This window comes from Veillonella sp. KGMB01456 (genome assembly GCF_023051165.1).
GTDB lineage: Bacteria > Bacillota > Negativicutes > Veillonellales > Veillonellaceae > Veillonella_A.
The window spans coordinates 1-42,191 of record NZ_JALKIG010000016.1 but is presented as its reverse complement, the minus strand read 5'-3'; the positions used below and the strand labels follow the sequence as shown (position 1 = coordinate 42,191).

Below are 42,191 nucleotides of genomic sequence, written 5' to 3'. Positions count from 1 at the left end.
CAGTATTTATCTAAGTTTGCAGCACTTTCTACACACACTTTTTGTCCTATAACTCAAAATATAATATATTAAATAAACCCCGACTCATCGGTTGATGAATCGGGGTTTTGTTATGTCATGTTCAGCTCAAATAAAATATGTCCTGTTTGGCTGAAATAATTTATAGCGTGGTTGGCTTAAATCAGCCTGCTGTAGTTCAGGTAATTATTGGCAGAGTTGATTAATACCAACGCGTCATCGGTAAATCATTGTTGATACCCTTGGTAGCTAAAATCTGATGTAAGTCCATCATGCCGTTCGCAAAAGCAGCAGCGCAGCCGTTGAGGTATAAATCCCACATACGGATGAAGCGTTCATCAAATTTCTGACGAATAATCGGAAGTTTGGCACGGAAGTTTTTATCCCATTCCAACAAGGTTTTGTTGTAGTGCATACGAAGGTTTTCAACGTCGAGCACATGGAATTTATCGTCCGTCATGTCCGAAATCATTTCGCGAAGGCTTGGGAGCATGCCACCCGGGAAGATATATTTGCTCATCCATGCATCGCCCGGTTTTTCATCCATACCGCTGATGAAGTGAAGGAGGAAAAGACCGCCTTGGGCGAGAACGGAGTCTACACAGTCGTTGAAAAGTTGATAGTTTTCACGCCCCACATGTTCAACCATGCCGACGCTCACAACACGGTCGAATTCAAGGCCTGATTTTGGTAAATCGCGGTAGTCCATGAGTTTCACTTCGAGGTAATCTTCCAAGTGATTTTCCTTGATACGTTCTTGGAATTTTTCATACTGTTCATGGCTGAGCGTAATGCCGGTGCCCTTGATTTTGTATTTTTTAGCCGCTTCGAGGAGTAAATAACCCCAACCACAGCCGATATCTAAGAGGCGCATGCCTTCTTTTAAATACAGTTTGTCTAAAATGCGATGGATTTTATTCATCTGTGCTTCGTAAAGAGTCGTATTCTCATCTTCGAAGTAAGCGCAAGAGTACTGCATGGTTTCATCGAGCCAAAGGGAGTAGAAGTCGTTACCGATATCGTAATGGCTCTGCACTTCTTCCGCTTGGTGCTTCTTGGTAAGCGGATTGTGGGTTAGTTTGGTGAGTACGTCGCCGGCCGTGGAGAATTGATCCATTTGGCCGAGGAAATGGTTCAACGCGAAGTATAAATCGCCTTCAATTTCTAAATTGCCGTCCATGTATGCTTCGCCGAGAGCGATGGATGTACTCGTCATGAGCTTGTTTGCGGGAATGGGTTCCTTCATATCTACTGTAAAAAGAGGTTCCCCTTCGCCAATTATATATTCATTATCTTTAAATTTTACTTTAAAAGGATTGGCATCGAATCGTTTTAAGAAACTAATCATTGCCTTTTCCTCTATTTTTTCACCTAAGTTGCCTAACATCTCAAGGTACCTCCTTATTAAAATTTTGACTAGCTTGTTTTTATATACTAAAACTTTAGATGTGAAAAGTCAAACAATTTGGCGGTTGTAATATGTAATAATAGATATAGAAAATATAAATAGATGAAAATATTTTTATTGTGTTATTATAAAGAATAATTAATAATGCCCCTACCTGAAAACACGAGGATTACAGGCAAGGGCATTATAGTAATTGAGAGTTCCTATCTACTACATAGTGTTTAATGAAATAAGGTTATTAGTTTTTAAATATAATGAGCGAATAGGAATACCAAAATTCACGCATCGTTAAGGCTGACAATTTGCCGGTGCCGACCTTATCGCAAGTGTAAAAGGAGGCGTGAAGTTTTGCTGTTAATTTGAAGTGATTACGTTAGGATGCTGATCTTAATTGCTGATTGTGATAATGTTGAACTATTTAGCTATTTGGTCCAAAGCTTGGGCTAAATCGGCAATGATATCGTCCGCATCTTCGAGACCTACGGATAAACGCACGAGGCCTTCGCTGATGTTGGCAGCGGCCAATTCTTCTTTCGTGTAGGTGGAGTGCGTCATGGACGCTGCGTGTTCGATGAGGGTTTCCGCATCGCCTAAGGAAACGGCTAAGCGGCAGAGCTTAACGCTGTTCATAACAACGGCTCCTTCTTTGACACCGCCTTTTAATTCGAAGGATACCATGCCGCCCGGTAAAGCCATTTGCTGTTTAGCCAATTCATATTGCGGGAAGCTGGAAAGACCCGGATAGTTTACGGATTTAACAGCCGGATGGGTTTCGAGGAATTGAGCTACTTTCATAGCATTGGCGCAATGACGTTCCATGCGGATGGCCAACGTTTTAAGGCCGCGGGCTACGAGGAAGGCATCAAACGGGCTGAGTACGGCACCGGTCATGTCTTTGATACCGTATAGGCGAACTTGCGTTAAGAAGTCGGCGGAGCCGCATACAAAACCGGCAATGACGTCACCGTGACCGTTTAAGTATTTGGTAGCGGAGTGAACCACTACATCGGCGCCTAAAGACAATGGTTGTTGGATGTAAGGTGTGCAGAAGGTGTTGTCAACAACAACGAGACAATCGGCCTCTTTATGGCTGATTTCGGCAATCGTTTTGATGTCTACAATTTTAAGTGTCGGGTTAGCCGGCGTTTCCAAATACACGACTTTAGTATTTAGTCTGAAAGCTTTTTTCACAGCGTCTATATCGCTCATATCAACGAAAGTTACTTCAACGCCCATGCGGGTCAAGCCGTGGTTAAGAAGGGCGAAGGTGCAGCCGTACAAGGTGTCACAGGCGATAACATGATCGCCCGCTTTCAGCGCCGTCCACAAGGTGGCGGAAATAGCCCCCATGCCGGATGCGGTGGACATACAAGCTTCGGCTCCTTCTAAAAGGGCTAACTTCTCTTCCAACTGCGTGTTGGTCGGATTGCCTAAGCGAGAGTAGATATAGCCCCCTTCTTCGAGGGCAAAGCGACGACCGCCCTGTTCGGCAGAGTCGAAAACGAAGGTAGAGGTTTGGTAAATAGGGGCTGTTAAAGCTCCAAATGTATTAGGCGCTGCGCCGCCGTGAATTGCTTTAGTAGAGAATCCCTTGTTTTTTAAATTTTCCATGTTATATACCTCCTAAAAGTAAGTCTTTTTAAAACGGACAAGTTATTGGGAACACCGTTTATTTTGAGGTCAGTGTAACATGGATAGTTCATGCTGTATAATATCCCTTGGAGTGTATTTACCATGCATTAAAACTATATCTAAATTAATTGATTTGCAGTAAGTAAATAGAGCCACCGGCAGGGGCCGATGGCTCTTTGATATAAGAAATCTGTGTTATTGTTACAGCTTAGGCTAGGAAAGAATCATTTAGGCCTCGTTTTTTAGAGGTGCAAAAACGGGATGGCTTAAGGAATCAATGGAATCTTCCAGGAGCTCCACATAATCTGTCATAGCCGGCGTCATATTGGTGTTTTTTAGTTTTATCCAGCCAATATTGATAAGGTCCAGGGAGCCTTCCAGCGGAATGGATAAAATACGGTCTTTGGTAATGTTCGGCAATAGGCAACCACAGCCGATGGTAAAGGCATCGGTGCAGGCTAAGAGGTGTAAAATAGTGGAGCGGTCGGATACGACGAGGGAGCGATTGTCCTGAAGACCGCGGACGCTCACCTCTTCGGCATACTGATAGGAGTCATTGCCCTGGTAGTATTTGATATACGGATAGTCCTGCAGATCCTCTACGGTGAGGGCACCGGCGTTTTTTAACGGATGATTATGACCGATATAGACGCAAGGCGGGAATTGACGAAGTGGCGTAAACTCAATGCCTTTTTGCGCAAAAAGACGTTTCATAAATTTATTGTTGCTCCGTGACAGATAGAGAATACCCAGTTGGCTTTTCCCTAAGAGGACGTTGTCGATAACTTTGGATGTGCGACATTCGTTAAAAACGATGGTATAATCGGAGACTTTTTTCAAACGTTTTACAAAATTCGTGAGTGCTTCGATGGAGAACATGTAGTGTTGGGCCGACACGGTAAGGGTGAGCCGATTGTTGATGCTGTCCTGATTAAAGTAGTTGTTAAGGCCGTTGACCTGCTCGAGAATGCGATGGGCGTAGTCTAAAAACTCAAGGCCTTCAACGGTGAAGGAAACACCGTGGCGCGTGCGTTCCAGTATGGTAATGTCGAATTCCTTTTCCAGGTCTTTAATGGATTTAGAAAGGCTCGGTTGCGCAATGAATAAACGCTGGGCCGCCAGTGTAATAGATTGGCATTTGGAGATTTCGACTAAGTAACGCAATTGTTGTAAGGTCATAAGGACGCCTCCCAAGTGACATAGCTTTAAACTATAGTATCAACACTTAATTAAGTATTTCACAGTGTATTTTTAACATGTTATGCTGAACCTATATTAAGTACCGTTAGACGTCTCGGTACTTCCCTCATACATAGTTAACTATAACAGGTATAAAACACGGGATTATAGGTATATAAGACTTTTGTTAAGGTATATTACTGAGTTGATAAATAAATTGAATTATATGACCATTTTATTGTAACAGGGAATGCAAAAAAAGTCATGCTTTATCAGAATATATACTATGAGAAATTGTACTTATATGTCATAATGTATAATTAGAGGAGGTTTTCATGAATAAGGAAATTCAAGTTGAGGCGACGCTTACGGCTGTCGGTGAACCGGTTGCTATAGGGATGAGCAAAGCGGCCAGAGCCGGTATGAGCGACGCTGAGTGGCGTGAAGCCACCCGTTTTGACAGTACTGACTGGGGTTGGATTATCATGAGTATCGGCATGGCTATTGGCGCCGGTATCGTGTTCTTGCCCGTTCAAGTCGGTATTGTAGGGGTGTGGGTGTACTTGTTGGCAGCGGCCGTGGGGTATCCGGCGCTCTATTTGTTCCAGCGCTTATTCGTTAATACCTTGGCGGTATCGCCGGAATGTACGGATTATCCGTCCGTTATTTCTCATTATTTGGGTAAAAACTGGGGTATCTTCTTAGGCGCGATTTATTTCGTTATGATCGTCATCAGTATCTTCGTGTACTCTACGGCGATTACCAATGACAGTGCGTCCTTCTTATACTCTTTTGAGGTAACGGACACGATTCTATCGAGTAATCCGTTCTACGGGTTAGGTGTTATTTGTTTATTGGTGGCCATTGCGGCCCAAGGGGAGAAGATTCTTTTCAAAGTATCCACCGGGCTGGTACTTACTAAGTTACTAGCCATTATCGTGTTGGGGCTCATCATGGTAAGCCATTGGAATTTGGCGAATGTTCCGGCCTTACCGAGCTTGTCCGATGCGCTCTATCAGGCGTTTACCATGTTGCCGTTGACGCTCACGTCGATTCTCTTTATTCAGACGTTGAGTCCTATGGTAATTTCCTATCGCTCCCATAATAAATCGGTGGATGTGGCTTGGCACAAATCCTTGCGAGCCATGAATATATCGTTCGGCGTTCTATTCGTGACCATCTTTTTCTTTGCCATTTCCTTTAATTTGGCCATGAGTCATGAGCAAGCCGTTATGGCGGCCAGTCAAAATATTTCCGCCTTGGCTATTGCAGCGAGTGAAATGGACGGCGATACGGTGAGAATTTTAAGCTTATTGCTTAATATTTTCTCGATTATGACAGCCTTCTTCGGCGTATTCCTGGCATTCAAAGAATCGTGTCAGGGGATTGCCATTAATTTGTTAAAACGTGTGTATGACGAAGATTGCATTAATCGCAAAGCGATTGCTTGGGGTACCTTGGTATTTGGTGTATTGGTCGCTTGGGGCGCCATTATTCTGAATATTCCCGTACTTCGTCTCTTAACGTGGATGGGCCCGATTATGGGGATTATCGGTTGCTTTATACCAACTTATTTGGTATATAAACTAGATTTCCTGGCTCGTTTCAGAAGTCCAAGTCTTATGTTTATCATAGCAGCCGGCATCTTGCTCAGTATTTCGCCGTTTTTCTAAAAAATTCACTACGGAGTGTTAAGGGTTCATTAGTAACAATTTAATTAAGCAGTATCTTAGCAGTACAAGAAGTAAATAGCAGTAAATTAGCAGTAAATTGCAGGACCGAATCAAGAGAGAGCTTTTGTTTAGCGTGAAATCAGTTTCCAACAGCGACAACTGCATATGAGATATGCAGACGCAACTATATAAGTATATACCGGGAGGCTTTACTATGCGTAAAATGAAGACTATGGACGGCAATCAAGCCGCTGCACACATTTCCTACGGGTTCACCGAGGTGGCCGCAATTTATCCGATTACTCCGTCATCACCGATGCCGGAACACGTGGATGAATGGGCGGCTAACGGGCGTAAAAATGTGTTCGGACACACTGTTAAGGTAGTAGAAATGCAATCGGAGGCCGGCGCAGCCGGTGCCGTGCACGGTTCATTACAGGCCGGGGCGCTGACCACTACCTACACGTCGGCACAAGGCTTGCTCTTGATGATTCCTAATTTATATAAAGTGGCCGGTGAATTATTACCAGCTGTATTCCAAGTGGCGTCGCGTGCTTTGGCGACGCATGCGTTGTCGATTTTCGGCGACCACCAAGACGTAATGGCTTGCCGTGCCACCGGTTGCGCCATGCTCGCCGAATCGTCCGTGCAGGAAGTTATGGACCTTAGTGCGGTTGCTCATTTATCGGCGATTAAAGGCCGCATGCCGTTTATCAATTTCTTTGACGGCTTCAGAACGTCTCATGAAATTCAAAAAATTGAAGTGCTCGAATACGATGAATTGGCACCGCTCCTCGATCGGGATGCCCTCAAAGCATTCCGCAAACGCGCGCTGACACCGGATGCACCGGTGACGCGCGGTACGGCGGAAAATCCGGATGTGTACTTTACTCATCGTGAAGCGTCCAATCCGTTCTATTTGGATATTCCGAGCATTGTTGAAGAATACATGGCTGAAATCAGCAAACTCACAGGCCGTGAATACCATTTGTTCAACTATGAAGGGGCACCGGATGCTACCGACGTCGTAGTTGTGATGGGCGCCGGCGCTCAGGTAGCCAATGAAACGGTGGAATACTTACGCGAGCAAGGCCGCAAAGTTGGTGCCGTTAATGTCCATCTTTTCAGACCGTTTGCTATGGATCGTTTCATCGAAGCCTTGCCTAAGACGGTTAAACGCATTGCCGTACTTGACCGCACGAAAGAACCGGGCTCCATGGGCGAACCTTTATTCCTCGATGTGCAGGCCGCCATTGCCCGTGCTAAACTGGATATTACCGTTGTGGGCGGTCGCTACGGCCTCGGTTCCCGTGACGTAATTCCGGCCGATATTGTAGCCGCCTTTGATAATTTGGCAGCCGCCGAACCTAAAGCTGAATTCACGCTTGGTATAGTGGATGATGTGACCGGTTTATCCTTGCCTCGTCCCTATAATGTATGGATTGATGCCTCTCACATTACGGCTTGTAAGTTCTGGGGATTCGGTTCCGACGGTACGGTTGGGGCCAATAAGACGGCCATCAAGATTATCGGCGATAACACGGATATGTACGCGCAGGCTTACTTCGATTATGATTCTAAAAAATCCGGCGGCGTGACCATGTCGCATTTGCGTTTTGGCAAAAAGCCGATTAATAAACCATATCTCGTAACACGACCTACGTTTGTAGCCTGTCATCGTCAGGCCTATGTAAATGAATACGATATTTTACAAGGCATCGAAGAAGGGGGCACCTTCTTATTGAACTGCACTTGGACGCCGGAAGAACTTTCTGAAAAATTACCGGCTGCCATGAAGCGGACCATTGCCAATAAACATCTTAAATTCTATATCATTAATGCGGCGCAGATTGCGCAAGACATCGGGCTCGGCGGTCGCATCAACATGATTTGTCAGTCCGCCTTCTTTAAATTGGCCAATATTATTCCGATTGAAGAAGCGGTGCAGCACTTGAAAGATTCCATCGTTGCCACTTATGGTAAAAAAGGTCAGTCCGTTATTGATATGAATATGATGGCTGTCGATAAAGGGGTTAATGCCATTGTGCCGGTAACAGTGCCGGCTGACTGGGCTGATGCGGTGGATGCTCCGGTAGCTGAAACTCAGGAAATTCCTGAATATGTACAAAATATTTGCCGTCCGATCAATGCGCAAAAAGGCTATGATTTACCGGTTAGCACCTTCATGGGCTACGAAGACGGTACGTTACCGGCCGGTTCGGCTGCTTATGAAAAACGCGGCGTAGCCTTATTCGTACCGCATTGGCACAAAGAAAATTGTATCCAATGTAACCAGTGTGCTTTTGTTTGTCCGCATGCAACGATTCGTCCGGTATTGGCTACGGCTGACGAAGTGGCGGCCGCTCCGGAAGGTTTTGAAACAATTCCGGCTATGGGCGCCGGCGACTTACAGTTCCGTATCTCCGTATCGCCGCTTGATTGCCTCGGTTGCGGCAACTGCGTACAGATTTGTCCGGCTCCTAAGGGTAAAGCCATTACCATGAGCCCAATCGATGACGAGTTACACTTGGCCGATGCTTGGAATTATGGTGTAAACTTACCGACTAAAGCGAATCCGATGAAGAAAGAAACGGTAAAAGGCAGTCAGTTTGAAGTACCGCTTCTCGAATTCTCCGGTGCCTGTGCCGGTTGCGGTGAAACACCGTATGCCCGTCTTGTTACGCAGCTTTTCGGTGATCGCATGATGATTGCCAATGCGGCCGGCTGTTCCTCCATCTGGGGCGGTTCCATGCCGACATCTTCCTATACGGTTAACCAGGCGGGTCAAGGTCCTACTTGGGCAAACTCCCTCTTTGAAGATAATGCGGAATTCGGCTACGGCATGCGCGTAGGAACCACGAAGATTCGTGAACAAATCGGTGAATATGTAGCAACCGCTATCGATGAATGCACGGCGGAACAGGCTGAATTAAAAGCCGCGCTTAGCGATTGGAACGAACATCGCGAGCAGGGCGCCGGTACACGTGAACGATCCGCTCGTTTGGTAGCGTTGCTTGAAAAAGTGGCTGAACCGACTAAAGCTATGACGGCGATTTTAGAAGAAAAACAATATCTTGCTAAACGTTCGCAGTGGATCTTCGGTGGCGACGGCTGGGCTTATGATATCGGCTTCGGCGGTCTCGACCATGTACTTGCGTCCGGCGATGATGTAAATATTCTCGTATTCGATACGGAAGTGTACTCCAATACGGGCGGTCAATCTTCTAAAGCAACGCATACCGCGGCAGTAGCTAAATTCGCAGCCAGCGGCAAGCGTACGAAGAAAAAAGACCTCGGCATGATTGCCATGTCTTACGGCTATGTATATGTGGCTCAGGTGGCTATGGGGGCCGATAAAAATCAGCTCCTCAAAGCGATTACGGAAGCGGAAGCCTACCCTGGTCCATCCCTCATTATTGCCTATGCACCATGTATCAACCACGGTATTAAATCCGGCATGGGCACGACGCAGGAAGAATCACGTCGCGCCGTAGCGGCCGGCTATTGGGATCTCTATCGCTACAACCCTGCTTTACGCGGCACTGATAAAAATCCGTTCAGCCTCGATTCGAAAGAACCGACTGAAAGCTTTAGAGATTTCTTGATGGGCGAAGTGCGTTATGCCTCGCTTAAACAGACATTCCCTGAAGTGGCGGAAGAACTCTTTGCCAAAACAGAAGAGGATGCCAAAGAACGTCGTTTATCCTACGTACGTATGCAAGAAAGTTTGGCACCGACTAAATAGGCTTGAATCGAATGGAGTTTGAATCAAATAAGGTTTAAATTAAATGAGATTCTGACTCTAATAAGATTTGATTTTAATAATCTAAATAAGGTTTGACACTCATAATGTAGCTATATAATTTATTTATATAGAATGTAGTAAAACCTCCAAGGAAACTGCACGAATGGGCATTGGGGCCCCATATTCGTGCAGTTTCTGTTTTATGCATTAATGTAGTTGCTGTATAATTGAAAGCATTTTCTTAATCTGTTTCATTTTCTGAGGCGATAGATACTTGTAGTTTGAAAAATTTGGTTGTCTTATACCAAAGGCAGCTATGATATATTTATATATGAGAGTATAGAGTTATATTTATGATTAAGAGTATAATTATATCAGTAGAGAATCTAGATGAAATATACCGCTGTAGGAAGGAGTGAAAGTATGGCACTTTCGGTCTATGTAGGACGGGCCGGCACGGGCAAAACACAGGCCTGCTTTGAGCATGTGAAGCAAGTTATCGAGTCAAATCCGGGCGAGCCTATTTTATACATCGTACCGGATTCGGCGACCTATACGATAGAACGAAGCTTGGCAGAATTCATGCCACAAGGCGGTTTTACCACCGTTCGCGTAGTGGGTTTTAGCCGTTTGGCGTACCAGATATTTCAATCGGTAGGGATGGTGCGCGAATCAGGTCTGTCGGACATTGGGCAAAAGTTATTGCTTCGTTTAATCATGAAACGGGAGCAGGGCAAACTGGAATTATTGGGGCAGTCGGCTAAGCAACCTCATTTTGCCGATGTATTGCAGGGACTCATCAGCGAATGCGATTCATTCCGCGTGGATGCAGCCGATTTGAAAAAAGGGGCTGAGCAGGTCGAATCTATGGTATTGCAGCGTAAGCTTCAGGAACTTGCTCATATCATGGAAGCGTACCAAGAAACATTGGCCACCACCGGTGTTAATACGGCTAATCGTTTGGAAGAGCTCATGGAGGTATTACCAAAAAGCCCGTTAATCCATAATTCCCATGTGATTGTGGACGGCTTTCATTGGTTTACACCGATTCAAATGGAACTTTTATATGAGCTGTTTACATTGGCAAAAGACAGCATTTTGACCATCACCTTACCGCCGGACCTGGCGAAATTACAGGTGCCGCCGCAAAAATTACGACTGTTCGGGCGCCCTCATTCCGTATTTGCAGATGTGATGAAATGGCATGCTTCGCAAAAAGATGCGATAGAGCTCGTGGTGCGGACTTTTGATAAAAATTATCGCTTTAAAAAGCCTGTCTTAGAGAGTTTGGCAACGCGTTATTTTAACTCACCAATCAAAGATAATAATCAAGAGGCCGTATTGCCTGTTACGGTGGCATACAATCGAGCTCGTGAAGCCGATGCCGTATGTCGGCAGATTTTGGAAGCGATGGAACAACCGAATCGGCGCTGGCGGGATATTACCATCATGCTTCGTGAGTCGGAGACCTATGGCGATATTTTGGAAAAAACGCTGAAACGTTACGAAATTCCTTACTTCTCGGATCGCCGCCGACCTATGGTGAGCCATCCTCTAGGTGAGTTTTTACAGGGCTTATTGGAAGTGGTACGTCGGAATTTCGATCATGATGCGGTGTTCCGTTTGTTAAAAACCGACTTCTGGCCGCTCACTCGTTCCGCTGTGGATGAATTGGAAAATTATTGCCTCGAGTTTGGTATTCGGGACTTCATGTGGCTCAAAGACAGCTGGCCGTATGAACGGAAAAACCGTTTTGACAGCAGTGACGATGATGATACGTATGATGAAAAAATCGCAGAGGAAATCGGAGCGAGTGCAACAGCTGATGCTACTGCAAAAGAGGATCCTGAAGTTGATGCAGCAGTAACGGATGTTAATCCTGTATCGACCGGCGATAGGTTAAATAGCACGATTTCTGATGAACTCATGCAGGGAAATACGGAATCTGCGCGCCGTATGCGTGTCAATGCGGCTCATAATCTAATTATGGCCGAGCTACGTCCTTTCTGGGAATTTGCCAAAGAGGAACACACCGGTTATGAATGGTGTGAAGAGCTTTTCTTGTTGATGAGTAATGTGGGCGTGCCTGCTCGCTTGGCACAGTGGGCTACTGATGCGGAAGCGGCCGGTGATGCGGAAAGTGCGGCCGCTCATGAGCAGATGTATAAACGGGTTATTGCTCTTTTTGACGAGATTATGAGTTTGGAATTGCCCGATACGATGACGACGGCGGAAGTGGCGCTGCTTTTGGAAGAAGGGTTAGAAGAAGTATCCTACTCGTTAGTGCCCCCAAGCCTTGACCATGTTATGGTGACCACTGTGGAACGCGGTTATACGCATGAAAGCGATATCGTCTTTTTAATGGGCCTCAATGACGGCGTATTCCCGCAACGTATGGGCGATGAAGGCCTTCTGAAAGATACGGAGCGCGAAGCCTTGAAGGCCGCCGGCGTTACCTTAGCGGAAGGGGCTTTAGTGCGCGCTTTTAATGAAAACTTCTTGCTCTACTTGGCTTGTACGCGTAGTCGTGAGGAACTTCATATTTCCTATGCCGGTTCCGATGAAGAAGGGGCCGCCTTGGAAAGCAGCCTGGCTATTAAACGTTGGCAGCAGTTGGGTTATACGGCCGGTTCCAAGGGAGCGCCGCTTACCATTCCGGAGGGCCAAGAGCCGGACTATATTTGGCGGCCGTTACAGAGTTTATCCTTATTGGCCGGCCAGATGGGGACCGTGGCGCAAGACGGCGATTTAGCGCCGATTTGGCGTAGCGTTTACGATTGGAGCCTTGACGGTCAGGACCGCGAAGCTTTACGGATGGCCACCCGTGGCGTTATGGACTCTAACGATGTGCCCGTAGTGGACCGTGAGGTGGTGCAGGCTTTATTATTCCAAAACGAAGCGTTAAGCGGCTCCGTCACGCGTTTGGAAAAATATCAGCAATGCCCGTTCGCTTTTTATGCCCGTTACGGTTTAAGTTTGGAAGAACGGCCGATTAAGCAGTTCGGCGCCCCGGAAATCGGGATTTTTCTCCATGAAAGCTTGCGCTCCTTGGGTATGACACTTTTAAAAGAAAAACGTCAATGGCGTGATATAAAACCGGATGAAGAAGCGGCGCTTTGCGAAGCGGTAGTGGCTGAAATCAGTAAGGAATTGCAGCTCGGCGAAGAAGGCGATGTGTATGAAACGGTACTCCAACAGCGTTTGGAATCGACCCTCAAACGGACGGTAAATCGTCTTACCGATTGGTCGCAAAAGAGCAAATTCAACACGCGCTATTTGGAAAAGAGCTTTAGCAGTTACGGCGGTGCCGGTCACTGGCCGGCGGTGAAAATATCGTTGGGTGACGAGTCGTATATTCAACTTATCGGTCAGCTCGACCGCGTCGATGAGTGGCAGGATGAGGCCGGTAAAACCTACGGTCTCGTAGTGGACTATAAGTCGGGCTATGCGGAAGTGACGGCATCGGATGTGTATTATGGCCTCAAATTGCAGCTCGTAACCTATCTCTTAGCCCTCGAACGGGCACAGCGAAGCGATCAAATTGAACCGGCTGCCTTGGTATATACGTATGTAAAAAATCCACGAATCAGCAAGAGTAGTGTCCTAACCGAAGAAATGGCATCTGAATTGGTGAAAACCGATACAGGCCTTAAAAATGACGGTTATTTTACAGATAATGTGGAGTTATTGGCGAATATTGACGAAACGGTGGTGGCTGGTAAATCAACGCCATATGTACCGATTCGTATTAGCGGCAATGGCACATCGATTCATGGTCAAGATAAACGAAAGACCAAGTCGCCACAAGACTTTAAGGCGCTTACCGATTATGCGGCACGTGTGATAGGTAAGGCAGGGCAGCATATTTTGGCCGGGCATTTCCCGGTGAGTCCGTACAATTTGGATAATAAGTACATTCCTTGCTCCTATTGTCAATATAAGGCGTTATGCCGTTTTGAAAATACCCGTAATAATTATCGTTATATCAACAAAATAGACGAAGATGTAGTGTTGGCTAAAATGGCGAAAGGAGACGATGTATATGAAGTGGACCGACGCTCAACAAGCGGCGATTGATGCACCAAAGCCGGGCTCGCTCGCTTCACAGACCTTGCTCGTAGCGGCGGCTGCCGGCTCCGGGAAAACCGCCGTTTTGGTGGAACGCATCATTCAGCGCTTGAAATCTAAAGATAATCCCTTATCCATTCAGGAGCTTATGGTAGTAACCTTTACCAAGGCGGCGGCTGCTGAAATGAGTGCTCGTATTGGTGCTAAATTAGCGGAAGAATTCAATAAAACCGGAGATTCTTACTTGGAAGAACAGCTCAGCTTGTTGCCATCCGCTCATATTTCGACGCTCCATTCCTTCTGTCAGTGGGTTATCAGCAGTTATTTTTATCGTCTCGACATCGATCCGTCCTATCGCATCGGTAATGAAGGGGAATTGATGCTTCTGAAAACCGATGTGTTGGAAAAGCTGTTGATAAAAGCCTACGAGGAAAATCAATTTCACATTTTTGAAATTGCCGACATGTTTGGCAGTGAACGGTCCGACCAAGGCATTATGGATCAGATTTTGAACCTTCATGAGTTTGCGTTGGCCCAGTCTGATCCTGAAAACTGGCTTCAAGAGGCTAAGGCACGTTATGAAAATGCCCTTACCCAGCCTATAATGGACACCGTTTGGGGTAAATATTTTATGGACGAGCAACATCTTCTGATTGACGACATTGCTAATCGTCTGGCAAAATTTGCAGACATCCTCAACCAACCGGGTGGGCCTACCAAGGGTGCCGAATTTATTGATGAGCTCGCCTATATGATGTCCGCCCTGACCGAGGCGCAAACCTGGGATGAAATGGTGGCCGCCGTCGCTCTCATTGGCAATCATTCGTTCAAGCGGCTCAATATGAATCCTTTGAAAAAAGATTTGGATAAGGTTGATCCCGGCTTGTTATCTCAGGCTAAGGAACTGATAAAAGGTGTTCGTGAGAGTTTAAAAGAGCTTTCCAGTGGTCCTTTTGCCATTACCGAGGCGGAGTTTAAAACGCAGATTGAGCAAAGCTTACCGTATGTGACGGGCCTCATCGATTTAACGTTGGCCTTTAAGGATGAGTTTGCGAAGGCCAAACAAGAACTGGGCATGCTCGATTTTTCAGACTTGGAACATCTATGTTTAGCCCTCTTGCGGGACAAACAGGACGATGGCCGTTGGGCGCCGTCCGAAGTGGCCATTGAGCTTCAAAACACCTTCAAAGAAGTTATGGTGGATGAATATCAGGATACGAATGGCGTACAAGAAGCTATCGTGAACCTCGTGTCGCGCACCGATAATCGATTCTATGTAGGCGACGTGAAGCAGAGTATCTACCGCTTCCGTATGGCGAACCCCATGCTTTTCATGGAAAAATATCACAGATTCCAGCAGTCCGTTGATGCCGTAGAGCGCCGTATAGACTTATCCCAAAACTTCCGTTCCGATGCGAATATTTTGGAGTTTACCAACTTCCTCTTCCGTCAAATCATGACTGCTGACGGGGCGGAACTGGACTACGGTGATGCGGAAGCCTTAAATCCGGGCCGCAACACCGATGATGCGCCGGAAAACTGGGTCGGTGGCCCCGTAGAACTCCATCTCATCGATGTGGGTAATGAAAAAACATCGACGTTTAGTAAAGGCGCAGCGTCAAGTGAAGCCGGTGCATTAGCTGATGACGATGATGCAGCAGATTTAGAAAATGACGAAAAAGAGACTGCTTTTATCATTGAAAAAATCAAAGAGTTAAAAGCTGCCGACAAGGTTGTACAAAATATGGATGGCAGTTTCCGACCTTTGGAATGGCGCGATATAGTGATTCTCTTGCGTTCGCCAAAAGTCAAAGCAGGCCGTATGGTAGAAGCCATGCGTCAGGCGGGCATTCCTGCTTATGCGGAAGAGAACACGGGCTACTTCAGTGCCATTGAAGTAAAGCTATTGCTGTCGCTACTGCAGGTTATCGACAATCCGGAACAGGATTTGCCGATGGCGGTAGTGCTCAATTCGCCGTTTGTCGGTCTCGATGCGAACGAATTGGGACGATTGCGCATGAGCGGCCAAGGTTCGATTTGGTCATTGTTGGCCGAATATGGCAAAAACACACAAAATGAAGCTGTTCAGGCTTTTGTAGGTCGTTTTGAAAAATGGCGCACCTATTCACGGCATCACAGTGTAAGCGATTTGCTGTGGACCATCTACGAGGATATGAATTATTTGGAATACGTCAGCGCCATGCCGAACGGACTCGTGCGCCGCGCCAATGTAATGGGACTTTACGAACGAGCCAAGCAGTACGAAGCCGGTAGCTTCCGCGGCATTTTTCGCTTTTTACGCTTCTTGGAAAGCTTGCAGGCCGCGGGCCAGGATTTGGGCATCGGCAAAACGGTAAGCGAAGCGGATAATGTGGTGCGCATCATGAGTATTCATAAAAGTAAGGGCCTTGAGTTCCCGGTCGTATTCGTAAGCTCCGTGCAAAAAGAGTTTAATCTGATTGACTTGAAAAAATCCATGTTACTTCACGGCGATAGCGGCGTAGGTATTAAAGGCTATTATGAAAACTATCGCGTCTTATATGGCTCACTGCCATGGCTTTATGTGCGGGACAAGATTGAACTGGCTACCAAGGCTGAAGAAGAACGTATTTTATATGTTGCCTTAACTCGTGCGCGCGATAAATTGTTTATTACCGGTTTTGTAAAAAAATTTGAAGATCTCTGCAGCAAGCAGGCCGCACCGGCCCTCTTGACCGATACGCAGATGCTAAGCAAAAACCTGATTACGGGCGCAAAATCTTATTTGGATTGGTTTATCATGGGCTTAAGCCGCCATTTAAACGGGGGGAATTTGATACGCCAATTCAGTGGCGTAGAAGACGTGGCCTCTATGGATCTCAAGGATAAACAGTGTCGTATACAAGTTGAACTTCATGACGGTAGTCTATACACGGATTTGCAGCGTAGTAAAACAGAAAAATCCGCTATTTTGGCGGCTGTTGAAAAATTGGCTCCAATTGATGCGGAACCGCTTGAAGCCGACTTGGTAGCTCGTTTTAACTTCAGCTATCCATACATGGGTGCTGTCAGTCGTGCCGCTAAAATTTCTGTGAGTGAATTAAAACGACGCTTTGCCGAAGCCGAGGAAGAAGCTGAAACTTTGGTAGAGCCGGCCGGCGGTAATGTGGCTGAGGCGAATGAAGCTGAAGCAATTGATGCATCAATTGCTGAACAGACAGCTGCTGCATCGGTAGCAAATGCATCAGTAGCAAATGCACCGGCAGCAACTGAGCCTACAACCATTCAAGAGACTTCAAAAGGCCTATTACATTCGGAGCTGGGTCCGTTTGATGTCAAACCGAGAGCTTTGGAAGCCGCTGAAGAAGTGAGTACCGGCGCTCGTTGGGGTACTTTGATGCATGAAGCTATGCAGTGGTTGCCGATGGAAAAATATACGCAAAAAAGCTTGAGTGCCAAACTCGATCAATTGGTTTTGGGAGGATATTTTACGCTGGAAGAGCGACAAGTATTGAGTGATAGAGCGCTATACCGATTCTTTACTTCCGATTTGGGGAGTCGTTTGTTAAAAGCCGCTAAAGCTTCGGCGGATACGTCGAACTCGTCAGCTTTAAATCAGTCCAACTCGCCGGGAACGTCGAATTTATCGGATTCAAGTCAGTCGACTTCAAGCCGGTCATATTCACAGGTCGCCAAAGAATGGCCGTTCAGCATGCTCATTGAAGCTCATGATGTGTACCCGGAAGTAGAACCGGGTGAAAAATTATTCCTGCAAGGGATCGTTGATACAGCATTTTTAGAAGATGGCGAGTGGGTTTTGGTAGATTATAAAACGGACCGCGTTAAAACCGGTGATGAATTGATTCGTCGTTACGGTATTCAGTTGCGTATCTATAGTCAAGCCTTAGAGCGCTTGACCGGTAAACCGGTAAAAGAACGTTATATCTATTCATTCCGCTTAAATGATGCGATTGCCGTACCGGCAGAGTAAGTTATATTTAGTACCGTAGCTGCAGAGTAAGTCGTATCTGGTGCCGTGCGTGCAGAGTCAGTTGTATCGGGTAGTAAGTCATATCTGGTTGTTTTGCCATAAGGGACTAGTTTTATGCTATAGTTCCGGGTTATCAATCGTTCAACTTTATAATGAAAGAAAGAGAAGGCGTTATCCCCTCAGCTTTTGCTCAAGGGATAACGCCTTCGTTTTGGTAACGTTATTTGATATTTTCAGCTTCCGTCATTCAAAGTGAATGAGGAGCTATGATTCATTTGTTAAAAACTAGCTTATTTTAAGCTTATTTTTTAGCAGGACCGAACCATTTTTCATAGATTTTGTCGTAAGTGCCGTCAGCTTTCAAATCAGCCAAAGCTTTGTCAGCTTGTTCTTTCAACTGTTTGTCATCTTTACGGAATGCCCATACGAATGGTTCCGGATCTACAGGTTCGCCGATGATTTTGGTATCAGCATCAGCACCTTGTTTTAAGTAGTAAAGCGCAACAGCATTGTCCAATACGATGGCATCAGCTGTGCCGGCTTTTAATTCATTGAATAACTGGGAGTTGCTGTCAACGGATTTAACTTGTGCGTTAGGAATCTTTTCAGCTACGTCTAAAGCAACGCTACCGATTTGAACAACGATACGTTTACCGGCTAAATCGTTCATGCTTGTAGCAGTGTCATCTTTTTTTACAATCGCTACGAAACCGCCTTTTTCAAAATAAGGATTACTGAAAAGAACAGCTTTTTCACGTTCAGGGGTAGCACTGAGGCCGGATGCAATCATGTCGATATCTTTACTCTGCAACGCAGGAATCAAAGCATCAAAGCCCATGCTTTTGAACTGCATTTTGTAACCCATTTTCTTGGCAACAGCGTCGGCAAGGTCAATATCAAAGCCTACATATTTGTCGCCTTCGGTGAATTCAAATGGAGGGAACGTAGTTTCGGCCCCTACCTTAATAACTTTTTCTTGATTGTCACCGCCGGTGCTGCCGCAACCTGCGATTAAACCGGCTGTCAATAAAGCCGCTGTCAAAGTGAGCACAACCTTTTTGCTCGCGAATTTTTTGAGTGAACTAAACATAATTACTTCCCCCTACACTAAAACTTTAAGGACTCTTAAAAACTCAAAATTAATTATATGCATATTATAGCCCTTTTCTGTATAAATATCAATCATAAAATTATAAATATTCTCAGGGCGCCATTTTGCTTCTAGGAAAACCATGTGCTTTGTAGTGGGCGAAAAGAAGTCATGTCCTATTTCCTCCCCAACGAAACAAGTTCTGAGGTTCGTTCAATAGGACATGACTTCTTTTTCTCTCACATATCTCCAGAGTACGTATGGTTTTCCTAGAAGCCTTCAGGCGCGCCTCGAATATTTACGGGGGAGGAAAGGTGATGCACAACATAAGGTTAGTTATATGTGATTACTTAAGAAAGGAAAGGCAGGCCTATTTCCTCCCCAACGAAACAAGTTCTGAGGTTCGTTCAATAGGCCTGCCTTTCTTTTCTCTATCACAGAGTACATATCGCTGTATAACTAATCTTATCTTGCGCATCAAAGGGGGAAAGAGAAAATGATTTTGATTTTATATGTCCTTCGCCCCTCTCCCCGGCGTAAGACGCACAACATAAGACGTTAGTAAAGATATACGTGCTATGCCGTGAAATTGAAAGAAAAAGAGTGACAGTCCTGTTGAACGACCTTTCGAGCTTGACTCGCAGGGAGGAGACAGGACTGTCACTCTTTTGAAATTAAAGTTTTATAGCATGCACGCTACCTTTACTAGTCTTTATGCTGTGCGTCCTTATGCCACCACACTATCCCATCTTGATTAGGGAGTACGCTTCTATCAAATGTAGGCTCTACAATGCCGGCTTTTTTCTGTTTGAAATAGTCGAGCATAGCGGCTTTACATTGTTTCCACAAGAGGAGAATGGCGGTTAAGTTCGTGAGTACCATGAAGGCCATGAATAAGTCGGCCAGGTTCCATACAAGGTTAAGGGAAGCGACGGAACCGAAGTAAACCATGATAACTACGAACACGCGGAAAATATTTAAGTAGAGTGTGTTTTTAGTTAAATGAGCGATGTTGATTTCGCCATAGTAATAGTTGCCCACGATGGAAGAAAAGGCAAACATGAAAATGAAGATAGCCATTACAGGGGCAGCCCAGCTACCGAGTTGCGCAGCAAGGTCATGCTGAATCAAGGCGATGCCGGTGAGACCGGAGCCTGCATAGTTACCGGAGATTAATACGATGAATGCTGAAGCGGAACATACGAGGAAGGTATCCACGAATACGCCGAAAGATTGGATAAGACCCTGTTTAACCGGATGGCTTGCGTCAGCCGTAGCAGCGGCGTTTGGTACGGAACCTTCACCGGCTTCATTGGAGAACAAGCCACGTTTAATACCGTTCATTACGGCAGCACCGAAGAAACCGCCGGCAGCTGCGTCAAAGTTGAAGGCATTGGAGAAAATAGCGTAGATTACGTTTGGTAATTCCGTGATGTTAACCAATACGATGTAAACGGCGGTTAAAATGTATAAACCGGCCATAACAGGTACGAGCCATTCGCTCAAACGAGCAACACGGGCGATACCGCCGAAGATAACGAGGGCTGTTAAAATAGCAACGCCGATGGCGGTTATTTGAGGATCAAGGTTAACGATAAGTAAGGCATTGGCCAATGTGTTGGCTTGTACAGAGTTGTAAATCAAACCGTAGGTCACACTGATGAGCACCGCAAAGAGAAATGCGAAGGCCGGATTTTTCAAACCCATTTTAATGTAGTAAGCCGGACCACCGTGGAAACCGCCCTTACTGGAAGGTACTTTGTAAATCTGAGCCAAAGTACTTTCTACAAAACCGGTGGCAGCGCCGAGTAAGGCGATAAACCACATCCAGAAGATGGCACCCGGGCCACCGAGTACAACGGCGATGGCGATACCGGCGATGTTGCCCACACCAACGCGAGAGGCAGAGCTTACGCAGAATGCCTGGAAGGAGGAAATGCGGTTGCCTTCCGTTTTTTTACCAACACCTTCGCCCAGAAGACGAATCATTTCCTTGAGTTCGCGCACCTGAATAAATCCGGTGCTGAAGGTAAACCAGAAGCCGGCGAGTACTAAATAAATAATAATAATGTAGTCCCAGAGAAAGCCGGTTATGGTTCCGATGAAAGAGTTAAAAGCGTCCATAATACTAATCCTTTCTTAGCTCTTTTGAAAAAAATAATACATCTCTATAGAATTTATCTAGCCTCATTATACTCTATTTAAAGTGTAACGTATACATTTTATTAGGAAATTTATACAAAATGTATGTTGTATTTTGTATAATTTGATTAGCCGGGGGCGACTTGTTTTTTTGCCTTTAGTAGTATATAATAATATAGCTAGCCGTAATGCAGGACTGGATTATGGCAGTCTTGTGGGGCTCGTGCAATGGAAGCCTGTGAATCGTGTCAGGATCGAGAGATAGCAGCACTAAGCGGTTACTTTCATGTGCCACGAGGGAACCTATAAGGCTGTCATAATCGAGTGTTGTGACGGCTTTTTTGTTTATAAGAAAGGAGGGAATCCTATGAGTTATGTAGCGTTGTATCGGAAATGGCGCCCTCAGACGTTTACCGATGTGGTCGGGCAAAAGCAAGTGAGCGAGACGTTGATGCGTGCCATTCGCGAAGACAAGGTGGCGCACGCCTATTTGTTCTCCGGACCGCGTGGGACGGGCAAAACCAGTGTGGCCAAGATTTTTGCGAGAGCCATTAACTGTGAAAAAGGCCCAACCGATCATCCTTGTAACGAATGTACCTCTTGTAAACAAATTTTAAACGGCCAATCCATGGACGTTTTGGAAATAGATGCGGCGTCGAACCGCGGTATTGATGAAATCCGTTCTTTGCGGGAAAGTGTGAAGTTTTTACCCGTTGAAGGTCGTAAAAAAATCTTTATTATCGACGAAGCCCACATGCTGACGAATGAAGCGTGGAATGCCCTTTTGAAGACGATTGAAGAACCGCCGCCTCATATTATGTTTATTTTTGCCACCACGGAAGTGGATAAATTGCCGGTAACGATTTTATCGCGTTGTCAGCGTTATACCTTCCGACGGATTACGGCCGAAGATATTGCGGAACATTTGCTGCATGTGGCCGAAGAAAGTGATATCAAGCTTTCACCTGATGCGGCGCAACTCATTGCCATTCACGCGGATGGCGGTTTGCGTGATGCTCTCAGTATTTTGGACCAGTGCTCCGGCATGACGACGGATGTGATTACGGCGCAGACCGTGGAATCTATGATTGGCCTGGTGGGCAAAGAATGGATTATGACCTTCCTTGATTATTTGCGCAAGGGCGATGGGGCGGCTGTTTTGGTGGCTTCTAAAAAAGCTCTCAGCGAAGGTCGCGACAGCAAACAGATTATTGAAGCTCTCATTCAACATGTAAGGGCCTTACTGATTGAAAAAGTTTTGCCTACCGCAGAAGAATTAGCTTTATATACGCCGTTTAAAGAGGCTTTTGCCGCTCAGGCACAGTCTTTATCGGTGGATGAACTCAATTATTTTGTCAAAGAATTGCAACAGATTTTGAATGATGCGAAACGGGTGGATAATCCGCGCATCGTCATCGAAATGGGCTTGTTGGGGATTTGCGCCCGTGCGCAAGTCAGCGAAGAAGATGTATTACAACGGTTGGCCGCCGTTGAACATCGTTTGGATGAATCGGATAATCAGTTCGGTGCCAGACTGGCTCAATTGGAGCAGCAGCCACCGATGATGAACCCGAATATGATGCATCAAGGTATGATGTCTGACGCGGGTGCCATGAATCAGGCAATGTCAGGCGCGCAAAGTGCCGTGATGCCGGGTTCAGCAGTTCCCGGTACAGTGCCGCCAAGCGGCATATCATCTGCAGTGCCGGGTACGATGCCACCGGGGGTTATGCCGCCCGGTTTGGATATGTCTACGTCGGTAGGCATGGCCCCGCCAACCTCAATGGCGCCGCCTACGCCAAGTAGGAGCAAGGCGCCTGCGAAGCGCAAAGCACCGGCCAAAAATGCCGGCGCCGGTCATGGTCAATCGCCTAAAAAAGGGTCGCGCATTCGCTCAATTATAGGTGATACGGCACTTATTTTAGGTCAGCACATCGAAAATCCTAGGAATTATGATAAAATAAAGAAGGATACCTTACGGTATGCCAATAGTCGGTCTTGGAATTTTACAGCTAGCTTTTTTAACCAGGCTTTCTTGACCTATATCGATGAATCGCGTGTTGTTTTCGTATTCGGCAATCCGATGTTGGTTAATATGTGTAATACGGAAGATCGAATTTTCGAATTGGAGCAGAGTTTACATCAGGCTCTGGGGCGCGAAGTGATGGTGCAAGTGCTTTGCCAAGACGATAGTGCCGCTAAAGGATATTTAGATGCCGCTAAAGCCGTAATTAACGGCGGCGGTGGGCATACGGCGGCAGGTGCTAATAGAGCAACGCACCAGGCCGGGCAACAGCGTCAGTCACAACCGATGGCTGGAACAAGTGACATACCGCCGGTTTCGCAACCAACTGCACAGCCAACAGTACAGCATACTGTGTCGCAGCCAAGTGGAGCATCCCAACCTGTTGATGACTTTGGTGCTTCGAATGCCGGTGGTGCTAATCCGACAGTGGATGACTTCGGTGCGTCGAATGTCGGGGATGCGGCACCTGTTGATGATTTTGGCGCCTCAAGTGCTTCAAATCGCGGGAATACCACTGTGACAGTTGACGATTTCGGTGCATCCGGGGCCACGCCGGTCGGTACACCAACAGTGGATGATTTTGGCGCTTCGAATGTCGGTGACGCTAATCCAACAGTCGACGACTTTGGTGCAGCCGATTTTGAAACAGCGTCACCCCCTGACGATGAGTACAGTGATGGTGAGATGATGCCTTCCGCGGCGGATTCTACAGCTCAAAAAAAAACGGAAGTTCCCGATGAGTTAAAAGGCATGACTAAATGGGATCCCAGTAAGGCTACGCCGGAAGAACGGTCCAATTCCGTTTTGATGGGTGCGCTTATTAATGCACAAGCTGAAGGCAATGACGTGTATGTAGAAATTATCAACGATGAAGAACCATCTAAAGATGCTGATTAGTAATGTGAAGCAGCGTTAACATAATTCACGTTTAACCGCTGAATCATAGAAGTATAGTAAGCTGACGTTCATATAATGAGCGAGCAAGCTTTTATTATAGAAATATATTAATTTTTTAAAATAATGGTTTTTAAAAGGAGGAACAATAATGTTCGGTAAAGGTATGCCAAATATGGGCAATATGCAGGGTATGATGAAAAAAGTGCAGAAAATGCAGGCAGATATGCAGAAGATGCAGGAAGAATTGAAAACTAAAACCGTTGACGCTTCTGTAGGCGGCGGTGCCGTAACTATCGTGATGAACGGTGAAAAAATTGTTCAATCCGTTAAAATCGATCCTTCCGTAGTAGACACTGACGATATGGAAATGTTGGAAGATTTAGTATTGTCTGCCGTAAATGCAGCCGGTCAAAAAGTTGACGACATGATGGCTCAGGAAATGAGCAAAGTAACAGGCGGCATGAAATTACCGGGTATGTTCTAAGATGGCAAATCCCTTAGAACGCTTAGTGGAAGAGTTGCGCCGCTTGCCGGGCATCGGCGCTAAATCGGCCCGGCGTTTGGCGTATTACTTGGTAGAATTGCCGGCTGATGAAGTGGCCACTTTGATTGAAACGATTGAGCAAGCTAAGGAAGCGACCAAACGCTGCTCTATTTGCTTTAATTTGTCGGCGCAAGATCCTTGCGAATTTTGTGCCAACGAAATGCGCGACCATAGCATTATCTGCGTGGTGGAAACATCCCGCGATGTGGTAGCCATTGAACGAAGCGGCGATTATAAAGGTGTCTATCATGTGCTGGAAGGGGCTTTGTCACCGTTGGAAGGCATCGGGGTGGAAGATATTCGTATTAAGGAACTGTTGAATCGCTTGCGCGATGAGACGGTGAAGGAAGTCATTCTGGCCACCGATCCGGATCCGGAAGGGGAAGCGACAGCCCTTTATTTGGCGCGTTTATTAAAACCAATCGGTATTAAGGTAACCCGTATTGCGCGCGGCGTACCGGTTGGCGGTGATATTGAATATGCCGATGAATTGACTATCGGCGGGGCGGTTATGAACCGCCGGGAAATGTGAGGCTTTTCGAATGGATTTAGTGGTAACTGCTGCTGTGGCAGTTGTTGTTATTTATACAATTTTTAAAGTAGCATTTTATACAATCAAACGGGTCGGTTTCAACCTAATTTTGGGCTATGCAGCGTATTATGTGAGTGTAAATTTCTTGCATATTCCGGTGGATATGACCGTACTCATGTGGTTTTTGACAGCTGTGTTGGGCCCGATTCCGGTAATCGTAGTGGCTCTCATGCACAGCATGTAGCATAAAGGAGGCAGTCAGTATGGCTCAGTTAAATGAAGCTCAGCAGCGTGTGGTGAATACGTTGACGAATAACATACTGTTACTGGCCTCGGCAGGTACGGGAAAAACAAATACGCTGGCTCACCGCGTGGCGCACATTATTCAAAGTGGCGCGGCTAAGGGCGAGGAAATTCTTTGCATGACATTTACCAATAAGGCATGTCGTGAAATGAAGGATCGCATTCTGTCTATGGCGGGGCCGGCAGCTAAAGCTGTGGAGGTAAGCACCTTTCACAGCTTTTGTTATAAAGTCCTGCAAGAGGAGAGTAAACTGGATGACAGTCTGTATTTTGACATGGCTATTTATGATGAAGTAGACTGTCAGGAACTGTTGGCTACTTGGTTGCCGGCGGGCATGAAGGACGCGGTGTTCTTCAACCTTATAAGCCATGTGAAGGAATATCGGTCCATTTGGGGCTATTACAGTGAAAACACGGCGAGTGATTATGAAACGACCATCGACCGCCTTTTTATAGAGCAACGCGCTACGATGGAACGTTTTTTTGAAAAACTCAATCCATCCGATTTGGCTGAATTCCGTGAAAAAGGGTATGAGTCTTTAGTGGGCTACGAACAGTCCTTGGCCGGTGTTCACGGCGTCGATTTTACCGACTTGATTACCTTGGTGCATCGTCTATTTCAGGATGAAACGGTGCGCGAACGTTGGCGCAGTCGCTATCGGTATATCAATGTGGATGAAATGCAGGATACCAGCGATTTGGAAGGTACGGTCATGAAATATTTGTGGCAGGGCAATCATGTGCTCCTTTGCGGCGATTATTTTCAGACTATTTATGAATGGCGCGGCTCCAATCCGGAACGACTGTTGGATGAGTATAAGGCGGAGTTTTCACCGGACGTGATTGTCTTTTATGAAAACTATCGTGCCAATAAGTATCTGTTTGATGCATCGTTTGCCGTGTTAGAGCGCATGTTCCCGCGGTTAATCGGTGACTTTTATCAGGAAAAACCGTTTGCCGCCAGTAAGACGCCGGGTGAGCCTATCGTGGTGCACAAGGCGCCCACGGAATGGAAAGAAGGGGCGTATATCTTTGATACCATTCAGACTTTGCCAAAAGATGCCAAAATCGGTATCTTGGTGCGCCAAAACTCACAGGCTCAGTACTTGAGCGCGCTGTTTGAGCGTTTTAATGAGCATGTAGCCCCTGAAGAACAGCGTCAATTTATGATTATTGATGAATATAAATTCTTCCGCCGTCAAGAAATTAAAGATGTAATGGCTTATTTCAAACTGTTACTGAATCCGCATGATGCAGTGAGTGCCAAACGCATTATTATGCGCTATGTGAAGGGCATCGGTGAGGCTCGTATTCAGCAAATTGAAAGCGAAGACGTGCGGACTATGGGCCTTCGTCTTACGGATTTCATGGATATGCAGATTTTTGAAAAAGAACCTTATGACGGACTTCTGCAAGGGCTTACAGCCGGTAAGATTGTGGTCTATGATGTGGAAAGTACGGGGACGGACACAACCCGTGATGAAATTATTCAAATTGCGGCGTGCAAGCTCAATCCGGATGGTTCGGAAGGTGAGATTTTTGAACGATTTATTCGTCCGTCGAAATCAGTCGGTGATTCAGCCGCCGTACACGGGTTTACCGATGAAAAACTGGCTGAAGTCGGCGAAGATGCGACTACAGTATTGGCTGACTTTAAGGAGTTTTCCAAAGGAGCCGTCATTGTCGGTCATAATGTAAATTATGATATCAGCATTTTCACTAACGAATTGGCCCGTCATAATTTGGGGACACCGGAATTTGCCGACGTGTATGATACCTTGGATTTTTTCCGTCGTTTTTATCCCCGTTTGCCGAACCATAAGTTGGGCTTTTTGAGTGAATATTTCCCGATTCATCATAAACCGACTCATAATGCGATGGATGATATTCGGGCAACGGCCTTGTTATTACTCTATGCCATTGAGCATAATATTCGACCGACGGCGGATCAGCGCCGAGCGCTAATCAGTAATTTTAAGAACTCGTTTGCCACTATGGCATCTCAGATGGCAACCTTACGCCGTAAGATTTTGACGGATAAACCATCGGCGTTGTTGGCCTATATTATGAATGATATGGGCGTGCTTTCCTATTATGCGGAACGTAAAGAAAATGACCGCGTAGAGTATATTCGTGATTTGTATCGACTCATGGTAGATTTGGAAGGTCAGGCTAAGGACTTGTCAGGGCGAGCCTGTTTGCAACAGATGCTGGAACAGGCAGCGCTTACGGCGGGTGAGCCGGACCAACGTCTTAAAAATAATGATAGAATTCCGATTATTACGGTGCATCAGGCCAAGGGCAGTGAGTTTGAATATGTGTTTTTGGCCGGCCTTCGGGAAGGATTATTCCCAAGTTGGTTATCTTTGAAAGAAGGAAAACTGTCGGAAGAACAGCGACTCTTCTACGTGGCGATTACCAGAGCTAAAGAGCGGCTCTTTATATCGTATGCCATGACGGATAATCGCGGCCGCGGCGTGAAGCCAAGTGAGTTTTTAAAATACTTACCGGCTGATGTAATCAGAGAATAAGGAGGTGCCTATGTCACGAAAAACATATCGCAGCGATGATGTGTGCTTTTTATTGCGACCGGACGATGTAATGGCCGGTATTGAGACGGTGGGCGCTTGGCTTGATGCCAAGCATATGGCGCGTTCAGTTATGAAAACGCTGTTTCAAGAAAAACTGGTTCTCTTAAATGGAAAAAAAACAAATCCAAAGGAATCGGTGGAGCTTAATGATGAATTGCGATTGCAGATGCCGAAGGAAAAAATAGATCATGATCCGGTGCCTATGGAGCTCGTTATTCTCTATGAAGATGAAGACTTGCTTATCTTGGATAAACCGGTGGGGATTACGGTGAATTCTAAGGGGCAGGTATCGTTAGCTAATGGTGTGGCTCAGTATTTTAAAGATAATGGCATTAAGCGCAAAGTTCGCTTTTTAAATCGTCTGGATAGGGATACATCAGGTTGCATTGTGATTGCCAAAAGTGCCTTGGCACAGAGTTTTTACCAACAACAAATTGAAGATCAACGCTTCGAGAAGTGGTATGCTACGGTTGTGCAAGGGGTGCTTTTGGATACGAATATTGTGGACCTGCCCATGAAACGTGGGGAAGACGGGATTCACTATGAAGTGCGCGAAGACGGCAAACCGACACGCACCGTGTATAACGGCACCGGCGTATTTGAAGAGGTCGAGGGTGTTCAGCTCGGTGATGCTTCCGGTAATCAACCGAGCGATGTGACAGATGGTCAATTCGGCGATGTAGTGGCTACCTCTTATCGCGAAGTAAGTGCCGATGAATTGGCGACCATGACCGAAGCGGACAAAGCTAAGTTGGTCTCTACCGTAGATATCAGACTCTATACGGGGAAAACACATCAAATCCGTGTAGCTATGGCTCATTTGGGCCATCCTTTGGTAGGCGATGCTTTGTATGGTAATGAACGAGCCGGCAGAACCTATGAATTACGGGCGCGGCGCGTGGTTTTCACATCGCTTCGGACCGGTCAAATAGTAACAGTTAGTGCCGATTAACGTCGTCGATTAAGGTGCATAATTAACGGTGACTTGTGACGTACAGATTGGAATATACGCTTTAGGATAGAATTGTTTTAGCGTAATAAAATTACATCAATTTATGTGATTTTAAGATAGATTCTCAAAGTTTCTTGATGTATAATAGATATAGAAAGTTCAATATAGTTACATTGTATATTATAAAATTCATATATTATTATCTTGAGAAAACAGGAGGTATCCTATGAAAACCGTAGTTTTATTGTTCCATCCTAATTTTGAAGCATCCCGCATTAATAAAGCTTTTGAACAAGCTATCGGCGGTGATTATACTGTTCGCCATATGTATGTTTTATATCCGGATAACAAAATTGATGTGGCCAAAGAACAGGCTGTATTGACTGAAGCTGATCGCATCGTGTTGCAGTTCCCGATGTATTGGTACAGCTCACCTTCCTTGTTAAAAGAATGGCAGGATCAGGTGCTCCTTTATGGTTGGGCTTACGGCAGCAGCGGTAAAGCTTTACATGGCAAAGAGTTGCTATTGGCTGAATTCTGCGGCATGACTTACTTGACGCCGTTTGTGGTAAAAGGCACCCTCACTATGAGTGATGAAGATTTGGCTAAACATGCTAAAGAATATGCTGAATACTTGAAACAGGCAAGCATCCCTGCGTTGGGTAAGTTTGACTGAGTAAAAAGTTTGGTATAAAAGATTCGTGTGAATAGCTAACGTAGTCTAATAATAGAATAAAATAAGTAAGCCTCCGAGCGTTTTCGTTTCGTTAGTGAAGACGTCGGAGGCTTTTTTGTAATCTTATTTTGAAAAAAGTTTAGCTTTAATAGTAGCTTCCCGTTATGCGATAGCAAAAAGTGGTTAAAAAATACAAGTTTTTGCTATTGGTAGCATAAACTTGTAAAAATAAAAAGTTTTTGCTATTATACGAGTAAGAGGAGGTGGTTTTATGATGTCCGTGCGAGCCCTGAAACCACGAGATTTTTACTTAAATAAATTGATTGCTTTTAAAGATACAGAACCGGTTAAAGTTGTAACCGGTATTCGGCGCTGTGGTAAGTCCAGCTTACTTAAACTGATGATAGCTTGGTTGAAGGAGCAAGGGATATCTGACGATGCTATCGTTGAAATGAATTTTGAATCATTTGCCTATAAAGATATGAGCGCTGATGATGTATATGCTTATGTGAAAGAGCGTATTTCCAAAACAGGTATTACCTATTTGTTCTTTGATGAAATTCAGCGTGTACCCGGTTGGGAAGAAGCGATTAATGCGTTTCGTGTTGATTTTAACTGTGATATATATGTGACAGGTTCAAATGCGTATTTATTATCATCGGAATATGCTACCTATCTGTCCGGGCGCAGCGTCGAAATAAAGATGTTGCCCTTATCGTTTAAGGAGTTTATTGAATTTAACTCGTTGGAGTTAAGAGAAATAACAACTCCACTGGGAACTAGAGAGAAGCGCGTTTATGATGATAATGGTCAAGTCTACTTGTTGTCAGATATATTTAATCTGTATTTACGCTTTGGCGGTATGCCGGGGATTGCCGATGTGGGCTTTGATCAAGATAGAGCTATGACTTTGCTTGATGGTATTTATAATACAGTTGTTGTACGCGATATTTTAGAACGGGAGCAACGTCGTAACCAAAGACAAGTGACAGACTCTGATTTGCTGCAGAAGATTGTAAGGTTCTTGGCCGATAATGTGGGAAGTAACATTTCGGCGTCGTCTATAGGTAATACTCTAGTTAATGAAGGTTTGCTTGATGCGGGTAAACGAAGCGGTGGTCGCAATGGGACGCCTAGTGCTCACACTGTTCAAGCGTATATAGCAACTTTATTAGAAGCTTATTTCTTCTATGAAATTAAACGCTTTGATATTAAAGGACGTGAATTTTTACGCACTTTAGGTAAGTATTATATTGTAGATATTGGGCTACGCAATTATTTACTCGGTTTTCGTGATCGTGATACGGGCCATGTATTGGAAAATGTGGTGTATTTGGAACTTTTGCGCCGTGGGTATGATGTGGCTATCGGTAAGATAGATCGTTTTGAGGTGGACTTCATAGCTACTAAAGCTGACGAAAAGCTATATATCCAAGTTACGGAGTCGATGCGTGATGAAATGGTGCGTGAACGTGAGCTCCGGCCATTGCAAAAAATACAGGATAATTATAAGAAATTAGTTCTGACTTTGGAACCGGGGATTGAAAGAGAATTTGGCGGAATTCAGGTTGTGAATGTGGTGGATTGGTTGATAGAGATTTAAGAATAAAATGGCGACCTTCTAATTTAGAGTTTTCCAAAATTAGAAGGTCGCTATAATTTTATGTTTAAGGAAGTATAAGGATATTATTTAAATGATAAAAGATAATATGAAACTTACGCCAATACCAACTAATAATGCAGGGCGTTCCCATTTATTTGCTAGTTTTTGGTTAGTACCAGGAACTACACCGGCAACTACCGGTAAAGCAGTTAAGGCACCACCTGTTAAGAATAACTGCATAATAGCTGCGCCCATAATAGCAGCGAAGCTGATTGCCATTGGATCTAAATTCATACCCATAAGAATTTGAACAAACGGTAGAATAATAGCAGCTGAAGCCGCATTAGATTGTGTAATCAAACCGGCAATTGTAGAAATTATAAATAGTATTTGAATTGGCGCAATAGCTAAGAATGGTTTTAAGTATTCGGATAATACGCTTACAAGCCCAATTTTGTTAATTACAACAGACATGAACATAAGACTGATTATCGCAACAATTGGAATAGCAATCTGGGTAACCCCGGAAATCATTGCCTTTTCGCCATCTGCTAAGGTGTATTTAGCCATGATGATAACGAGAATACTGCAAATAAAACCGACAATAAATACAGGTACGCCCATAAAGAATGCGATACATAATGCGAGGAATGGGAATACGGCTTTAGTGAAGCTTGGAGCATCATCAGGTAAAACAAAATCTTCAGTGTCAGAGTTGTTAGCGTTATCACAAACATAATGACCTTCTGCTATCATTTCACGTTTAGCACGCCAATAAGCAAAGACATAAATACCTATACTACCAACAAAACCCCATACATTAATTAGGCCAAAAGAAACCCCAGTTAGTCCTAATATGGCGAGCATTGTTGGATGAGTAAAACCACATGAGTTAGCAACTGTATTAGCCATGGAGATTATAGCGGATGTTTTATTAGGATGTAAGCCAAGACGAGTTGCTGCAGGACCTGCAATCGTAGCAGTAATTACAGGTTGAGTGAATGCTGTTAAGGCGCCTAATAATGCTGCGGCTAAACCGGCTGCTGTTGCAATCCCCGGTGCCCCGCCTTTTTGTTTGCCAACTTCCATAATTTTATAAATAATAACGTTTAAAAAACCTGTTTTTTGCATAATCCCAATAAAGAGTAATACACCTAGCATATCAATAATTACAGGATTCATTGCAGATACTAATAATTTACCTATAGAGTTTGGATCTTTGCCTATAAGTGGAAAACCTGCAGCAATAGCCGCTAAGGTACTGCCGATTGTAGCGGTGATATAAAGAGGAGCACGTCCAAGTATCATTACCAATAATGTAAGTAACATTATAATTTGGGCTGTAAGCATATAAACCTCCTTTTTGTACAAGTAGAAGACTATTAAGGAAAGGATTAGTGTTCGTTAATTACTTGAATATTGTATTGTAGGCCGATTGAACGATTTAATTTTTCGTCAACGATTTGGCATTCGAAGGATTCGCCATATTGGAATCCGTTTTCTAAAGGCACTGTTCCTGTATAAATAAGGCTATTATTAACATTAACTTCTTCTTTTAATTTCTCGATAATAGTTTCTAGTGAGAGTAAATCGGAAGTAAGACCATGTTGATAGGATATTTTTTCACCATTAAGTATTTGGGAAGATTCAAGTTTTATGGAATCAAAATGTTCTTTTATTTCGTCATATGGCCAGAAGGTAGTAGCATATGGTTTTAAACAAAGTTCTTTTGATTTATGAATACTAACAGCTTCTAATTCTCTATCAGTATGATCACTACCAACACCAATGTAATATTTGTTGTCATGTACTAAAATGAGATATTCAACTTCGCCACTTGTTTTTTGTCCAATGACTTCGATAACTTTGCTAGTTGTTAGTATTTCTTTGGAGCATTGATATAATACTGGAACAGATTTTGGACATTTGATACCTTCTTCCTCTAATTCCCGAATATGTTCCATTGTTTTTTCAATATCTTTACCGGCAAAGCCAACTACTAATAATTGTTCTAAGTCAAAAAATAATTCAGTTTTTCCTTTTAAGCTTTCAATTGTTACGTTCATGATAGTGCTCCTTTATAGTTCATATAATGATGGTTTACGGTCACGGAAAACATTGATGGATTCACGTATATCCTTGATAATACTTAGGTTAACAGTTCCGAATTGAACTTCTTCTGCTTCGTCGAGATGACAGATTTCTTCGCCACATGGATTTATCAATAGTGAATTACCACCAAAAATGGTATCGCCTGCTTTACTACAAGCGTTGACTGCACATACATACATCTGATTTTCGATGGCACGCGTTGTGGCTAAATTAATCCAGTGATTCTTACGAATTAAAGGCCAATGCGCAGGAATAAATAGCAATTCTATCCCTTTTAATGCCAATGACCGTACTAATTCACAAAAACGAATGTCATAACAGATGATGATGCCACATTTCATACCAGCTAAGTTAAAGGTAACTAGTTTATTACCACCCTGGTAATAATTATGTTCGCCTGAAGGGGTGAAGCCATGAATTTTATCATATTCAGCAACTAGCTTGCCGTGCTTATCAAAAATATAAGCTGTGTTAAATACTTTATTATTTTTTAAAGTAGTAACTGATCCAGCTACAATATTTACGGAATGTTTTTTTGCATATTCGGAGAATAGTTTTTTAGTTGTTTGTCCTTCTTTATCAGCTAGTTCTTCGAGGTTATCTGTCGGGAAAAAGCCGGTATTAAATGTTTCAGGCAAAACTAGAATATCTGGTTTTTGAGCCATAGCTTCATCCATTAACTCTATGGCGTGAGAAAAGTTTTTTTCTGGTTCAGCAAAGATGGAACTCATTTGTATTAACGCGATTTTCGGATTCATAATAGCCTCCTTATAATTTGGTATACCACTTAATGAAATTGTATACCATTGTTGCGAAATCGTCAATACTATTAGAATTAAAAGTAATAATAGAATAAAAAATTGTTATTTTTTTGATGCTATAATATAGTTATAGTAGTTTAGAAAAGTAGGTGGAGATATGAATATAGAGGAGCGTCAGTCATTACAGCAGAAAGTGTATATTCATTTAAAAGAGGCCATTAATGAACAAATATATAAGCCGGGGGATATTTTAAATGAACGTAAAATTTCGGCAGAATTAGAGGTAAGTCGTACACCGGTTCGAGAGGCATTTAAAGCTCTTGAAGCGGAAGATGTAGTTGAATATATTCCATATCGAGGCGTTATGGTAAAATCGCTATCTGTAGATGATTTGAAACATATTTTTCAAATACGTGAAGCTTTAGAGATTTTGGTTATTAAACTAGCAATTGATAAGATAAATAATGAAACCATTAGGCGCTTGCAACAATGTGTACAGTCACAGGAAGATTTAAAAGACAATGCAGGTAATCGTATTCAAGAATTTATTAAATTGGATATGGAATTTCATAATATTCTAGCGGATACATCAGATAATCCATTTTTAAAACAGTTGATTTTGGATATGAGAGATAAAGTTGCGCGTTTAGGTATAACAGCTTTGTATAGTGGGCCTCAAAGATTTTATGAAACCATTGATGAACATCGTGCTATAGTGAGTGCGTTAAAAGCTGATGACTCAAAATTGTCTTTGCAAGCAATGGAGCAACATATTCGTAATACCTATGACAATGCGATGCGGTATATTGAGACTTTATCTAAATAAACTTTGGATAATGAAGGAGTAAAGAAATCTTGAATGTTAATTTATAGTGATTAAGAGATATTTGGCGTAGAATAAAGATATTTAAGATTATATAGGTGAATTTAAAGATAAAAATTATATAGGTATTAGGAGTAAACATGTTTGCATATATAGGTTGCCGCACAACAAAACATCGAAATGCTCGTGGCAAAGGAATTTCCGTCTATGATATTACGCCGGAAGGATGGCATTTATTAGGCATCACGCCTATTTTAGAAAACCCGTCCTATTTGGCTTTCGATAAGAATAAGTTTTTTTTGTATACCGTTCACGGTGATTATGAAGAAGTGAGTGCATTCAAAGTGGAAGTAGATGGATCGCTAACTTTTTTAAATACAGTGAGCAGCGAAGGTAAAAACCCGGTATATATTGAAATATCTCCGGATAATCGATTCTTATATGTGGCCACCTTGCAAGGTGGTACTGTTACTACAATACCGCGGCTTGCCGATGGCAGTTTGGGCAAAGCTACATCGGTAGCACATATTAAAGGACTTAGTGATGATACCGTTTCCTTGGCTCATCAGTGTGTGTTGGATAAAACAGGACAGTGGTTATTGGTGCCTACTCAGGGGCGCCATATCGGTCATGAACGAATCTATGTGTTTAAAGACAATGCCGAAACAGGCGAGCTTACAGAACAATCTCATATTGATGCCAGAACCTATGCGGAACCGCGCCATTTGACGATTAGTAAAGATAATCGTCATGTTTACGTGGTGAACGAAAAGGGTAATTCGGTTACGTACTACGATTTTGATGACGCCAAAGGTATTTTGACAGCCTTGCAAATTATTCCGTCACTACCAGAAACCTATACCGGCCAAGGGCAAGCCAGTGCAGTGCTACTCAGTCCGAGTGAAGAATTCTTATATGAAACAAACCGTATTCATGAAAGCGTAGCCATATATCGGGTAAATAAAGAAACCGGATTTCTAACAAATCTTGGCTTTACCTCTGTTTTGGGCAAAACGCCACGTTTCTTTACCTTTATGCCTGATGGGAAGCAGTTGCTTATTGCCAACGAAGACTCCGATACATTGCAGGTTTTTGATGTTGATGAGGAACATGGTCATTTGACATTTACCGGCATTACGGTGGCAACAGCCAGTCCAACCTGTGTAGTTTTTAAATAGGAATATGAGAAAATTAATCAAGAATGATAATAGATAAATAGTGTACTTTACTAAATTGGTGATCAAGGATGTATGGTCTGTAAAGCTTTAAATATGAATGTAAAATGACTGTAAATTGTTAAAATTATTTGCTAAGTGAATTTAATATCCTTTAATTTATGGTGTTTTAAGGTTACTTTATAGCTTGTTTTAGCCTATAAATAAAAGTTTTAAAGTAAATAATAATTATTTTCCAAAAGTAATTGACATCGATTTTTGTCTATGTTATAATCTAACCATAGCAAACAATAATGATTATAAATTGTAGTAAAAATGCTAGTAACTGAATATAAAGTAAACAAATTCAGTTGAAATATTAAATGATATGTTTAATGTCAATTATTAAAATTCGTAGGGATTGTAAATAGAGGTTTACAATTCAAGGAGGAAAAAAATTATGAAAAACGTACAGGAAGTAAACAAGTATTTAGCAAACTTAGCAATTTGGAACGTAAAATTACACAACCTTCATTTCAATGTAGTAGGTTCCCAGTTCGTACCAACTCATGAATACTTGGAAAGTGTATACGATAATGCATTCGAATACTATGATGCAGTAGCTGAAGCTCTTAAAATGGCAGGCGAAGAACCGGTAGTACGTATTTCCGAATACTTGAAATTGGCTACTATCGAAGAATTGGATGGCCGTGCATTTAGCGTTAAAGAAGTATATGAAATTTTACAGGCTGACTTCAAATTGATGTCCGACTTGGCTCTTAAAATTCGTGAAGAAGCCGGTGAAGAAGATAACTTCGCATTGTCCAACTTGATGGAAGATCACATTGAGTACTACACTAAACAGCTTTGGTTCTTACGTGCAAGCTTAGCATAAGAAGTTAGCTTAAGTACTGCGAAGCAGTTAGTATACTTGCTCAACATAATAACAACATAAATAGCTCAACACACAATAAGATAAACAAGAAAAGCGATGGATTTCGGTCCATCGCTTTTTTGTATGTTTGAGTTAGATTTTAGAATTTTAAATTAAATTCAGCTCGATAATAGTTCCCGAGTGATTGACCATTTTGATTTTTGCTGCCAAATCCATAAAAGGCAGAAAGGCCAAGGTTTTTATCTAATGCATAATCGACTGTAGCGAGCCATCCTTTATAGTCATATAGCCAAGCTTGGGCGAAACGAGATGTAAAAACCGGTGAATTTATGTCTTCGTCAAAATATTGTAACTTAAGATCCCAAGAGTTTGCTTTAGAAAGAGTGTAGTTTCCGTAACTAATACCGGCGACCCAAGCTGTGGCATTAGAGAAGTCTTTTGCTTTAATCCATTCGCCACTATGTCCTAACATTGGGGCAACTTTAATATCGGCACTGACTCCATAAAAGTCAGTATCTATATTTTGATTACCAACTAGATAATATCCGGCTACGGCAATATTTTTAGAAAATGTTTGTCTGATTTGAATTACTGTTAATGTCGGGTTTTCATCGGTACTTAAATTAGGTACGATTTTAGTTCTTTTGCTATTTTTGGAGGCGGGAAATGTAGAGGCATAGAATGAAGTTAACGCACCGTAACCTAATTCAAGTTGAGTGGTATTAAATTTTGTAGAAAATATTATGCCGTCAAAGGGTTCATTGCTATATGCCAAACCTTCACCAAGTCGAAGACCGGTTCTACCAAGAGAAATAGTATTTGCAGTGTTGAATTTGTGATTAATTGCTAAACGATCAAATGCGATATCATTATTAAGTGTATTACCAAATTCCGGATCGCCTTTTGTATTACCTGTTCTAATCCTAATTATTGCAGATGTATTTTTGGCGATGTTGGTATCGAATTGAATCCGTGCACGATAATCAAATTTAGATTTACTATTCGTTTTGAATACGCCCTTTTCTTCCGAGCCGCGATACCGCAGGCGTATGTCGCCACTTGTTTTTACATTGCCGATTTTTTCGTTTAAATTATCTAAGCGAATTCCAAGAGCTTTCAGTTCCGATGAAAACTCATTTGATAGTTTGTTTATTATAGCCTGCTGCTCTGCAGTTGTATTCTTTTGATTAGCTATTGCTTGGCCGACCATCTGTGCCAATTCATAGCGCGTAATATTTTGGGTTCCTTTAAAGGTAGAATCAGGATATCCTTTAATGATATTTGCTTCTGCTAGTGCAGCTACAGATTGAAATGCCTAATGGTCTGAAGCTACGTCAGAAAATGGATTAGTTGCTAGTACAGGGGCAGTTGACAGTAAAGCTAGTAAAATACTTAGTGAAAACGTTTTCTTTTTCATTTGAGTTACTCCCTTTCTTGGTAAAAATGAGAACTTTTTAGGGTGTAACAGTAAGTAGTATTAACTGAAGTATAACATTAGTTATCAATTTAGGAAATAAAAAAATGATTTTTACAAGAAAATATTATAACTATGAGTAAAAGTAACAGGTCCAGTAATTAGGAATTTTAAAGGGTTTTGCTGGATTAGAAGAAAGTTCCTTTGTAAAATGATACTATGGATGCATAAAGAGCATAACAAAAATGATTGACAGTTATTCAATTGAGGTGTATCTTGTAGATAAAGGTTATGGAAAACATTTTCCATAAAGTTTAAATTGAAACCGGTTTTGTTAAGTAATAGTAAGTAGTAATTGTTTTCTTATTTTAGAAAGGATGTATTCACTATGTTAAACGACAATTGGAAAGGTTTAAATCCGGCAATAATGGTTCCTTTGAATGATGATTATTCTATTAATGAACAAGAACTTCGCAACTACGTTGAATGGTTAATTCAATATGAACATATTACAGGCCTTGTTACAAACGGTCATACCGGTGAAATCGGTGGCTTTACAAGAGAAGAACGTGCTCGAATTACTCGAATTGTAGCCGATCAAGCAAAAGGTCGTGTACGTATTATCTCCGGTGTTAGTGCCGAAGGTACAATCGATGCTATTGAAGATGCTAAGGCTGCTCAAGAAGCTGGTGCTGATGGTATCTTGTTGATGCCACCACATGTATGGTTGCGTTTTAGTATGAAACAACAATCTGCTATTCAATTTATTAAAGATGTAGCTGATGCAATCGATATCGGTATCGTAATTCATTTGTATCCTGCTAACTCTAAAGGTTTCTATCCGGTTCAAACCCTTCTTGAAATGTGCAAGATTCCTAATGTTAAAGCTATTAAAATGGGTACTCGTGATGAAGCTTTATACGAACGCGATATTCGTATCTTAAGAGAAAAAGCCCCTCATGTAATGTTATGGACTTGCCATGATGAATACATCTGTACTTCTTTATTGAATCCTGGTATGGATGGTGCCTTGATTGGTTTCTGTGGCTGCGTACCTGAACTCATCAATAATATGTACCAAAAGGTACTTGAAGGTAATTTGTTTGAAATTCGTGAAGCTAACGAACCAGTTCAGAGAATGTCAGCAGCTATTTATGGTACAGGCGAACCTACCGGTGAAGCTCATGCACGTATGAAAGAAGCTCTTTATCAACGTAAAGTATTTAGCTCTCCATTAATGCGTAAACCTTTAATTCCGTTATCTCAAGAAGAAAAAGATAGTGTAGCAGAAGCTATTAAATTGGGTGGCGTAAAAACGGTAGACTTAGTATAATACTGACAAGAAAATTTATTCACCCACGAACTCAAGAATGTTTTGAAGAGCGGGTTAAAGATGTGAAAGTAGAGAGGATAACTGAATAGGTTTATCCTCTCTTTTCATGAGTTTGTACGGTGAATTTCCTAATTTATATATGGGAGATACAGCTATGGCTAATATAATGGTAGACGGAAAACCCGTTAGAAAATTAAGCTTTTGGGAATTGTTGAAGAAAGTAGGACCGGGCATTATTTTAACCGGAGTGGTTATAGGTCCTGGAAATATAACAATATCAGCTATGTTGGGGGCCAATTATGGTTACAGCATGATTTGGTTAATATTGCCGATTATTTTTATGGGAATCGCATTTATGATGACGGCATATAGGATTGGTATGTTAACCGGAATGCCGATTATTCATGCAATACGTCATTATTATGGAAATTGGGCTGCTATTATTGCCGGTATCGCTACTTTTTTGGCCTGTTTTTTCTTTACATTAGGGAATATTACAGGTACAGGTGCCGGGATGCAGTTAATTTTTAATATTAACTGGAAAATAGGTGCATTGATTATGTTAGTAATTTTGATGTATTGCTATTTTTCTAAAGGTGTTTACAATAAAGTCGAAAAAGGAATTTTAATTTGTATAGTAGCAATGATTATTGCTTTTTTTGCAACCTTAGTTTCAGTTGGCGGTCCTGATTGGGGAGAATTTGGGTATGGCTTATCTCATTGGACTGTGGCTGCTGGTAGTTTAGCTACAGCATTGGGGTATATTAGTACTAATGCATCAGTCACAGCCGGTGTTTATGGCACTTATTTAGGTCTAGAAAAGAAGTGGAAGAAAGAGGATTTGTTTAATGGTACTATGTTTGCTGACTCATTGGTACACATTATATCTGTGGTCTTGATTTCGGGTGCAATTGTATTAGTAGGCGCTATTGTATTACATCCGCAGGGCTTAGGAATTAAACAGCCAGCTCAGTTAGCTGATTTATTGGTTCCATTTATGGGTGATGCAGCTAAATATCTAATGGGCGTTGCTTTATTGGGTGCCGGGTTCTCCTCTTTGTTAGGGAATACACAACGAGGAATGGTTTTACTAAATGCCGGATTTGATAAACCAGTTGGCCTAGAGTCAAAACCTATAAAATGGGGGTGTTTAATCTGTATTGTAGTTGCAACAATTATTTGCTTCTTCTATAACGGATCTCCAACTCAATTGATTTTTATTGCTAATGTGGCTACTGCAATTGCGACACCGTTTGCGGGCCTATTTATGACATTGATGATTTTTCGTGATGATATTAATGAAGGATATGATAAACCACGGTTCTTGCAGTTTTCGATGTTGATTAGCTACTTGTTTGTGTTAGTTATTACTGGTTTTGCTGTTGCTAAAATGTTCTAATTTTTTTTACATTGAGTTATAATACTATTATATAAGTATTATTATTTTATTCTGTTAATGTTAATTTATTAAAGGTTGATATAAATATTGTGCTATATGATTTAAATGATCGTATTTTGGTTGAGGTAATATAATGTCGTATTCTATTGAAGATGTTGCTAATGAGGCCGGCGTTTCTATTGCAACCGTGTCTAGGGTAATAAATAACTCTAGCCATGCTGTTTCAGAAAAAACGAGAAAAAAGGTTGAAAAGGCAATAAAAAAACTTGATTATAAACCAAATATTTCGGCTCAAACATTACGTCAATCCTATACGAATGTAATTGCTTTTATTGCAAGAGATTTATCTGATGCTTATTACGGTGAAATGGCGAGAGGTATTACAGAAGCAGCTATAAGCAGAGGGGTTTTGTCTTTTGTTTGTAATACAGGGCGTAAGACAGATGATGAAATGCGTTATCATGAATTGTTTAATCAATATCGTATACGCGGTTTGATTTTGGGCGGTGGCGGCTTTGATACTGAGGCTTATAAGAACAATCTTCGAGATGAGGTAGAGAAGTATAAATCTCGTAACCTTAGAATCGTTGCATTAGCACCACAAGGTATTGAAATGGATTCAGTTATGATTGACAATTCTGAGGCTTCTAAGAAAATGACAGAGTATTTAGTGGATCATGGACATAAAAATATTTTGTACGTTGGAGGACCTGCTAATGTTTGTACCGTTAAGGAACGTTTAAAAGGGTTTAAATTAGTGTTACAAGAGCACAATATACCTATTAATAAGAAACTAATTATTCATACGGATAATACTTGGAAAGGCAGTTATGAAACTGTTAGTGAAGTATTAAAATCAGGGCATGAATTTACAGCAGTTTTTTGTGATAATGATAATGTGGCCTTAAGTGTGATGAGAGCTATTCAGGATTTTGGTCTGAGTGTGCCGGAAGATATTTCTGTAGTAGGTATGGGGGGGTTACCCAATAGTCAATATTCGTCTCCTCAACTAACCACAATAAAAATACCATTGTATGAGATTGGCGCAAAGGCTGTAGAAACGGTACTGACCACTAAAGATTATCCAAATACTGTTGAGAAACTTTTGTTTTCGACAGAGATTCGAGAAGGAAGTAGCGTAAAAAGCATTATTAGTAATGAAAATAAATAAAAAGAGTAGCCGTAACTTCAGATTACTGTAGTGACCCCAAAAAGTTAGACTTTTATTTCCGAGAAGCCTGAATAGGTTTC

The 42,191-nt window shown here is 42.8% G+C and carries 27 protein-coding genes and 1 other RNA gene; 19 read left to right on the top strand and 9 right to left on the bottom strand.

What is annotated here, in order from left to right; translation table 11 throughout:
• Window positions 1–220: 220 nt before the first annotated feature.
• From MXE28_RS06310 to MXE28_RS06300, 3 genes are all read right to left on the bottom strand, one after another.
• On the bottom strand, window positions 221–1,405 hold the full coding sequence (locus MXE28_RS06310) for a cyclopropane-fatty-acyl-phospholipid synthase family protein (protein WP_226974482.1): 1,185 nt from the start codon (window positions 1,403–1,405) through the stop codon (window positions 221–223).
• 435 nt (window positions 1,406–1,840) lie between these two features.
• Window positions 1,841–3,037, bottom strand: coding sequence for a methionine gamma-lyase (megL, locus tag MXE28_RS06305; protein ID WP_021841548.1), 1,197 nt, complete (start codon window positions 3,035–3,037; stop codon window positions 1,841–1,843).
• 249 nt (window positions 3,038–3,286) lie between these two features.
• Window positions 3,287–4,237, bottom strand: coding sequence for a LysR family transcriptional regulator (locus tag MXE28_RS06300; protein WP_226974483.1), 951 nt, complete (start codon window positions 4,235–4,237; stop codon window positions 3,287–3,289).
• 422 nt (window positions 4,238–4,659) lie between these two features.
• Between MXE28_RS06300 and MXE28_RS06295 the strand changes: the two genes are divergently transcribed.
• The 4 genes from MXE28_RS06295 to addA all read left to right on the top strand — a co-directional run bounded on the left by MXE28_RS06295 (window position 4,660) and on the right by addA (window position 17,693).
• Window positions 4,660–5,910, top strand: coding sequence for a hypothetical protein (locus MXE28_RS06295; protein ID WP_156704841.1), 1,251 nt, complete (start codon window positions 4,660–4,662; stop codon window positions 5,908–5,910).
• Window positions 5,911–6,124: 214 nt separating this feature from the next.
• The gene (gene nifJ / locus MXE28_RS06290; protein WP_021841545.1) at window positions 6,125–9,655 is read left to right on the top strand and encodes a pyruvate:ferredoxin (flavodoxin) oxidoreductase; all 3,531 of its coding nucleotides are present in this window, start codon (window positions 6,125–6,127) and stop codon (window positions 9,653–9,655) included.
• A 423-nt stretch (window positions 9,656–10,078) separates the two neighbouring features.
• A complete protein-coding gene (locus MXE28_RS06285; RefSeq protein ID WP_247239959.1) occupies window positions 10,079–13,732 on the top strand; it encodes a PD-(D/E)XK nuclease family protein in 3,654 nt (1,217 codons plus the stop codon).
• On the top strand, window positions 13,698–17,693 hold the full coding sequence (addA, locus tag MXE28_RS06280) for a helicase-exonuclease AddAB subunit AddA (RefSeq protein ID WP_247239958.1): 3,996 nt from the start codon (window positions 13,698–13,700) through the stop codon (window positions 17,691–17,693). Before MXE28_RS06285 ends, addA begins: the two co-directional genes overlap by 35 nt.
• Window positions 17,694–17,994: 301 nt before the next feature.
• On the opposite strand, the gene MXE28_RS06275 is transcribed toward addA, so the two are convergent.
• The gene (locus tag MXE28_RS06275; protein WP_021841542.1) at window positions 17,995–18,783 is read right to left on the bottom strand and encodes a basic amino acid ABC transporter substrate-binding protein; all 789 of its coding nucleotides are present in this window, start codon (window positions 18,781–18,783) and stop codon (window positions 17,995–17,997) included.
• Between the two features lie 705 nt (window positions 18,784–19,488).
• Window positions 19,489–20,907, bottom strand: a complete 1,419-nt coding sequence (locus MXE28_RS06270) for an alanine/glycine:cation symporter family protein (RefSeq protein WP_021841541.1) — start codon at window positions 20,905–20,907, stop codon at window positions 19,489–19,491.
• A 133-nt stretch (window positions 20,908–21,040) separates the two neighbouring features.
• Here MXE28_RS06270 and ffs point away from each other — a divergent pair.
• The 9 genes from ffs (at window position 21,041) to MXE28_RS06225 (ending at window position 31,049) form a co-directional block, all read left to right on the top strand.
• Window positions 21,041–21,278: signal recognition particle sRNA large type (ffs, locus tag MXE28_RS06265), an RNA gene on the top strand.
• Between the two features lie 14 nt (window positions 21,279–21,292).
• Window positions 21,293–23,848 carry a DNA polymerase III subunit gamma/tau gene (gene dnaX, locus MXE28_RS06260; RefSeq protein ID WP_021841540.1) on the top strand — a complete coding sequence of 852 codons (2,556 nt, stop codon included), beginning with the start codon at window positions 21,293–21,295 and terminating at the stop codon, window positions 23,846–23,848.
• Window positions 23,849–23,996: 148 nt separating this feature from the next.
• Window positions 23,997–24,332, top strand: coding sequence for a YbaB/EbfC family nucleoid-associated protein (locus MXE28_RS06255; RefSeq protein WP_006555898.1), 336 nt, complete (start codon window positions 23,997–23,999; stop codon window positions 24,330–24,332).
• Window position 24,333: 1 nt separating this feature from the next.
• Window positions 24,334–24,924: a recombination mediator RecR gene (gene recR / locus MXE28_RS06250; protein ID WP_021841539.1), complete on the top strand. Its 591-nt coding sequence runs from the start codon at window positions 24,334–24,336 to the stop codon at window positions 24,922–24,924.
• Between the two features lie 10 nt (window positions 24,925–24,934).
• Window positions 24,935–25,168: a hypothetical protein gene (locus MXE28_RS06245; protein WP_021841538.1), complete on the top strand. Its 234-nt coding sequence runs from the start codon at window positions 24,935–24,937 to the stop codon at window positions 25,166–25,168.
• Between the two features lie 19 nt (window positions 25,169–25,187).
• Window positions 25,188–27,758, top strand: coding sequence for a 3'-5' exonuclease (locus MXE28_RS06240; protein ID WP_021841537.1), 2,571 nt, complete (start codon window positions 25,188–25,190; stop codon window positions 27,756–27,758).
• A gap of 10 nt (window positions 27,759–27,768) precedes the next feature.
• Window positions 27,769–28,770: an RluA family pseudouridine synthase gene (locus MXE28_RS06235; RefSeq protein ID WP_021841536.1), complete on the top strand. Its 1,002-nt coding sequence runs from the start codon at window positions 27,769–27,771 to the stop codon at window positions 28,768–28,770.
• A 226-nt stretch (window positions 28,771–28,996) separates the two neighbouring features.
• A complete protein-coding gene (locus MXE28_RS06230) occupies window positions 28,997–29,446 on the top strand; it encodes an NAD(P)H-dependent oxidoreductase (protein ID WP_247239957.1) in 450 nt (149 codons plus the stop codon).
• Window positions 29,447–29,717: 271 nt separating this feature from the next.
• Complete coding sequence (locus MXE28_RS06225) at window positions 29,718–31,049, top strand: ATP-binding protein (RefSeq protein WP_021841534.1); 1,332 nt, start codon at window positions 29,718–29,720, stop codon at window positions 31,047–31,049.
• An 87-nt stretch (window positions 31,050–31,136) separates the two neighbouring features.
• Here MXE28_RS06225 and MXE28_RS06220 read toward each other — a convergent pair whose 3' ends face one another.
• Genes MXE28_RS06220 through MXE28_RS06210 form a run of 3 tightly spaced genes read right to left on the bottom strand, consistent with a single transcriptional unit; the run spans window position 31,137 to window position 33,919 of the window.
• The gene (locus MXE28_RS06220; RefSeq protein ID WP_021841533.1) at window positions 31,137–32,399 is read right to left on the bottom strand and encodes an SLC13 family permease; all 1,263 of its coding nucleotides are present in this window, start codon (window positions 32,397–32,399) and stop codon (window positions 31,137–31,139) included.
• Window positions 32,400–32,443: 44 nt separating this feature from the next.
• Complete coding sequence (locus tag MXE28_RS06215) at window positions 32,444–33,115, bottom strand: DUF2848 family protein (RefSeq protein ID WP_156704835.1); 672 nt, start codon at window positions 33,113–33,115, stop codon at window positions 32,444–32,446.
• 12 nt (window positions 33,116–33,127) lie between these two features.
• Complete coding sequence (locus MXE28_RS06210; protein ID WP_247239956.1) at window positions 33,128–33,919, bottom strand: carbon-nitrogen family hydrolase; 792 nt, start codon at window positions 33,917–33,919, stop codon at window positions 33,128–33,130.
• 160 nt (window positions 33,920–34,079) lie between these two features.
• Between MXE28_RS06210 and MXE28_RS06205 the strand changes: the two genes are divergently transcribed.
• The 3 genes from MXE28_RS06205 to MXE28_RS06195 all read left to right on the top strand — a co-directional run bounded on the left by MXE28_RS06205 (window position 34,080) and on the right by MXE28_RS06195 (window position 36,794).
• Entirely contained in the window at window positions 34,080–34,748 is a 669-nt protein-coding gene (locus tag MXE28_RS06205; RefSeq protein WP_021841530.1) for a GntR family transcriptional regulator, read from the top strand.
• 137 nt (window positions 34,749–34,885) lie between these two features.
• Window positions 34,886–35,923 carry a lactonase family protein gene (locus MXE28_RS06200; protein ID WP_247239955.1) on the top strand — a complete coding sequence of 346 codons (1,038 nt, stop codon included), beginning with the start codon at window positions 34,886–34,888 and terminating at the stop codon, window positions 35,921–35,923.
• 436 nt (window positions 35,924–36,359) lie between these two features.
• Window positions 36,360–36,794, top strand: coding sequence for a DNA starvation/stationary phase protection protein (locus tag MXE28_RS06195; RefSeq protein WP_021841528.1), 435 nt, complete (start codon window positions 36,360–36,362; stop codon window positions 36,792–36,794).
• 139 nt (window positions 36,795–36,933) lie between these two features.
• On the opposite strand, the gene MXE28_RS06190 is transcribed toward MXE28_RS06195, so the two are convergent.
• On the bottom strand, window positions 36,934–38,004 hold the full coding sequence (locus MXE28_RS06190) for a major outer membrane protein (RefSeq protein ID WP_247239960.1): 1,071 nt from the start codon (window positions 38,002–38,004) through the stop codon (window positions 36,934–36,936).
• Between the two features lie 592 nt (window positions 38,005–38,596).
• Here MXE28_RS06190 and MXE28_RS06185 point away from each other — a divergent pair.
• From MXE28_RS06185 to MXE28_RS06175, 3 genes are all read left to right on the top strand, one after another.
• A complete protein-coding gene (locus MXE28_RS06185) occupies window positions 38,597–39,541 on the top strand; it encodes a dihydrodipicolinate synthase family protein (RefSeq protein WP_021841526.1) in 945 nt (314 codons plus the stop codon).
• A gap of 154 nt (window positions 39,542–39,695) precedes the next feature.
• Complete coding sequence (locus MXE28_RS06180) at window positions 39,696–40,940, top strand: Nramp family divalent metal transporter (protein WP_247239954.1); 1,245 nt, start codon at window positions 39,696–39,698, stop codon at window positions 40,938–40,940.
• 133 nt (window positions 40,941–41,073) lie between these two features.
• The gene (locus tag MXE28_RS06175; RefSeq protein ID WP_021841524.1) at window positions 41,074–42,111 is read left to right on the top strand and encodes a LacI family DNA-binding transcriptional regulator; all 1,038 of its coding nucleotides are present in this window, start codon (window positions 41,074–41,076) and stop codon (window positions 42,109–42,111) included.
• Window positions 42,112–42,191: the final 80 nt, after the last annotated feature.

Excerpts from the sequence above, each read along its gene's own strand:
- MXE28_RS06240 (WP_021841537.1), top strand. The coding sequence starts at position 25,188 with ATGGCTCAGTTAAATGAAGCTCAGCAGCGTGTGGTGAATACGTTGACG.
- MXE28_RS06200 (WP_247239955.1), top strand. The coding sequence starts at position 34,886 with ATGTTTGCATATATAGGTTGCCGCACAACAAAACATCGAAATGCTCGT.
- MXE28_RS06270 (WP_021841541.1), bottom strand. The coding sequence starts at position 20,907 with ATGGACGCTTTTAACTCTTTCATCGGAACCATAACCGGCTTTCTCTGG.
- recR (WP_021841539.1), top strand. The coding sequence starts at position 24,334 with ATGGCAAATCCCTTAGAACGCTTAGTGGAAGAGTTGCGCCGCTTGCCG.
- MXE28_RS06190 (WP_247239960.1), bottom strand. The coding sequence starts at position 38,004 with ATGGTCGGCCAAGCAATAGCTAATCAAAAGAATACAACTGCAGAGCAG.
- MXE28_RS06195 (WP_021841528.1), top strand. The coding sequence starts at position 36,360 with ATGAAAAACGTACAGGAAGTAAACAAGTATTTAGCAAACTTAGCAATT.
- MXE28_RS06310 (WP_226974482.1), bottom strand. The coding sequence starts at position 1,405 with ATGTTAGGCAACTTAGGTGAAAAAATAGAGGAAAAGGCAATGATTAGT.
- MXE28_RS06185 (WP_021841526.1), top strand. The coding sequence starts at position 38,597 with ATGTTAAACGACAATTGGAAAGGTTTAAATCCGGCAATAATGGTTCCT.
- MXE28_RS06295 (WP_156704841.1), top strand. The coding sequence starts at position 4,660 with ATGAGCGACGCTGAGTGGCGTGAAGCCACCCGTTTTGACAGTACTGAC.
- MXE28_RS06210 (WP_247239956.1), bottom strand. The coding sequence starts at position 33,919 with ATGAATCCGAAAATCGCGTTAATACAAATGAGTTCCATCTTTGCTGAA.
- MXE28_RS06285 (WP_247239959.1), top strand. The coding sequence starts at position 10,079 with ATGGCACTTTCGGTCTATGTAGGACGGGCCGGCACGGGCAAAACACAG.
- MXE28_RS06225 (WP_021841534.1), top strand. The coding sequence starts at position 29,718 with ATGATGTCCGTGCGAGCCCTGAAACCACGAGATTTTTACTTAAATAAA.
- MXE28_RS06275 (WP_021841542.1), bottom strand. The coding sequence starts at position 18,783 with ATGTTTAGTTCACTCAAAAAATTCGCGAGCAAAAAGGTTGTGCTCACT.
- MXE28_RS06175 (WP_021841524.1), top strand. The coding sequence starts at position 41,074 with ATGTCGTATTCTATTGAAGATGTTGCTAATGAGGCCGGCGTTTCTATT.
- MXE28_RS06215 (WP_156704835.1), bottom strand. The coding sequence starts at position 33,115 with ATGAACGTAACAATTGAAAGCTTAAAAGGAAAAACTGAATTATTTTTT.
- dnaX (WP_021841540.1), top strand. The coding sequence starts at position 21,293 with ATGAGTTATGTAGCGTTGTATCGGAAATGGCGCCCTCAGACGTTTACC.
- MXE28_RS06180 (WP_247239954.1), top strand. The coding sequence starts at position 39,696 with ATGGCTAATATAATGGTAGACGGAAAACCCGTTAGAAAATTAAGCTTT.
- MXE28_RS06205 (WP_021841530.1), top strand. The coding sequence starts at position 34,080 with ATGAATATAGAGGAGCGTCAGTCATTACAGCAGAAAGTGTATATTCAT.
- MXE28_RS06235 (WP_021841536.1), top strand. The coding sequence starts at position 27,769 with ATGTCACGAAAAACATATCGCAGCGATGATGTGTGCTTTTTATTGCGA.
- megL (WP_021841548.1), bottom strand. The coding sequence starts at position 3,037 with ATGGAAAATTTAAAAAACAAGGGATTCTCTACTAAAGCAATTCACGGC.
- addA (WP_247239958.1), top strand. The coding sequence starts at position 13,698 with ATGAAGTGGACCGACGCTCAACAAGCGGCGATTGATGCACCAAAGCCG.
- MXE28_RS06300 (WP_226974483.1), bottom strand. The coding sequence starts at position 4,237 with ATGACCTTACAACAATTGCGTTACTTAGTCGAAATCTCCAAATGCCAA.
- nifJ (WP_021841545.1), top strand. The coding sequence starts at position 6,125 with ATGCGTAAAATGAAGACTATGGACGGCAATCAAGCCGCTGCACACATT.
- MXE28_RS06220 (WP_021841533.1), bottom strand. The coding sequence starts at position 32,399 with ATGCTTACAGCCCAAATTATAATGTTACTTACATTATTGGTAATGATA.
- MXE28_RS06230 (WP_247239957.1), top strand. The coding sequence starts at position 28,997 with ATGAAAACCGTAGTTTTATTGTTCCATCCTAATTTTGAAGCATCCCGC.
- MXE28_RS06255 (WP_006555898.1), top strand. The coding sequence starts at position 23,997 with ATGTTCGGTAAAGGTATGCCAAATATGGGCAATATGCAGGGTATGATG.
- MXE28_RS06245 (WP_021841538.1), top strand. The coding sequence starts at position 24,935 with ATGGATTTAGTGGTAACTGCTGCTGTGGCAGTTGTTGTTATTTATACA.